The sequence below is a fragment of the Caballeronia sp. genome, from assembly GCF_049581465.1.
Classification (GTDB): domain Bacteria; phylum Pseudomonadota; class Gammaproteobacteria; order Burkholderiales; family Burkholderiaceae; genus Caballeronia.
Window position 1 is genome coordinate 1 of sequence record NZ_JBAUSA010000126.1, and the last position, 47,374, is coordinate 47,374.

General features: G+C 60.2%; 37 protein-coding genes. 16 read left to right on the top strand and 21 right to left on the bottom strand.

Going from position 1 to position 47,374, the window contains the following annotated elements; genetic code table 11:
• Positions 1–211: 211 nt before the first annotated feature.
• The 8 genes from WCA53_RS03150 to WCA53_RS03185 form a co-directional block, all read right to left on the bottom strand.
• The gene (locus tag WCA53_RS03150) at positions 212–1,501 is read right to left on the bottom strand and encodes an aromatic ring-hydroxylating oxygenase subunit alpha (protein WP_423905369.1); all 1,290 of its coding nucleotides are present in this window, start codon (positions 1,499–1,501) and stop codon (positions 212–214) included.
• Positions 1,502–1,564: 63 nt separating this feature from the next.
• On the bottom strand, positions 1,565–2,359 hold the full coding sequence (locus WCA53_RS03155) for an electron transfer flavoprotein subunit beta/FixA family protein (protein WP_423905371.1): 795 nt from the start codon (positions 2,357–2,359) through the stop codon (positions 1,565–1,567).
• Between the two features lie 31 nt (positions 2,360–2,390).
• The gene (locus WCA53_RS03160; protein WP_423905444.1) at positions 2,391–3,575 is read right to left on the bottom strand and encodes an electron transfer flavoprotein subunit alpha/FixB family protein; all 1,185 of its coding nucleotides are present in this window, start codon (positions 3,573–3,575) and stop codon (positions 2,391–2,393) included.
• A gap of 15 nt (positions 3,576–3,590) precedes the next feature.
• A complete protein-coding gene (locus WCA53_RS03165) occupies positions 3,591–5,510 on the bottom strand; it encodes a (Fe-S)-binding protein (protein WP_423905373.1) in 1,920 nt (639 codons plus the stop codon).
• A gap of 2 nt (positions 5,511–5,512) precedes the next feature.
• Positions 5,513–7,576, bottom strand: coding sequence for an FAD-dependent oxidoreductase (locus tag WCA53_RS03170; protein ID WP_423905375.1), 2,064 nt, complete (start codon positions 7,574–7,576; stop codon positions 5,513–5,515).
• Between the two features lie 50 nt (positions 7,577–7,626).
• Positions 7,627–8,163, bottom strand: a complete 537-nt coding sequence (locus tag WCA53_RS03175; protein ID WP_423905377.1) for a DUF5943 domain-containing protein — start codon at positions 8,161–8,163, stop codon at positions 7,627–7,629.
• A gap of 34 nt (positions 8,164–8,197) precedes the next feature.
• Positions 8,198–9,169 (bottom strand): dipeptidase, encoded by a 972-nt coding sequence (locus tag WCA53_RS03180; protein ID WP_423905379.1) that lies wholly within the window; start codon positions 9,167–9,169, stop codon positions 8,198–8,200.
• A gap of 31 nt (positions 9,170–9,200) precedes the next feature.
• Positions 9,201–10,490, bottom strand: a complete 1,290-nt coding sequence (locus WCA53_RS03185; protein WP_423905381.1) for a serine hydroxymethyltransferase — start codon at positions 10,488–10,490, stop codon at positions 9,201–9,203.
• Between the two features lie 403 nt (positions 10,491–10,893).
• On the opposite strand from WCA53_RS03185, the gene WCA53_RS03190 reads away from it, so the two are divergent.
• Positions 10,894–11,889: a GlxA family transcriptional regulator gene (locus tag WCA53_RS03190; RefSeq protein ID WP_423905383.1), complete on the top strand. Its 996-nt coding sequence runs from the start codon at positions 10,894–10,896 to the stop codon at positions 11,887–11,889.
• 56 nt (positions 11,890–11,945) lie between these two features.
• Here WCA53_RS03190 and fdhA read toward each other — a convergent pair whose 3' ends face one another.
• A complete protein-coding gene (fdhA, locus tag WCA53_RS03195; RefSeq protein ID WP_423905386.1) occupies positions 11,946–13,145 on the bottom strand; it encodes a formaldehyde dehydrogenase, glutathione-independent in 1,200 nt (399 codons plus the stop codon).
• A 203-nt stretch (positions 13,146–13,348) separates the two neighbouring features.
• On the opposite strand from fdhA, the gene betI reads away from it, so the two are divergent.
• The 12 genes from betI to WCA53_RS03255 all read left to right on the top strand — a co-directional run bounded on the left by betI (position 13,349) and on the right by WCA53_RS03255 (position 29,127).
• Complete coding sequence (gene betI, locus WCA53_RS03200; protein ID WP_423905388.1) at positions 13,349–13,948, top strand: transcriptional regulator BetI; 600 nt, start codon at positions 13,349–13,351, stop codon at positions 13,946–13,948.
• 12 nt (positions 13,949–13,960) lie between these two features.
• Complete coding sequence (gene betB, locus WCA53_RS03205; RefSeq protein ID WP_423905391.1) at positions 13,961–15,430, top strand: betaine-aldehyde dehydrogenase; 1,470 nt, start codon at positions 13,961–13,963, stop codon at positions 15,428–15,430.
• Between the two features lie 11 nt (positions 15,431–15,441).
• Entirely contained in the window at positions 15,442–17,130 is a 1,689-nt protein-coding gene (betA, locus tag WCA53_RS03210; protein WP_423905393.1) for a choline dehydrogenase, read from the top strand.
• A gap of 651 nt (positions 17,131–17,781) precedes the next feature.
• Complete coding sequence (locus WCA53_RS03215; RefSeq protein ID WP_423905395.1) at positions 17,782–19,170, top strand: undecaprenyl-phosphate glucose phosphotransferase; 1,389 nt, start codon at positions 17,782–17,784, stop codon at positions 19,168–19,170.
• Positions 19,171–19,256: 86 nt separating this feature from the next.
• Positions 19,257–20,414: a polysaccharide biosynthesis/export family protein gene (locus tag WCA53_RS03220; RefSeq protein WP_423905397.1), complete on the top strand. Its 1,158-nt coding sequence runs from the start codon at positions 19,257–19,259 to the stop codon at positions 20,412–20,414.
• Positions 20,415–20,448: 34 nt separating this feature from the next.
• A complete protein-coding gene (locus WCA53_RS03225; RefSeq protein ID WP_423905399.1) occupies positions 20,449–20,898 on the top strand; it encodes a low molecular weight protein-tyrosine-phosphatase in 450 nt (149 codons plus the stop codon).
• A gap of 5 nt (positions 20,899–20,903) precedes the next feature.
• Positions 20,904–23,141, top strand: coding sequence for a polysaccharide biosynthesis tyrosine autokinase (locus WCA53_RS03230; protein ID WP_423905401.1), 2,238 nt, complete (start codon positions 20,904–20,906; stop codon positions 23,139–23,141).
• Positions 23,138–24,589 carry a hypothetical protein gene (locus WCA53_RS03235; protein WP_423905404.1) on the top strand — a complete coding sequence of 484 codons (1,452 nt, stop codon included), beginning with the start codon at positions 23,138–23,140 and terminating at the stop codon, positions 24,587–24,589. The genes WCA53_RS03230 and WCA53_RS03235 overlap by 4 nt, the downstream gene beginning before the upstream one ends.
• On the top strand, positions 24,586–25,653 hold the full coding sequence (locus WCA53_RS03240; protein WP_423905406.1) for a glycosyltransferase family 4 protein: 1,068 nt from the start codon (positions 24,586–24,588) through the stop codon (positions 25,651–25,653). The genes WCA53_RS03235 and WCA53_RS03240 overlap by 4 nt, the downstream gene beginning before the upstream one ends.
• Complete coding sequence (locus WCA53_RS03245) at positions 25,640–26,731, top strand: polysaccharide pyruvyl transferase family protein (RefSeq protein WP_423905408.1); 1,092 nt, start codon at positions 25,640–25,642, stop codon at positions 26,729–26,731. Before WCA53_RS03240 ends, WCA53_RS03245 begins: the two co-directional genes overlap by 14 nt.
• Positions 26,691–27,869, top strand: coding sequence for a glycosyltransferase (locus WCA53_RS03250; RefSeq protein ID WP_423905410.1), 1,179 nt, complete (start codon positions 26,691–26,693; stop codon positions 27,867–27,869). The genes WCA53_RS03245 and WCA53_RS03250 overlap by 41 nt, the downstream gene beginning before the upstream one ends.
• Positions 27,862–29,127, top strand: a complete 1,266-nt coding sequence (locus tag WCA53_RS03255; RefSeq protein ID WP_423905412.1) for a hypothetical protein — start codon at positions 27,862–27,864, stop codon at positions 29,125–29,127. Before WCA53_RS03250 ends, WCA53_RS03255 begins: the two co-directional genes overlap by 8 nt.
• A gap of 63 nt (positions 29,128–29,190) precedes the next feature.
• On the opposite strand, the gene WCA53_RS03260 is transcribed toward WCA53_RS03255, so the two are convergent.
• The 6 genes from WCA53_RS03260 to WCA53_RS03285 all read right to left on the bottom strand — a co-directional run bounded on the left by WCA53_RS03260 (position 29,191) and on the right by WCA53_RS03285 (position 36,367).
• Positions 29,191–29,631 carry a dihydroneopterin aldolase gene (locus WCA53_RS03260; RefSeq protein WP_423905415.1) on the bottom strand — a complete coding sequence of 147 codons (441 nt, stop codon included), beginning with the start codon at positions 29,629–29,631 and terminating at the stop codon, positions 29,191–29,193.
• Positions 29,628–30,278: a sarcosine oxidase subunit gamma gene (locus tag WCA53_RS03265; protein WP_423905417.1), complete on the bottom strand. Its 651-nt coding sequence runs from the start codon at positions 30,276–30,278 to the stop codon at positions 29,628–29,630. The genes WCA53_RS03260 and WCA53_RS03265 overlap by 4 nt, the downstream gene beginning before the upstream one ends.
• The gene (locus tag WCA53_RS03270; RefSeq protein ID WP_423905418.1) at positions 30,268–33,276 is read right to left on the bottom strand and encodes a sarcosine oxidase subunit alpha family protein; all 3,009 of its coding nucleotides are present in this window, start codon (positions 33,274–33,276) and stop codon (positions 30,268–30,270) included. The genes WCA53_RS03265 and WCA53_RS03270 overlap by 11 nt, the downstream gene beginning before the upstream one ends.
• A complete protein-coding gene (locus tag WCA53_RS03275; RefSeq protein ID WP_423905420.1) occupies positions 33,273–33,575 on the bottom strand; it encodes a sarcosine oxidase subunit delta in 303 nt (100 codons plus the stop codon). Before WCA53_RS03275 ends, WCA53_RS03270 begins: the two co-directional genes overlap by 4 nt.
• Before the next feature lie 98 nt (positions 33,576–33,673).
• The gene (locus tag WCA53_RS03280; protein WP_423905422.1) at positions 33,674–34,918 is read right to left on the bottom strand and encodes a sarcosine oxidase subunit beta family protein; all 1,245 of its coding nucleotides are present in this window, start codon (positions 34,916–34,918) and stop codon (positions 33,674–33,676) included.
• A gap of 45 nt (positions 34,919–34,963) precedes the next feature.
• On the bottom strand, positions 34,964–36,367 hold the full coding sequence (locus WCA53_RS03285) for an L-serine ammonia-lyase (RefSeq protein WP_423905425.1): 1,404 nt from the start codon (positions 36,365–36,367) through the stop codon (positions 34,964–34,966).
• Positions 36,368–36,839: 472 nt separating this feature from the next.
• Between WCA53_RS03285 and WCA53_RS03290 the strand changes: the two genes are divergently transcribed.
• Together WCA53_RS03290 and WCA53_RS03295 are read left to right on the top strand one after the other, a co-directional pair.
• The gene (locus tag WCA53_RS03290) at positions 36,840–36,974 is read left to right on the top strand and encodes a hypothetical protein (protein ID WP_423905427.1); all 135 of its coding nucleotides are present in this window, start codon (positions 36,840–36,842) and stop codon (positions 36,972–36,974) included.
• A 213-nt stretch (positions 36,975–37,187) separates the two neighbouring features.
• Positions 37,188–38,291: a GlxA family transcriptional regulator gene (locus WCA53_RS03295; protein ID WP_423905429.1), complete on the top strand. Its 1,104-nt coding sequence runs from the start codon at positions 37,188–37,190 to the stop codon at positions 38,289–38,291.
• 912 nt (positions 38,292–39,203) lie between these two features.
• Here the strand turns inward: WCA53_RS03295 and WCA53_RS03300 are convergent.
• The 5 genes from WCA53_RS03300 to WCA53_RS03320 all read right to left on the bottom strand — a co-directional run bounded on the left by WCA53_RS03300 (position 39,204) and on the right by WCA53_RS03320 (position 44,163).
• Entirely contained in the window at positions 39,204–40,106 is a 903-nt protein-coding gene (locus tag WCA53_RS03300; protein ID WP_423905446.1) for a choline ABC transporter substrate-binding protein, read from the bottom strand.
• Between the two features lie 144 nt (positions 40,107–40,250).
• Positions 40,251–41,255 (bottom strand): GlxA family transcriptional regulator, encoded by a 1,005-nt coding sequence (locus tag WCA53_RS03305; RefSeq protein WP_423905431.1) that lies wholly within the window; start codon positions 41,253–41,255, stop codon positions 40,251–40,253.
• Positions 41,256–41,274: 19 nt separating this feature from the next.
• Entirely contained in the window at positions 41,275–42,177 is a 903-nt protein-coding gene (choW, locus tag WCA53_RS03310) for a choline ABC transporter permease subunit (RefSeq protein WP_423905433.1), read from the bottom strand.
• Positions 42,170–43,348 (bottom strand): quaternary amine ABC transporter ATP-binding protein, encoded by a 1,179-nt coding sequence (locus WCA53_RS03315; protein ID WP_423905435.1) that lies wholly within the window; start codon positions 43,346–43,348, stop codon positions 42,170–42,172. Before WCA53_RS03315 ends, choW begins: the two co-directional genes overlap by 8 nt.
• A gap of 350 nt (positions 43,349–43,698) precedes the next feature.
• The gene (locus WCA53_RS03320; protein ID WP_423905438.1) at positions 43,699–44,163 is read right to left on the bottom strand and encodes an Lrp/AsnC family transcriptional regulator; all 465 of its coding nucleotides are present in this window, start codon (positions 44,161–44,163) and stop codon (positions 43,699–43,701) included.
• A 129-nt stretch (positions 44,164–44,292) separates the two neighbouring features.
• Between WCA53_RS03320 and WCA53_RS03325 the strand changes: the two genes are divergently transcribed.
• Entirely contained in the window at positions 44,293–44,922 is a 630-nt protein-coding gene (locus WCA53_RS03325) for a LysE family translocator (RefSeq protein WP_423905440.1), read from the top strand.
• Between the two features lie 22 nt (positions 44,923–44,944).
• Here WCA53_RS03325 and WCA53_RS03330 read toward each other — a convergent pair.
• A partial coding sequence (locus WCA53_RS03330) for a putative bifunctional diguanylate cyclase/phosphodiesterase (RefSeq protein WP_423905442.1) occupies positions 44,945–47,374 on the bottom strand: 2,430 nt, incomplete at its 5' end.

Sequence of the window (47,374 nt, forward strand, 5' to 3'; positions counted from 1 at the left end):
GCGGTTTGAACGCGTTTCTTTGCTTCGTTTCTTTGCGCGTTTGCAAAGAAATGAAGTCCCGCCCCGGATAGGGGCTAACAGTAATAAGCAAGAAAATCCGACTTAAGCAGAACGACCACGCGAGCAGGAGGACTCAATCCTAGCCCGACACTCGCCGCGAGCAGCACCCCATCCACCCAAGCCCCACACTCGCCGCGAGCAGCACCCCTCCTCACCTAACAAACGCCACAACCCGCTCCCCAACGCCCAGCGCAGCGTCCCCTCGCGCAACCTCGCCAACCCGGCCTATATACCACTCGCAGAACTTCTCCACTAAACCTTCCGTGAACGGCGAATACGGCCCCGGTTCATACGCACTACTCGACACGCCCAGTTGCGAATACTCCACCAGCGTACGATCCTGGTCGTTCGTCGCACGCCAGACCGCCGTGAGATTGTCGACATCGTAATCAATGCCTTCCTGCGCATCCTTGTGAACCAGCCATTTGGTGCGCACCAGCGTCTCGCCCGCCGACAACGGAATCACCGAGAAGCTCACAATGTGATCGCTCATGAAGTGATGCCACGAGTTCGGCTGCGTCCAGAACGAAAGACCACCCAGATCGGCCTGCTGGAATCCACCCAGTAATTTCTTCGACGCCACCTTGGCGTCCATCGTTTGCGACTCGCCGCTACGATCCAGCGGCAAGCGCTGCGTGCGAAAACCGCTAACGAGATCGGACAGGTGATCGATTTCCGCCGACGGCAGGTTCATCGCTTCCCATTGCTTCGTACGCTCGGCAACGGTCCGCTCAAAAGCAGCCATCGCCTCCTCGTTATCGGCGGAACGCTGGTAACCAAAACCATATTCGTACAGCGAGATCGTCAATTCAGGATGGTTCGCGACGCAGTGATAGCACTCGCGGTTGTTCTCCATCGTGAGCTTCCAGTTGCCCTTCTCGAAGATATCGATCGATGCCGCTACCTTGCAGTCCGCCAAACCATGCGGCAAGAGGTACGGTTCCATCTTCTCGCGCAGGACCGCGAAATCGGCCGGCGGATTCTCGGCGAGACAAACGAAGATCAGACCCGCTAGATTCTCGACATGAACCTTCTTTAAGCTGTGCTTGCACTTGTCAAACTGCTCGCCCATATGTTCGGCAAACATCAAATCGCCGTTCAGGTTGTACGTCCAGCTGTGATACGGACAGACAATATTGCCGAGCGAGCCCTTCTCCTCGTTGCAAAGACGCGAACCGCGATGACGGCAGACGTTATGGAACGCGCGAACCTGCATGTCGTCGTCGCGCACGATCAGGATGGAATCGTCGCCGAGTTCCACCGTGATGTAGTCGCCCGGTTCCGGCACGTCCGGCTCGACCGCGACCTGAATCCAGTGCCGCCTGAAGATCGCCTCCATATCGAGCGCGTGAATTTCTTCGCTCGTATAAAACGGAGCTTCCAGCGTATGGCCCTTCTTGCGGCGCTCGATCATTGCGCGAACGTCTGCCGAAACTTTCATCGTGTGCTCCGAGTCATGGTGCCCGCCCGACCTTATTCAAGCGGGTTAAATTGCGATCGAAAATCAGTAATCCACGAGTTGATGCTCGCGCAAATACGCCAGGATCACTTGTGCTTTTTCGACTGAAGTCCCTTCAATTACGACGCTTCCACCCCGGCTTTCCGTGGCGGTGGCAGAAAGCATGCGTGCGTGTCCCGAGCGCTTCTCCGCAGCCGCAAGGCGCACGGGTTTTGCGGTCGCGGGCTTGATCGACCATGCGGCGCGATCCGAGAAACTCAGCGTGCCTACCGCGACGGGGTCGACCGCGCCCGCACGAAGCTTCGCGTAGGCATAACGCGGTGTGGCGTTTGCCATCGGATGCACGGCGATAAGCGCGGGCAAACCAGCCCGTACGCGACGGCGCAATCCTTTTGGAAGGAACTGCCTGACGACGACGTTCCCGCCCTCAACATCGATATCGACGGCCGAGCCGAGCAGCGGCAACTCCATTGCGTCGGCGAGCTGGTACGGCAGCATGCCGCTATCATCCGTGCCTTCCGCACGGGTGCCGGTCAGCACGAGGTCGTAGCCTTGCAGTCGCGCGCTCAGCAAAGGGGCAATCTCAATGCCCGCTTCTACGGTCAGCACTTCAACTTTGGCCGCGCCCAACGCGAGATAGTCGCGCAGCGCCGGATTCGCGGGGTCGCCTGCGTGCAGCACATCTAACGTAGCCTGATGGCGCTTGGCGAGATCGAGCGCCAGCGTCAGCGCGGCGGCGTCGTTGCGGCTATAGCGAGCGGTGCCACTCACCGGATGACGGCCCACGGAAACGAGCACGACGATTTTGCGCAAGCGGCGCGTGGTCGATACGGTGTTCAATTGAACGCTCCTGTTGCACGCTGGGTCGATGTCATGCGAGCGCACCTTCAAGTTTCCCCGAGCCTGGCGCACTCGCCACGGGAGGCAAGGTGGAAGGATTGGCACGCGCGTTGCGCGCCTTGGCCGCAGCGTCGGTCAAGGCGGCAATCGTCTCAGCCGCGTCGCCGACGATGGTCAAATTCGCGCGCTTCGCGATGGGCGCGCTGGCATCGAGGTTCACCGCGATCACGTGCCGGCAATCCTTGATGCCCTGCAAGTGCTGCACCGCGCCCGAGATGCCAAACGCGATGTAGATACTCGCGTCCACGGTCTTGCCTGTCGCGCCGATCTGCTTGTCGCGGGGAAACTTGCCGTCGTCGACTGCCACCCGGCTCGCACCGATCGCCGCGCCCACGGTGCTGGCGAGACGCTCGAATGCGGGTACATCGGTCACGCCATTACCCGCCGAGACGATAAAGTCGGCCTCTTCAAGCGCAACCTGCGCTGCATCGATTTCCTCGATACCCAGATCTTCGTGGCGCTGTCGAACCGCATTGCCTTCACTCTTGAACTGCGTCGCGTCAACCCTCTCGCCTGCGCCGACGAACGGCAATCGCGCGTCAACCGCATTGGCGGCTAGCAAAATCACTTCTGGCAGCGAACGCACAGCGAACGCCTTGCGCGCTTGCGTATAGATCGACACGTGGTTTGCGCTGATCTCGACCACCTGCGTCGCCACCGATGCCTTCGCCTGCGCCGCGTATCGACGACCCAGGTCGCCGTCGCCGGTCGAATTATCGGGAATGAAAACATGCGCGGGCGAGTAACTCGCGACGCACGCCGCGAGCGCATCGAGCGCTACATCCGGCGTGAACGCACGGCGGTCGAACGACGGCATCTCGATCAGCTTGTCGGCCCCGAGCGCGGCGGCATCGTCCTTGAACTCGCCGAACACGAGCAGCGCGACCTGCGTCGTCGCATCTGCTATCAGCGCGGCGGCTGCGAGTGTCTGGCGCGCGTGGTCATCCAGCGAGCCTCGATCGCTGTGCGCGGCTACAAGCAATGAACGTTGCGCGGCGGCCATTGTGCGGCGCGGCTTCACCTGTTCGCGATGGCCGCCGAGAGCCCCAAGATTGGGCGCCGCGGCCGTGCCGAGTTCGGCCAGCGTGATGCGCTTGAGCCCTTCTGCCGTGACGGAAAACGGTCGGCGCGGGTCGATACGCTTGATGCTATGCATTGTTGTGTGCATTCCTTACTCCAGCGCCGCAGCAACGAGCTCGGCCACGTCGAGTACTTCCGGCCGAGGCCCGACGACGCCTTCCAGCATCGCCGTGCAATTCGGGCATCCCACGGCGACGATCTCTGCATTGATCGCGCGTGCGTCGTTGATGCGAATGTCGGGAATACGCTGCTTACCCGGGATGTCGGTAAGCGGCGCACCGCCACCACCCCCGCAACAACGCCCGCGCATGCCGTTGCGTTCCATCTCGACCACCTTGATGCCGATCGACTTCAGCAAAGTACGCGGCGCTTGCGTTTCACCGTTATATCGGCCGAGATAGCACGGGTCGTGATAAGTAACGGTCTTGCCGGCCGTGAGCGCAGCTTCAGCTTTCGGCGAGAGTCTGCCGCTCGCGACGAGTTCTGCGATCAGCGAGGTGTGATGCTGGACCTCGTAGAATCCGCCCAGCGCGCGATATTCGTTGCGCAAGCTATGCAGCACATGCGGATCGGCGGTAACGATCTTCTTGAACGAATACTGTGACAGGGTCGCGATCAATTGCTTCGCAAGTTGCTGGAAGGTGGCTTCATCGCCCAGACGACGCGCCGTGTCGCCAGTATCGGTTTCCACGCCACCGAGCACCGCATAGTCGACGCCCGCCTTGTTCAACACTTTCACGAGCGCACGCAGCGAGCGCTGGTAACGCATGTCGAACGCGCCCTCGCCTGCTATCAGCAATATGTCCACGGTGCGGCCCGGCTGCGCCACCTGTACTTGCAGATCGACCGCCCAATCGTAACGCGCACCGATGTCAAAGCCGTTCGCGCTGCCCGTCTCGCGCAGGTTGGCGAGGGTCTCCGGGCCCTTGCCCGGCACGATGCCTTCGACCAGCGTCTGGTTGCGTCGCATGTCGACAATGGCGTCTACATGCTCGATCAGCATCGGGCACTCTTGAACGCATGCGCGGCAGGTCGTGCAGGACCATAGCGTGTCGGCTTCAATCAATGCCGACACGATCGGCTTGGCCGGTGCGCCAGAATGCTTGCCCACCGAAATGCCAGGGGTCGGGCTGCCTGCATACTCTGCGTCCGTTCCGCCGACCATCCCCGTCACCAGATCCTGGATCAGCTTCTTCGGGTTCAGCGGCTGTCCCGCGGCGAACGCCGGACACGCAGCCTCGCACTTGCCGCATTGCACGCAGGCATCGAAACTCAGCAACTGGTTCCAGCGAAACTCGACGGGCTTGCCGACGCCATATTCCTTCGCGTCGAGTACGGGCATCTTGAGCGCGGTCGGCGGCACCACGTCGTGCTCATGACTGCGTCCGCTGAAACGTTCCTGACGCGGATGAAACGCGAGATGAAGCAAGCCCGCGAGCGCGTGTTTCATCGGGCCGCCACGTGCGGCGCCGAAGGTCATCGTGAACGCGCCGGCCGCGATCAGTACTGCAACAATGATCGCAAACGCACCCGACATCGCTTTCGCCGGCAACACGATGAACAATACGAGGCCCAGCGCGAAAGAACCGAGGAGCATCGGTAAGCTGTCCCAAGGCCCACGCGAAAGCCGCGCCGGCACCGCTTTCGCACCGTGCCGCCGACGCCATACGAACACGGCGCCGACCAGCATCACGATCGCTGCCAGGAAGATCAGCTTGTCGAGCCACGGCGAATAGATCGCGAGTCCGTAGTTCAGGAACACGAGTCCCATTGCGGCGATCGCGCCACCCGCCGTCGCAACGTGCGTCTTCGCGATGTACGGGTCGCGTGCGACCACGTGATGCAGATCGACGAAGTATCGCTTCGGGATGCTCAGGAGGTTGCCCCAACCGTATGCACCGGCCGCCGTCGCACGGCCTTCGCGCCAGTACGATGAGCGCTTGAACACCGCGAACACAAGACCCGCCACCGACAACCACAACAACGCGGTAATCACGAATACCGGGCTCATTGTCAGAAGTCCTTTACAAGACGCAGCGCGTCGTAGATCGCGCCGTGAATGTTATGCATGGAGATGCAGTCACCAACGCGGAACAGCAGGAAGCGCCCGTTGCCCAGTTCGTCGCTCAAGGACGGTTGCGGTTCAGAAGCGAACAGCTTGTGCACGTCGATCTGTCCGCGATTGAGCGACTCGGGCTTGAGCTTCCAGTAGAGCTCGTCATTGGGCGTGATGCCATTCTCGATCACGACCTGATCGACCGCGCGCTCTTCCTGCTCCTCGGTGTACTCGTTGCGAATCACGGCGATCTTCTTGCCGTTTTCCTCGTACACCTTGTCGAGCCAGTAGTTCGGCGTGGAGATCACGCCCTGCGCGTAGAGACGACGGTAAAAGATCGGGAACGTAGTACCGCCCACGTCGTCGGAGACCTTCACGTCTGGCGTGACGATCTCGACGTTCGCACCCCGGCTCGCGATGAAATCCGCTACACCGGCGCCCGCGTGCATGCTGACGCCGTCGTAGACCAGCACGTTCTTGCCCGGTTCTACCTTGCCCGACAGAATGTCCCACGAACTCACGGCGAGACCTTCTTCCACGCCCCACTCTGGCACCTGCTGCGTGAACGATGACCCGCCGGTTGCGAGCACGACAATGTCGGGCTTCTCGGCCATGATCATCTTTTCGTCCGCGGAAACCCCCAGTCTGCGATTCACGCCAAGGCGCTTCGTTTCCATATCGAACCAGCGCACGATGCCCGCCATCTGCTCGCGCTGCGGCGCTTTCGCGGCCAGCATGATCTGCCCACCCACATAGTCGTTCTTCTCGAACAGCACGACGTCGTGACCGCGCGACCTTGCAACACGCGCGGCTTCCAATCCCGCCGGTCCAGCGCCGACAACGACGACCTTTCGCTTAGGGCCCTTCGATTTTTCAATCACGTGCGGCATGGTCGCTTCACGCGATGTCGCCGCGTTCTGCACGCACAGCACATCCAGGCCGAGATACTGCCGGTCGATGCAATAGTTCGCGCCCACGCATTGCTTGATCTCATCTTCGCGGCCATCGCGAATCTTGATGACCATGTGAGGATCGGCGATCTGCGCGCGCGTCATGCCCACCAAGTCGATCATGCCGCTTTCGAGCAAGCGCTCGGCCTGCCCGGCATCGCGAATGCTCTGTGCATGCATGATGGGCAGCTTCACCACCGACTTGATGCCTGCGGCAAGATGCACGAATGGTTCAGGCGGCAGGGCCATCGGCGGCATGCAGTTCGCCAGCGTGTTATGCGTGTCCGCACCGGAGCCGATCACGCCGATGTAATCGATCATTCCGGTCTCGGCCATCGACTGCGCAATCTCCTTGAGCTGCGCATGATCGAGGCCGTCTTCGTGAAATTCATCCCCGCACATGCGCAGGCCGACGCAGAAGTCCGCGCCCACCGCTTCACGCACAGCATGGAGAACTTCGTTACCGAAACGAAGGCGGTTCTCAAGCGAGCCGCCCCATTCGTCGGTACGAAAATTGGTGCGCGGGCTCCAGAACTGGTCGATCAGGTGCTGATGTGCCGCCGAGATTTCGATGCCGTCCAAGCCGGCATCTTTCACACGTTTCGCCGCCGCGCCAAAGTCGGAAATGATCCGCTTGATTTCCTCGACTTCAATGATCTTCGCATTGCCGCGATGCACCGGCTCGCGTACACCGGAAGGCGACATCAAGTGAGGCCAGTGCTCGCCGTGATACGCGGTTCGACGGCCCATGTGAGTCGCCTGGATCATGATCTTCGCGCCGTGCCGATGCATCGCTTCGGCGAGTCGCGAGAGAGGATCGACAACCTTGTCGGTTGCGAGGTTGACCGATTTCCACCAGCCTTGCGGACTATCGATCGATACCGGGCTCGAGCCCCCACATACGGCGAGGCCCACGCCGCCCTTGGCCTTCTCTTCGTAGTAACGGATATACCGGTCGCCTGGGAGGCCGCCTGGCTCCGCGTACACCTCCGCATGCGCGGTGCTGACAATGCGATTGCGCAGGGTCAGCTTGTTCAGCGTAAGAGGCTTGAAAAGATTGGGGTAACGCATCGCGGTCGACCTCGGTATTTATCTGCTTTACTACGCGTCTTGTGGAGTGCTCAAGCTGCCAGCGGGGACACTTCGAAGACGCAGTGGGAATGGCCCTCGGCCGCGCATTGCGTTTCTACCGAGAACGACTTCGTACCTTTCTTCGTGCCTTCGGGCGCCGTGTCGTTGACCCAGTCCATCGCACCGGAGAACCAGCCGGCGAACATGTAGCAGAGCTTATCTTCCCTGCCCGGCTGGGCGAGGACGAACGATGAGTTGTGCAGATGTACGCGCGCACGCGATGTCGACGGGTCGCTTTCCACGATCGTGAATAGCCCCCACCCGCGCTGTGACAGCCGCTTCAGATAGTGTTCGAATACCGCCATGCCGCTGATTCCATGCTGCTTCGCTTCCTTGTCGCACCAGTGGTAGGCGGACTTGTGGCCCGCCTTGTAGAGGCTTTCGGCATACACTTCGCGACCCAGCGCTTCTTCAACGGCAATGTGGTTGTTGGTAAAGAAGTGGCGGGGGACGTACAGCATCGGCAGTGAATCGGTGGTCCAGACGCCGGTTACCGGATCGACATCAATGGGCAGTTGCGGTTGCATCGTGGAGATTCCTTGGTTTGTATTGGGTCGCAGGTTAGACGTTCCAGACGCTGTCGAAGACACGGACCCAGTTCTCGCCCATCACCTTCTTGATACGCGACTCGCTCCATCCGGCACGCTCCATGGCGGCCGTCAGGTTCGGGAATTCGCCAATCGTTCGGATACCTTCTGGATTCACCACCTTGCCGAAGTTCGTCAGTTGACGATAGCGGCCCTTGTCGTGCGTGATCCAGTCGAAGAATTCCGTGCTGTACCCTTGCGTGAAGTCCGTGCCGATACCCACGTTGTCTTCGCCGATCAGGTCGACCACGTATTCGATCGCTTCAAGATAATCCTCGACCGTTGCGTCGGCTCCGCGCTTGAGAAACGGCGCAAACATCGTCACGCCAACAAAGCCGCCGGCGTCGGCAATCTCTTTCAGTTGTTCGTCCGATTTGTTGCGCGGATGTTCTTTCAGGCCCGACGGGCAGCAATGCGAGTAGCACACCGGCTTGCTCGACGCTGCGATGGCCTCAGACGAGGTCTTTCCGCCCACGTGTGACAAGTCGACCATGATCCCGACACGATTCATCTCTTGAATCACTTCGCGGCCGAAGCCCGACAGCCCCCCGTCGCGTTCGTAGCACCCCGTGCCGACCAGGTTCTGCGTGTTGTAGCAGAGCTGGACCACGTTCACGCCGAGTTGCTTGAAGGTCTCGATATAGCCGAGGTTGTCCTCGAATGCATGCGCGTTCTGGAAGCCAAAAATAATGCCGGTCTTGTTCTCTTGCTTCGCGCGGCGAATGTCGTCGGTCGTGCGTACCAGCGTAAGAATGTCGCTATGTTCGCGGATCTGCTGGCGCATCCCGGCGATGTTGTCGACGGTCTTCTGGAAGCTCTCCCAGACGGAAACCGTGCAGTTCACCGCGGTCACGCCGCCCTTTCTCATGTCCTCGAAGACCGACGGCTCGAACTTTGAAATGTTCAGGCCGTCGATGATGATGCTGGTGTCGTGCAAAGTGCTCATCTCGTGCTCCACGAAAATTGAAAGGGCGTGATCAATAGATGGGGAAGCGTTCGCACAGCGCGAAGATTTCGCGGCGCACGCGCTGCTCCGTGGCGGCGTCGCCTTCCGGATGCTCGCGCAGCGCGTCGAACACTTCAACGATCAGCCGGCCGATATCGCGGAATTCGGCGACGCCGAAACCGCGCGTGGTACCGGCCGGCGTGCCGAGACGCACGCCCGATGTGACGGTCGGCTTTTCCGGGTCGAACGGGATGCCGTTCTTGTTGCAGGTGATGCCGGCGCGTTCCAGCGCGTGTTCGACTTGGTTGCCTTTCAAGCCCTTGGGACGCAGGTCGACGAGCAGCAAGTGGTTGTCGGTACCACCGGTCACCAGATCGACACCACCCGCCTTCAGTACTTCGCCAAGGGCCTTTGCATTGGCAAGCACGCTGTCGATATAAGTTTTGAAGCCGGGTTGAAGCGCCTCGCCGAAGGCCACCGCCTTGCCGGCAATTACATGCATCAACGGGCCGCCCTGCAGGCCGGGGAATACGGCCGAGTTGATCTTCTTGGCAATGTCTTCGTCATTGGTCAGCACGAAGCCGCCGCGCGGTCCGCGCAGGGTCTTGTGCGTAGTCGACGTCACCACGTGCGCATGCTCGATCGGGTTCTGATGCCGTCCGGCCGCGATCACGCCTGCGATGTGAGCCATGTCGACCATCAACTTGGAACCGGCTTTATCGGCGATGGCACGCAGGCGCTCGAAGTCCAGTGCACGCGGATAGGCGGAGAAGCCTGCGATCAACAGCGTCGGCTTATGCTGCATCGCGAGTTCTTCTACTTGCTCGTAGTCGATCAGCATCGTGTCGCGCCTGACGCCGTATTGAACGGCGTTGAACCACTTGCCCGACATGGCCGGCTTGGCGCCGTGCGTGAGGTGGCCGCCTGCATCGAGCGACATGCCAAGGACCGTGTCGCCGGGCTTGGTCAGCGCGAGCATCACTGCGCCGTTCGCTTGCGCGCCGGAGTGCGGCTGGACGTTGGCGAATTGGGCGTTGAACAGTTGCTTCACGCGATCGATCGCCAGCGTTTCGATCTCGTCGACAAATTCGCAACCGCCGTAGTAGCGCTTGCCGGGATAACCTTCCGCGTACTTGTTGGTCAGCACCGAGCCTTGCGCTTCCAGCACGGCCTTCGAAACAATATTCTCGGAGGCGATCAATTCGATCTGCGATTGCTGGCGCTCCAGTTCTTTAAGAATGGCGCTGCGTACCGGCGAATCGCGCGTGGCAAGCGATTCCTCGAAGAAAGGGGCGGCTGGGCGGTTTGACGTATTTGACATTGAAGCATCCGTGAGTTCGGGGACAAGTCGTTTTATGGAAAGGCGGGATCAGGGATTTGGCTTGGAACGCCCGCCTGACCCGCTTGTCCGATGCGTCTATTCTTGATCCGCGCCTCACGTGTCAATTTACGAATTTAGACGTGTTCTTGGCTTTTTCCGACATAGGCGTCCAATTTCCTCAAGTCGCCAACCGCCCCAACCGCGCACCTAACCGCCCTCACGAGGTGCGCCCCCCGCGGGCGGAGCCCTCTGTCGGTGCGTAGTTAACTGCTTAAAAAAACGCGATTCCCAAGACCGCTAGGGTTTGGCCCGATGGCATGCAAGTTGCAAACCTCGACAGAATGTCTATCGGCCGTGTCCCCACAGCCGCATCACATTACAGATTCGAAGGAATCATTCCTCAATGTCTCCCAATCGCACTGCGTCGCTGGCGCATTTTGCGTTCATGCCGTTGCCCAACTTCACGATGATCGCGTTCACCAACGCGATCGAAGTGCTCCGCATGGCGAACTACCTGACCGGGCAAACACTGTATCGCTGGTCGATCGTGAGCCCGGATGGCGGTCCTGTCGCGGCAAGCAACGGCCTCTCGGTCGATACCTCACCGGTCGATGGCGTGGGACAACCGGACATCGTATTCGTGGTCGGAGGAATAGACGTACAGCGCGAAACAACCACGGACCATCTGGCCGCGCTAAGGCGCTTTGCGCGCCTGGGCTGCGCGCTAGGCAGCCTTTGCACCGGAACGTACGCGCTCGCACGAGCCGGCCTGCTTGCGGGCTACGCCTGCGCGATCCATTGGGAGAACATGTCGGCGCTGAAAGAAGAATTCCCCGAGACGCGATTTCTGAAGGAGCTTTTTGTTGTCGACCGGGATCGCGTGACGTGTACCGGCGGCGTGGCGCCGCTCGACATGATGCTGAACCTGATCACACCGCGTGTAGGGACGGCGACGGTCACGCAGATTGCGGAGCAGTTCATCGTGGAGCATGTTCGCGATACCAGCGCGCAACAACGCATGCCGCTAGTGGCACGGCTCGGATCGGCGAACAAGTCGCTGTTCGAGGTCATCTCGCTGATGGAAAACAACATAGAGGAGCCGCTTTCGCGTGAGGAACTCGCACGGCTCGCAGGCATGTCGCAACGACAACTTCAGCGCTTGTTTCGCGAGCATCTGGGCATGACACCCACGCATTACTACCTGACACTGCGCCTGCGCCGCGCGCGAGAACTGTTGTTGCAGACCGACATGTCGATCATGCACATCACGATGGCCTGCGGGTTCCAGTCCGCGTGTCACTTCAGCAAGAGCTATCGCGATTCGTTCGGCACCGCGCCCACGCGCGAACGCCGGCGGCAACTTCCGCCGCTCGCCGTGGCCTCTGCAATGGTTGCCTGAAAGCGCCGCTCTTAAGCCCTTAAGCTTGAGCGGCGCGTGACCTTTAGTTAGCGACCTTACGCGGCCTTCAGCATGCCGTGCGGGTCGATCACGAATTTGCGCGGCGCGCCGCCATCGAATTGACGATACCCATCCGGCGCCTGGTCGAGCGTGACCACCGAGACGTTCACTATATCGGCGATCGGCAAGCGGTCCCACAAGATGGCCTGCATCAAATTGTGGTTGTACTTCATGACCGGCGTCTGCCCGGTGAAGAACGAATGCGACTTCGCCCACCCCAGGCCGAAGCGAATACTCAAGCTGCCTTTCTTTGCCGCGGCGTCGGTAGCACCCGGGTCGTCGGTGACGTAAAGACCGGGAATGCCGATCGCTCCCGCCGCGCGCGTGATTTCCATCAGCGAGTTCAACACGGCCGCCGGCGCCTCTTCATTGTGTCCGCTGCTACCGTGCCCATGCGCCTCGAAGCCCACGCAATCCACTGCACAGTCCACTTCAGGCGTACCCAGGATCTGTGCGATCTGGTCGCCAAGCGTCGCATCCTTCGACAAATTCACCGTCTCGAAGCCCATCTTGCGCGCATGGGCGAGGCGGGCCTCATTCATGTCGCCGACGATCGTACAAGCCGCTCCCAACAACCGCGCCGACGCCGCAGCCGCCATGCCGACCGGACCCGCACCCGCGATATAAACCGTCGCGCCCGGCTTCACACCGGCCATCACAGCGCCGTGATAGCCGGTCGGCAAGATGTCGGAAAGGCAAGTCAGGTCGCGAATCTTCGACATGGCCTGGTCGCGATCCGGAAACTTCAGCAGATTAAAGTCGGCATACGGAACCATCACATATTCAGCCTGGCCGCCGATCCAGCCACCCATATCGACGTAACCATAAGCGCCGCCTGCCCGCGACGGATTGACGTTCAGGCAGACACCGGTGTGCTGCGACCTGCAGGTCGCACAGCGTCCGCATGCGACGTTGAACGGCACCGAAACCAGATCGCCAATGGAAAGCGTTTCCACGTCGCGGCCTATTTCGATGACTTCGCCCGTGATTTCGTGCCCAAGCACGAGTCCGACCTCAGCGGTCGTGCGGCCACGCACCATGTGCTGGTCGGAGCCGCAAATGTTGGTCGTCACGACCTTGAGGATCACGCCATGGCCGATCTGGCGCCCGCGTGGATCGACCATCTTCGGATAGTCGATCGATTGAACTTCGACCTTGCCCTGGCCTAGATAAACAACGCCGCGATTGCTGCTCATGCTTGTCTCCTTGTCTCGTGGACGGCTTCTCGTGGCATGGAACGCCATGCACCGTGCAAAGAGCGTAGTCCCGTGACGCTCTGCAGACGTATATGCAACACGACATCGGCTTGGCAGAAACCGACACGACGCTTTTTATTGATTGACCGTTCAATATAAAATACCTACGATCACGTCGATCTCCCGATTCGACGGAAAACACCATGCCCAAGCTTGGAATGCGGGAAATTCGCCGGGCGCAATTGATCGACGCCACGCTGCTGACTATCGACCATTCCGGCCTCGCCGGCACGACGCTCGCGTCGGTGGCGCAGCGCGCGAGTATTTCGACCGGCATTGTCAGCCACTATTTCGGCGATAAGGACGGCCTGCTCGAAGCCACCATGCGCCACGTGCTGCGCGACCTCTGGAGTGCGACATCGCGCAAGCGACGGGCGGCGCGCGATGAACCGCGAGCGCGGCTACGTGCCGTGGTCGCGGCGAATTTCGATGCCGCGCAAACCAGCAACCCGGTGATGAAGACGTGGCTCGCGTTTTGGTCCGAAAGCATGCATAAGCCGCAATTGCGGCGATTGCAGCACGTCAATACGCGACGCTTGTATTCCAATTTATGCGCTGATTTTTCCAGGGCGCTCCCACGTGCCGCCGCACGTCGCGCCGCAAGCGGCCTGGCGGCACTGATCGATGGCTTATGGTTGCGCGGCGCGTTGTCAGGCGAACCGTTCGACACGAAAGCCGCGCTTCGCGTGGCTAACGACTACATCGACCTCGTCCTGGATAGTCGCGGCCGACCCCTCTCCTGAAAGGAACATGCGATGCTCGCATTCGAACTGCAACGTCTGTACATCGGCGGCGCCTACGTCGACGCCACGAGCGGCGAAACCTTCGACACGCTCGACCCCGCCACGGGTGAAACACTTGCCAGCGTGCAGCAGGCGAGCGCCGCGGATATCGACCGTGCCGTGCGATCCGCACACGCGGGCCAGCGCGAATGGGCAGCAATGACCGCGATGCAGCGCTCCCGCATCCTGCGACGCGCCGTGGACATCCTGCGTGCGCGCAACGATGAACTCGCGTTGCTCGAAACCCGCGATACCGGCAAGCCCATCGCCGAAACGCAAGCCGTCGATATCGTCACCGGCGCGGACGTCATCGAGTATTACGCAGGACTGGCAACCGCAATCGAAGGGCAGCAGATCCCGTTGCGGCCGAGTTCATTCGCCTACACGCGACGGGAACCGCTTGGCGTATGCGCGGGCATCGGTGCGTGGAACTACCCGATCCAGATCGCGTGCTGGAAGTCGGCGCCTGCGCTCGCGGCCGGCAACGCGATGATTTTCAAGCCGAGCGAGATCACGCCATTGAGTGCGTTGAAACTGGCTGAGATCTATTTTGAAGCGGGCGTGCCGGCGGGCGTGTTCAACGTCGTGCAGGGCGACGGGCGTGTCGGCGCTTTGCTCGCGGCGCATCCGGGCATTGCGAAGGTCTCGTTCACGGGCGGTGTGGAGACAGGCAAGAAAGTGATGTCTCTGGCGGGCGGCTCGTCGCTGAAGGACGTCACCATGGAGCTGGGTGGCAAGTCTCCGCTCATCGTTTTCGACGACGCGAATCTCGAACGCGCCGCCGACATTGCCATGAGCGCCAACTTCTACAGCTCGGGCCAGGTCTGCACGAACGGCACGCGCGTGTTCGTGCAACGCACCGTGTTCGAGCGCTTCGAAGCGCTCATACTCGAACGCGTCAAGCGCGTCCGCGTGGGCTCTCCAACGGACACGCAGACCAACTTCGGCCCGCTTGCCAGTGCGGCTCAATTGCACAAGGTGCTGGGCTTCATTGAAAGCGGCAAGCAGGAAGGCGCGCGGCTGATCGCGGGGGGATCGCGAATCGTGCACGGGGCGTTCGCACAAGGCCAGTATGTCCAGCCGACCATCTTCACCGATTGTCGCGACGACATGCGTATCGTGCGCGAGGAGATCTTCGGACCCGTCATGAGCATTCTCGTATTCGAAGAGGAAAGCGAAGTAATCGAACGGGCCAATGCAACAGAATATGGACTCGCGGCGGGCGTCGTCACTGAGAATATCGCCCGTGCACATCGTGTGATTCACGCACTTGAAGCCGGCATCTGCTGGATCAATACATGGGGAGAGTCGCCGGCGGAAATGCCCGTGGGCGGCTACAAGCAATCAGGCGTGGGGCGCGAGAACGGCATCACCACGCTCGAGCACTATACGAACATCAAGTCCGTGCAGGTCGAACTCGGCCCCTATCAACCTGTGTTTTAAGGAGCCATGCGATGAGCTCGAATCAGTATGACTACATTGTCGTGGGCGCGGGTTCGGCGGGCAACGTGCTCGCGTCGCGCCTGACGGAAGACGCCGACGTGAGCGTGCTTCTGCTTGAAGCAGGCGGACCGGACTATCGATTCGACTTTCGCACGCAAATGCCGGCCGCGCTGGCATTTCCATTGCAGGGGCGACGCTATAACTGGGCTTATGAAACCGATCCCGAACCGCACATGAACAACCGTCGCATGGAATGTGGCCGAGGCAAGGGTTTGGGGGGATCGTCGCTGATCAACGGCATGTGCTACATCCGCGGCAACGCGCTCGACTACGACGGCTGGGCCGGCATTAAAGGCTTGGAAAACTGGACCTATTCCGATTGCCTGCCGTACTTCCGCAAAGCCGAAACGCGCGACGCCGGACCCAATCCGTATCACGGCGGCGACGGCCCCGTGCATGTCACGACATCGAAGCCCGGCAACAATCCGCTCTTTGCTGCAATGGTCGAAGCGGGTGTCCAGGCAGGTTATCCGCGTACCGACGACCTCAACGGTTATCAACAGGAAGGCTTCGGTCCGATGGACCGGACCGTCACGCCGAACGGCCGGCGCTCCAGCACGGCGCGGGGATATCTCGACCGCGCGAAGCATCGTCCGAACCTGACGATTCTCACGCACGCGCTCACCGATCGCGTATTGTTCGCGGGCAAGAAGGCCATCGGCGTGGCATACCTGCATGGCGGCGAGCACATCACTGCGCATGTGCGGCGGGAAGTGCTGGTGTGCAGCGGAGCCATCGCTTCGCCACAATTGCTCCAGCGTTCCGGCGTGGGGCGTTCAACCTGGCTGCGCGAGCTGGACGTGCCCTTGGTCCTTGACCTGCCGGGGGTAGGCGAGAATCTTCAGGACCACCTGGAGATGTACATGCAGTACGAATGCCTCGAACCCGTATCGCTCTACCCCGCGTTGCAGTGGTGGAACCAGCCGGCCATCGGGCTCGAATGGATGTTGCATGGCTCAGGGATTGGCGCAAGCAACCAGTTCGAAGCCGGCGGTTTCATCCGTACCCGCGACGACGACCTCTGGCCGAACATTCAGTACCACTTCCTTCCTGTCGCGATCAATTACAACGGCTCCAATCCGATCAGGATGCATGGTTTCCAGGCTCACGTCGGATCGATGCGCTCGCCAAGCCGCGGCCGCATCAAGTTGACATCACGCGATCCGAATGCCCATCCGAGCATCCTGTTCAACTATATGTCGGACCCGCTGGACTGGCGCGAATTCCGCGACGGCATCCGCATCACGCGCGAGATCATGCGTCAACCGGCGCTCGAGCCGTATCGCGGACGCGAACTGTATCCCGGCGCAGACCTGACCACCGACGACCAGCTCGACGGATTCGTCCGGCAGCGCGCCGAGACGGCGTTTCACCCATCCTGCTCATGCAAGATGGGTTACGACGACATGGCCGTCGTGGACAACGAGGGCCGCGTGCACGGACTCGAATCGCTGCGCGTGATCGACGCGTCGATCATGCCGCGGATCGTCACCGGGAACCTGAACGCGCCGACTATCATGCTGGCCGAGAAGCTTGCCGACAGTATCAGGGGGCGCCAAGCACTGGGTCGCGTCGATACGCCTTACTTCGTCGCGCAGGGTGTGAAGGCGCGGAAAATGGAGCCGGTTATCGCCGTTTAATTCGCGGCGATTGTTGACCGATTAATTGAATCTGTTCGGGCATCCCGGCCATCGTGGCCGGGATGCCCGTTTGCGTTTACCGGTACCAAAAGCACTCGCCGTCTATTTCCCGAAATTCTCGATCGCAATATATCGAAAACCGAAACGATCCGTATTAAGTCCGCAAAATTTATAGCGATCAATATCGCTTTATCTTGCGCGATTCAAATCGGCGTCTCGGAAGGACATCATTTCAAGCGCATCGATTCGCTTTAAGAATCCGCCGATCAAATGACGATGGCCGCTCGGCAACAATGTGGACACTTAAGAGCGCGACTGAATTTATCCTATACCGACTCCTGTCCAGCTCTTTGCAACCTCGATTAGCTTCCGCTGCATGTTAGCGGCGTGGAATCTTGCATTCCGGGTTTTCTAATTAACCTCAGCATTTACATGCTCGTTTATTACGCGATTTTGAGTTCTGTGAAACGAAACGTGCTGAACCGATTAATCACGCAAACGCCTTTTTTAAATCTAGTTCAATGACCTCGATACATACGGCGCTAATGCAATGCCGCGAAGAACACAACTCTCGCCCTGGGCGATTGGCTGGGTCGATCGCGAACATTCTTGCCGGCGTTCCGGGCGTTGCTCCGCCAAAGCAGGGTAATCATGCCAACCTCTAAAACCATGCGGTATCGCTTGCTCGACGTCGCACTGGTCGTCACCGGTGCGATGGTCGCCAGCGAGTTTTGCGCAGCCGACCTCGCAGTGGCAGGCGCGCGCCTGTTCGCGGCCTCAGCGACCGCGTTCTCGGCGGCGCTCAGCCTTGCAATCTTCCCTCTGCTCGGCGTCTATCTGCTGCGCTCCCGCCGGGTGCTCGCCAGCTTGACAGGACGCGTTCTCTTCGCCTGGTTCGCAACGCAGGCGTTTACCTTGTTAGTAACACTCACCATTCACCGCGCCAATCCGGCTCCGTATATCTGGTTTGCGTGCTGGACCGGCGTGACAGCCGGGACCCTGCTCGCGTCCAGGGTGATTGTGCACGCCATCCTCAGCCGGACGCGCCATGCCAGGTCGAATCTTCGCCGCGTGGCGATTGTCGGGACGGCCGAGCATTGCGAGCAACTCGTGCGAAAGATCGCTGCGACGCCCGAATCGGGTTTTAACGCGGTCATGACGCTCGACTTGAACGCACCGCCCGCCAACGCGGCCAGCGCCATTCCCCGCTACAACGAGATGTTCGCATTCGCTCAGCATGTGCGTTCGGAAAACGTCCGGGAGTTATGGCTTGCCCTGCCGATATCCGAACAAGCGCTGATCTCGGCATTGGTCGACGAGTTCCGCAACGACCTGATCAACATCCGGTTTCTGCCCGATGTGCGCAGTCTCGCCCTGTTCGACGGCGGTCTCGTCGACCTGATCGGCGTTCCTGCCATCAACCTGATCGCGTCGCCGCTATCTCCGCTCGCGCTGGCCAGGAAGGACATCTTCGACCGTGCGTTTGCAACTGTAGCCCTGGTCGCTCTAGCACCTTTACTGCTTGTCATTGCACTAGCCATCAAGCTTTCATCCCGCGGCCCGGTGCTGTTCACCCAACAGCGCAAAGGCGCCGATGGCCAGGTCTTTCGCATCCTTAAATTCCGCTCGATGACGATGCACACCCAACACGCAGGCGTCGTTCAGCAGGCAACGCGCAACGATCCGCGGATCACCGCCGTGGGCGCCCTGCTACGCCGCACCAGCCTCGACGAATTGCCGCAGTTCTTCAATGTGTTACGCGGCGACATGTCGGTAGTCGGCCCGCGGCCCCACGCGATCGAGCACGACGCGCTTTATCAGACGATCGTCGACGACTACATCCACCGCTATCGGATCAAGCCCGGTATTACCGGCTGGGCGCAGATCAATGGGTTCCGCGGCGAAACGGATCGGATCGAAAAAATGCAAGGCCGTGTAGACCACGATCTTTTCTACCTGCGCAACTGGTCCTTCGCGCTCGACTTGCGCATTGTGATCGCGACCGTCAAGCGTGGATTTAAGCATAGCAATGCTTACTGACGCCCGATAACCCCACATCAGGTGCTGGCGTCCTCCATCGAGAAGGGTAGCGCAAGCCGAACATCAACGAATACGAGATCGATCAAATGAAGTCATCAATGAATAGTTCCGCCGACAGCGCGCCCAAGCGCGTGCTGCGTCTCGCTGCCATCGGAGCGGCCGGAACGCTGATGTCCGCGTGCGCAGCTTTGCCCGGCATGAACATGCAGGCGCCGTCCGCCCCAACGACCAGCACAACGTCGGAAGCCGCGCAGCCGTCGGCACAGGTTCCGATCGCCGAGATCGACATCCCGCTCATCAAGCAGATGCGTGACGCTGAACGCGACACCGCGTCGAGCGCCTCGCTCCTCGTCGCCCCGTCAACGCCTTACGTGCTTGGCACCGGAGACGTTCTGAACATCACGGTATGGGATCACCCCGAACTCGCCGCAGCCCAGTTTTCAGCGCCGCAATCCGCGCCACGTGCAGCGGACCCGGTCGCGGGCTTTGTCGTCGACGAGCAGGGCAATCTCACGTTCCCGTATGCGGGACGCGTGCACGTTGCCGGTTTGCGCGCGGACGAGGCTCAGGCCGCGCTGGCGAAGTCTCTGACGAAGTCGTTTGTCGAACCGCAGGTGACCCTTCGCGTGGCGTCTTATCGTGCGGCCCAAATCTACGTAGACGGCGAAATCCATTCGCCGGGCCCTCAGTCGATCAACGACATCCCAATGAGCCTCTATGAGGCGATAAGCCGCGCAGGCGGCTTTAGTCCGGCGGCTGACCAAAGCCGCATGGTGCTCGTGCGCGGCGGCACATCCCACGCAATCAATCTTGCACAGATGCTCGATCGCGGACAAAACCCGTCCGATATCGTCTTGAAGAGCGGCGACGTCCTGCGGATACCGGCGCGCGACGAGAGCGGCGTGTTCGTGATGGGTGAAGTGAACAAGCCGACCACCGCAATGCCGATGAAAAACGGCAGGCTGACGCTGGCCGACGCACTCGCGCAAGCAGGCAGCGTGAGCACGACCTCATCCGATCCGGGCCACGTGTACGTGGTCCGCGACACCCTCGCCGACGTTCCGAAGGTGTTCCATCTCGACGCGCGCTCGCCCGTTTCCATGATCCTCGCCAATCAGTTCGACCTGCAGCCGCGCGACGTCGTCTATGTAGACACGAACAACCTCGTGCGCTTCAGCCGCGTCCTCAGTCTCCTGATGCCAGCGATCAACGCTGGCCTGACCGCGGGGATCCTCACGAAATGATCGCTCACGCAAAACGTATAGACGGGTCGACTCAATGAAAACCATTCTTGTGGTTTGCATCGGCAACATCTGCCGCAGCCCCATGGCGGCCGCGCTGCTCTCCCGCGCCCTGCCCGGCATGACGGTGCATTCCGCAGGTCTCGGCGCAATGATTGGCGCGCCTGCCGACCCGATTTCGACAGATCTCATGGCAGAAGCCGGCATGAACATCTCGGCACATCGCGCACAGCAAATCAAGACGCCGCTCATCACTCAGGCGGACCTGGTGTTCGTGATGGACCCGCAGCAAAAACAAGAGGTGCACCGGCGCTATCCGACGTCGGCGGGAAAAGTGTTCTGCCTGGGTGAACACGTCGGGGCCGATATCCCCGATCCCTATCGCCAACCTCGATCTTCCTTTGAACACGCGCTCCGCCTGATCGAGCAGGGCGTCGACAGCTGGGTGCCCGCAATTCGGGCGCTATATAAACCGAATGTGGAGTAATCCTGATGAAAACTGAAACAACTAAATCCCTGGCCGATAGATCGCCGGTTGAAGAACTCGATCTGGTTCGCTACCTCGATGTACTGCTAGCCAACCGCCGCCTGGTCGGCATCATTACTGCCGCCGCGCTTGCTCTGGGCGCGGCATATGCCGTGTTCACGCCGCCCTTGTACGAAGCCGACATGCTGATTCAGGTCGAGGACAACGGCATGAGCGCAAGCAGCATTCTTGGCGACGCTTCGTCGCTTTTCGACGTCAAGACGCAGGCCGCAGCCGAACTCGAAATCCTGCATTCCCGCATGGTGGTCGGCAAAGCGGTCGACGCCCTGCAACTTTACATTGATGCAAAACCGAAGTACTTCCCTTTCGTCGGGTCGTGGATCGCGGGCCGCAACAAGACCTTGTCGAATCCGGGACTCTTCGGGATGGGCGGTTACGCGTGGGGTGCGGAGTCACTGAAAATTGCGACCTTCGACGTTCCCAAGGCCATTGAAGGCGAAACGCTGAAGCTGACAACGCTTGCCAACGGCGCTTTTCAACTCGACCACGGCGATTTCGATCAACCCATCCGAGGCCAGGTCGGTACGCCGTTGCAGGTCACGCAGGGCCTGGGTACGGTGCGCCTGCTGATCACTGAATTGCACGCTAAACCCGGCACAGCGTTCAGGCTCGTGCGCAATTCGCAGCCGAAGACGGTCCTCAAGCTGCAGGAGGATTTGACCATCGAGGCGAAGGGCAAGCAAAGCGGCATTATCGGCGCATCGCTGCGCGGTCGCGATCCTGAGCTGACAGCAACGATCGTGAACCAGATCGGCCAGGAATACGTGACGCAAAACGTGGAGCGCAAGACTGCGGAAGCGCAAAGCTCGCTATCTTATCTAGAGGGTCAATTACCCCGGTTGAAAGCCAACCTGAGTGTGTCGGAACAGCGTTACAACGACCTGCGCAACTCGCGTGGCACCTTTAACCTGAGCCAGGAAGGCACCGCGTTCCTGCAACAAAGTGTCGCTTCCGATACCGAGCTGGCTGACCTCAAGCAGAAGCAGGCGGAGTTGCTCACGCGCTTTGCGCCGGGACACCCCGTGCTGCGCGCGCTTGAAAAGCAAATTGCCGCTGCCAGCGCAAAAAGCGGAAGTATCGCGACCCGGATGAAGGCCTTGCCCGATCTCGAACAGAGTTCGCTGCGCCTCACGCGTGATCTCCAGGTAGCCAACGACACGTACATCAACGTCGTGAACAATGTGCAGCGGCTGCAGCTCGTGAAGGCCGGCAAGGTTGGAACGGTTCGTCAGATTGACTACGCCAATATTCCGGAAGAGCCGGTCAAGCCACGCAAAGCGATGGTGCTCGCGTTAGCTGCAATGATCGGCCTGATGCTGGGCGTCGTCGTCGCGTTTGTGCGCGACGGCCTGTTTGGCGGGCTCACCAACGCGCACGAGATCGAGCAGCACGCCGGGCTCAAGGTCTATAGCACGGTGCCGTTCTCGCCCGCACAAGTCACGCTCTCCAAGGCGATTTATGAACGTCAGGCCGGGACGCATTTGCTCGCGTCGATTGCTCCAAACGACGCGCCCGTCGAAAGCCTCCGTAGCTTTCGTACGGCACTGCAGTTCGCCATGCTGGGAGCGCCTAACAATCGCGTGCTCATGACTGGCGCAACCGAATCGATCGGCAAATCGTTCGTCTCGGCCAATCTCGCTGCGGTCCTGGGCGCCGCCGGCAAGCGCGTGCTGCTAGTCGATGCCGACCTGCGCAAGGGCTATTTGAACCAGTACTTCGGCTTGGCTCGCGCGTCCGGCCTGTCCGATTTGTTGATTGAAACGGCTTCCATAGAAGACGTGGTCCATCGCAACGTGGCACCAGGACTCGACTTCATCAGCACGGGCGCCTTGCCGCCTAACTCAGCGGACCTGTTGCAGAACGCGCGCATGGCTCGCCTGCTCGATTCGCTTAGCGAACTGTATGACCTTGTTATCGTCGACACCCCGCCGGTTTTAGCGGTATCGGATACAGCGACCATTGCGGCGCATTGCGCGGCTGTGTTCCTGGTGGGCCGTTTCAAGCGCACGACCATCGGCGAATTGCTCGAAGCAACCAAGCAACTGGAACAAGCAAACGTTGCGGTGAAGGGCGTGATCTTCAACGGTCTCGATGCAAAGGGACTTCGCTACGGCTCCAAGTACGGCCAGTATCGGTATGTCGCGTATGAATACGGCAAGACCAACAAGCGAGCTTCGAAATGAGCGCCGCGCGCCTGACCGGCCCGCGCGACCGCACGTCGATACCGACCCTACTGCTTGCGGTAGTTGCTGTCCTGGCCGCGGTTGTCGGACTATTTCTCGGCAGGGTTAACGGCATAACCGCCATCCTCGCCGCGACCCTCGCGCTCAGCATCCTCGCGATTCGCCCGCGCAATGAAGTGCTGCGCCTGTTCAAGATGTTCTTGCTGGTGACGTTTTGCGTTTTGCCGGTCTGGCAACTCGCGTCCGGCGACGAAATCTATCTCAAGCTGCTACCGCAGGATAGCGCTGCCGTCATGCTGTGGTTCCTGCTGAGTATCGCCGGGATCTGGGTGCTAAAGCTTTCGCTCGATCTTGCCCAGCGCCGCCTCGGGGCGCGTGAATTCGACATGTCGAGCAAGGCCGGTGTCACCGTACTGGCGTATTTCTTCGCGCTGGCCTCGGTCGCTGCCATCGTCTTCATCTACGTCAAGCTGGGTGGATACAGCCATATCGTGGAACTGTACGACGAGCGCCTTCAAAACAGCGTGACCGACTACGATCCGCTAGGGGGCCTCGGCGTGCTTCAGGCGTTGGCGAACACCGCACCGCTATGGATTTTTGTCTGCCTGACACTGCGCCCGCGCGCGAGCAAGCTGATGACGGCGCTCGCCTTCATTCAGCTTGGCGTGCTGGGCTGGCTATCGTCAGGCGTCTTCGGAAATCGGCAGGGCATCATTTTCGTTTTGATTTTTGCGACCCTGCTGTATCACTTCCTGATTAAGCCAGTCAGCTCACGCACCGGCAAGATCGCGGCGGTATTGGCGACGGTCATAGGGCTCGCGTTGATGCCGTTCAAGTTCGGCATCGACTACTCGGACCTGGGTGAAATAAGCGCGCGTTTTGCCGACCAGCGCGCGCTTGAACTCAGCATGGGTCCGGTCAGCTTCTTTCTGTTTCGCGACCTATCGCGTTTCGATGTGCAAACGCAAACCATCGAAACGGTAATGAAGACCTCATACGACCTGCCGATGGGCAGGAGTTTTGTCGGCGCCGCCGCCGCGATCGTGCCGAAGATGGCGTGGGACGACCGCCCGGCAACATTCGCTCAGGAGAAGAGCAACATTGTCAGCGATATCGGCCAGTCCACGGGCGACCAGACCACGCTCCTGTTTGGCATGCCCGGCGAATTCCTGGCGAATTTCGGCTTGTTCGGCTACGTGCTCGCGTTCTGTTTTCCAGCGTTGTTTCTAGTCGCAATCAATGTCCTGGGCAAACCTCACCATCGCAAATGGCTGCCACTGAAGATCGTCTTAATACCGCTGCCATTTCTGTTCTTTCTATTCGATTCAAACGTCATGGCGTATTACGCCGTGCGCTGGATCGTGTTGTTCGCTCTTCCGATGGCCTTCGTCCTGAGGTTTGTTGAAGACCGCAACGAAACCGTTGCCTCGGGAGGCACGTCGTCATGAAAATCATCCATGTAGTCGAAACCTGGACGGGCGGTATTGCAACTTATGTGAAAGCCCTGGCGGTCAAGCAACGCGACCTGGGTCACGACGTGACGCTTCTCTGCGACAACAGCCAGCTCGACGGCGACTTGCACATTGACGGCATCGCCGTGATCGATTATCGGTCGAGCCGTAATCCCGCGAAATTCTGGTCAATATCGCGACGCCTGCAACGGTGTATCAAGTCGCTGTACGCCGATGTCGTCCATTGCCATAGTTCGTTTCCCGGCATGTATGTACGGCTGCAACGCCATCCCGGCGTCAGGATCATATATACGCCGCACGCGTGGTCATTTCTCAAGACGGACGTGACTACGCCTGCCAAGTGGGCCTATGGTTGGATCGAGCGGTTTCTCGCGCAACGCTGCGACCAGATCGTGTGCATGTCGTTTGACGAACTGCGCGCGGCGCGCAAATATCGCATTCCAGCCGACAAGATCGAGTTCATCTATACCGGCATTGCCTCCTTCGACGAGATCCAGGTTCCTATTCGAAACAATCTCTCCAATCAGATCAAAGTGGGTTACTTCGGACGCCTTGATTATCAAAAAGGCTTCGATGTGATTCTCGAATCACTACCGCTACTTGATGAGCATCTAGTCGTTCATGCCTTCGGTGCATCGGTACGCGGGGGCATCGAAACTGCGAGCGAAACACGCAACGACCCGCGCATCAGCTATCACGGATGGCTCGATGCAGCCGGAATCGGCCACGCCATGCAGGAGATGGATGTGATCGTGGTTCCGTCCCGCTGGGAAGGTCTCGCCCTCGTTCCGATCGAAGCAATGAGAGCAGGCAAGGTCGTCGTGGTTTCCGGCGAAAGCTCGCTGCCCGAACAGGTAATCCATGGCTACAACGGCATCATTCTCCGCGATCTGACGGGCAAGTGCCTGGCCGAAAACCTTAACCGGCTGACCCCGGATGAATGCCATCGAATGGGCAAAAACGCTCGTCACGTGTTTGAGGGCACCTTCCAGATCGACCGTTTTCTCACCACTTTAATGAGTTGCTATGAACGTGCCTGAGGTTTATTTACTGCATGCCTACAGCTCCCGCAATAGCGGCGACGGACTCCTGGTGGAGTTGAGCCTCAAGGCAATCCGCGACGCGGGTGTTACCGGCAGGATCGTCGTGGTCTGCCTCGACAAAGTTTCGTTTGAAGGCTATCTGAGCGACACGAACATTGAGCTTATATCGGTAGGCCAGTTCTTCTTGCGCAAAGTGTGCGGCGCATTTGCACACCGCCGCTGCGTCTATTTTGGCGTCGGCGGGGGCTATCTTCGCGCATCGAGCAAATCGGAAGGCTGGAAGTCACTGGTTGCACACGGAAGCCAGATCCTCATGTCCACCGTCGGAGGGCCAAGTCGTCGCATCTACCTTCCGCAAAGCGTCGGCCCCTTCGACACCGCTCCCGGACGAATGCTTGCACGACTCGTGCGCGGACACGTCGAACGGATCTTCCTGAGAGACGACAAGAGCGTAGATGAACTCGGGCACCCAGGCGCCACGCGTACCGGCGACCTCGTTGTCCTTGAGATCGACCAGCATGCGCACAGCGGCACGCTCCGGCGTGCCAGGTGCGTTGCGCCCCAGGTATACCTGGTGTTTCGGGACCTGCAGGAAAAACCGTATCGCGAAGAGTACCTCACGCGCGTTCGGGCGCTAATGGGTCTCCTTCCAGAGGCAAAGCTCGCCGTTCAGTCGCGTGGCCGGGGCAATAGCGACGATGTCTTCTATCGAGACCTGCTTGGCATTGGCGACGCGGTATTGCTCAAAGACGTGCTAGCTGCAGGCAACGCAATCGTCGTGTCCGTGCGATTGCATGGCAGTCTCGAAAGCGTTCTTGCCGGTGTTCCGAGCGTGCACCTCGCGTACGAACGCAAGGGTCGCGCCGCGTATGCCGACCTGGGACTGGACGCGTTCGCGTTTCATGCGAGCGACTTCGATCCGCAAACCGTAGTGAGCGCAGTGCAATCGATCATCGCCGACGAAGAGCAATTCTGGAGGTGTCTCGAACGCCGTACGCAACAGGGTCATCAGCATTTTGTGGAGGCGATCAAAGATGAACTACGAACGTTCGATAACCCTGATCATGGACGGTAACTTTCGGCGCACCGTTTCCGGCATTTCGAGTCCGCACATGGGCTACTCGCGCTTTGGCGCGCGTTTTGCCGATTGTTTCGACAAAGTGCTGATTGTCGCGCGATCGTTTCCGGCAGATGAGGCGATAGGAGAACCCGTCACGGGCGAGCGAGTGTCGTTCGCTGATCTCGGGTCCAATCGCGGGGCGCTCGCGCTTGTGTTGAGTCTTCCTCGCCTGGTTGTGGCGTTGTATCGGCAGATCGCGTCGCCGGCTATCTTGGTGATCAGGTTCCCCGGCAATATTGCGTCACTCGCCATGCTGCTTTGCCTCATTACAGGCAAACGCTTTTCGGCAGAAGTCGTAGCCGATCCAGCCGATTATTTTAGTGCGTCGGCATCAACGCATCCGCTGCGCCGACTCGCTGGCCTCATTCACTGTTGGGCTACGCGCACCGCCGCCCGCTGCGCCGTCACGGCACGCTACGTGACAACCGCTTATTTGCAGCGCGCTTACCCCGGACGACACGCCGACGTCATGTTCGGCCTCAGCGACGTCTATCTCCAGGATACGCTGTATCAGGCGTCCCGCTTGATGCGCACCGACGACGGCCGCCTCACGGTCATCAACACGGCCATGATGCACAACCACAGCAAAGGTCACCTGGTCCTGCTGCAAGCAATGGCAGCGCTGCGCGAGCGCGGTGTCGCGATTCACCTGACGCTTGTCGGCGACGGCACATTACGTGCCCGGCTGGAAGCCGAGACGCGACGACTCAAGCTAGAGGACGCGGTGCACTTTGCCGGGCTGATGGACGCTGAACAGGTAGTCGAACACGTAGCAAGACATGATCTGTTCGTGCTGCCATCATTCCAGGAAGGAATGCCGCGCGCGATGCTGGAGGCGATGGCCGCGGGAACGCCCGTGGTCGCCTCGAACGTAGGCGGAATCCCCGAGGTGTTGATGGAAGACAGCATGGTTGAGCCGGGAGACTCCGAAGCACTCGTCGCGCGCATCGAAGCATTGGCCAACGACAGGACACTGCTAGCCGAGCGCTCGCGGGTTCATCGGCAAGCCGCAGAGGCTTTTAGCTTTTCCGCGTTGCAAGTGCGCCATCGCGCCTATTGCGCCGCACTCGTCGAGGCCCATCGCAATGCGTAAGGACTTGGTATATGTCATTGCCGGGTCGGCGTTGCCGGCCGTAGGCAACTTCATTGCGGTTGTGTTCGCACTTAGATACATCGATGCAACATTGCTCGGCCGTTCTTACGCGCTGCTTGCCTTGTTCTTCGTTGCCATTGACGCGTTCAACTTCGGTTCAGCGCGCCTTCTGAGTGTGACCTCGATTCGGGAGCGCTTTCCAAGCCTGCTGTTTCTGGATGGGTTGAGCGCGATCGGCTCGACCGTCCTGTTGGTTGCGGGCGCTGCCATCCTCTCCCGAAACGGAGCAGTTGCACTGCCCCATTTCATGCCGATGCTGCTCCTTGCGCCGATCGGCTATGCGATGTCGCATTCGGCACTGGGCTATCTGCGTCTCAATAGCGGCAACGGCACTATCTGCGTCATTTCCACCATTTCCGCGTTGAGCCGATGCGCAGTGATCGCGTGGGTCGTCACGAATCAAGCATTGTCAGCCTATCTTCCTGATCTGCTGCTCATGGTGGAAGGAATGTATGGGGCGATGCTTTTGATCGCCTATCTGGCACTGCGCCGCCCGTTCGAGCGCAGCACGCCCAAGCATGTCGGCTTGAGCGCATTTCCCAATCTCGCCAGGCTCGGCGGCAAGGAATTGATCAGCAGTTGGTATTCGAACGCGATCTTTTCTGGAGCAAAGCACGCCGACGTGATCGTCGCAGCGATGCTTCTCGGTCCGGCTGGCGCCGCGCTGTATCGTGGGGCCAAAAGCATTCATAACCTTGCCTTCAACCTGGGACAGGCGCTCGCACTCGTATTTCATTCGAAGATGCATGTCTGGCTTAGCAAGCTTACCGAGTCAAAACCCAGGATCTCGATGCCCCTCGCCATCCGTGCTGGCGGGCTTCTAACGGCTCTATTTGCCCTATTGGCAATCGCGGCAGTCTGCGCCTACAGGGTCAGGTTGTTTCCCACTGTCGCATTGGGCACGGCGTCGGTTCAGTGCCTCTTTCTCTTCTTGATCTTTGCCGGCGCCACGTTGATGTTCGCGTGCCGCATGACCTCGCTGACCGTATTTTCGATCAGCAAGCGATCATTCGTCATGCTATCTACCATGGAAGTGGCGACCTCACTCGGCTTGCTTTCATGTCTTTGCGTTGTATATGGTGTGGTTGGTGCGGCGTTGTCGGTGGTGATCTCGTGCGCGTGCGTGCTGGGTCTATCGCTTGTCGTGGTACGGCGATCGGTCGATGCGCACGGGGCAGGCGTCGGGACCGTGCTTTAGCAGGTCATGCCAGCGCGCCCGGCGAAACACGCCTGCGCAAGCACCGCCACGCGGGTAATGCCGTCAGTCCGACACCATCGCATGCAGCGCGGACGTCGCGCGCCATGCATCGAAATCGGCGCGCCGCCAGTCGAGCTCGACGCCCACGCGCCGCGTTCCTTCGCGAATCTTCGGCTTGTATAGAAGCAACGTCACGGCGTCGAGCGCGGGCCATTGTGCGAACGAGATTGCCGCGATCTCGACCGCCAGCATTTCAAGCAAGCGCGTGTGCGGCTTCGTCTCGAGATAAGCTGAAATTCGCCCGCACCAGCTCTCGTAGTCGATTAACTCGTGCGTGGCTTCCTCGCCCGGTACACCGCGGTAATGAAGACTCGCGTCGATAGCAACGGGCTGAGGCGCGAGATACTCGTGCGCATGCAAGCCGATGCGCGTCGACACGACCAGTTCATCAACCACGATGCGCCAGCCGCGCCCGCCTGGCGCTAACGGTTCAAACGGTTTCACGACATCAGCGGCTCGGCCGCGTCAAGCATCATCTTCACAAAGTAGTCCGCAAAGCTGCGGCGGATTACCAGATCGTAGTTGTCTTCACCCGTCGGCAGCAACGTCAGGGGGGCCTTGAAGTAGTGGCTCTGCGCGCATTGGCCGACGCCGAACAGACGCGGATGCAAGTCGAGCGGGCAACCGCGGCTCAGCACGTCACGCGCGCGGGGCCCACTGATTTCCAGCACCGTATAGCCGCTGCCGATATCCACAGCCGCTGCATACAAGCCTTTGAACGCGTCGCGCAGCTTGCCTTCGAGCGGCGCGGTCTGCGTGGCCGAATGCGCGATCGCCGAGCGCGCGAGCCATTCATCGGGACCCAGCCAGAGAAGGTCGTAACCCTTGCCCGTTGCCGCCGTATTGGGCGCCTCCGGCGGCTTGCAGCCAACCACGTTTTCCACCGCGCTGATGAACGCCGAATCACGAAGATCGCCGCGTACGTTCACGAGTTCGAGAAACGGCCGCTCGACCATGCGAAACGCCTTCGACGCGCTCGCCTGATGCTTCTTCAGCAAGCCCTCGACACCCACCAGTGGCGACTCCTGCCACACGCCGTGCCCGATCGTACGGTCCACGACTGCCTGATTGCTGCCCGTTTCATTCCACATGTTGACGTGCTCCTTCGCTGTCGTAGAACACCGAGCTGGTTATTTTTGCCGGGATCTGCTTACCGCCCGCAAGCGGAATCATCACCGACTCGCCGATCTTGTCGAGACCGCCCTTGATGACGGCCATTGCGATCGAACGCTTTAAAATGGGGCTGTAGTAGCTCGACGTGACGTGACCGAGCATGGGAGCGGTATCTCCACTGAACGGACCCGCGACGATCTGGGATCCCTCCGGGACGACGAACGAAGCATCGTCGGTCAGTAGTCCGACCAGTTGCTTGCGTCCCGCTTTCGCCGTGTCCGAACGCGTGAGCGAGCGCTTGCCCAAGAAGTCCTTCGACTTCGCGACCAGGCCGCCCATGCCGACGTCGTACGGCGTCATCGAGCCGTCCGTATCCTGCCCCACGATGATATAGCCCTTCTCCGCGCGCAATACGTGCATGGTTTCCGTTCCGTACGGCGTGATGTCGAACTCGGCGCCGGCAGCCATCAGCGCTTCCCACACCGCGCGCCCGACGTTCGCCGGCACGTTCACTTCGTAGGCGAGTTCACCCGAGAAACTGATTCGCATGATGCGCGATGCAGCCCCCGCCACGGTTCCTTCGCGATAGCTCATGAACGGAAAAGCTGCGTTGGCGAAGTCGATGTCGCGACACACCTTTTGCAAGACCTTCCGGCTGTTCGGGCCCACCACCGCGAAGGTCGCCCAATGGTCCGTCACCGAGGCGAGGCGCACGCGCATGTCGGGCCATTCCGTCTGCAGCCAGCGTTCGAGCCACGTCAGGACGCGCGCCGCGCCGCCAGTCGTGGTCGTCATCATGTAGTGCTGGTCGGCGAGACGCACCGTCACGCCGTCGTCGAATATCATGCCGTTCTCGTCGAGCATCAGCCCATAGCGGCACTTGCCCACTTCCAGCTTGCTCCACGGATTCGTATAAACCCAGTTGAGCAACTTGGCCGAGTCGGGGCCTTGAATGTCGATCTTGCCGAGCGTCGATGCATCGAGAATACCGACGCTCGTGCGGGTTGCCAGTGATTCACGCGCCACCGCTGCGTGCATGTCCTCGCCGTTCTTCGGGTAGTACCAGGGCCGTTTCCAGTTGCCGACGTCTTCGAACGCGGCACCGTTTTCCACGTGCCATTCGTGCACGGCGGTCTTGCGCACCGGATCGAGGAACTCGCCCAGTTCGCGCCCTGCGAACGTGCCGAATGTTACCGGCGTGTAGTTCGGGCGGAACGTCGTCGTGCCGGTTTCCGGGATCGTCTTGTTCAAGGCGAGCGCCAGGATCGCCATGCCGTTGATGTTGCCGAGCTTGCCCTGATCCGTGCCGAAGCCCATTGCCGTATAGCGCTTGACGTGCTCGACAGACTCGAAGCCTTCGCGTGCGGCGAGGAAGATATCCGCCGCCGATACATCGTTTTGGAAGTCGATGAATTGCTTAGGACCCCGTGTTGCCGTTTCGCGGCCACCGACCAGCCACAGCGGCATGATCGGGGCTTCGCTGATCTCGGCAACCCTTACCGGGTTCGGACGCGCAACGATCAAGCCTGCTGCGCGCGCCGCATCCACGCCGGCGTCCACGGCGAAGCGAATGCTCCGCGCAAGAGTGAATTCGCCCGCGCATCCGCCTACGCTGGTTTCCGCCTGCATGGCCTTGCCGGGAACGAAGCACAGCTTCTCGTCGTGCCAGTGAGCCTTGCCGCCCGATTGCGCGAACAGATGCAGGATCGGACTCCAGCCGCCCGACATGGCGAGCAGGTCGCAAGCGAGGTCTGCCTGCTTCGCGCCCACCGTGCCATTCGAATAATCGCTGACTTCAACCGACGACACGCGCAGCTTGCCATGAGCGACGCTCACCACGGAGCCGTTGAGCACCTTCACGCCGTGTCGTTTCGCTTGCGTCTGCAATGCGCCGTTGCCGTCGCCAGCACGCGGGTCGATCACCGTTACTTGCGCGCCGGCCGTCTTCAGGTCGAGTGCGCATTGGTAGCCGCTGTCGTTGTTCGTGAAGACGACCGCATTGCGTCCCGGCACCACCGCATAGCGATTGATATAGGCCGACACCGACGACGCCAGCATCACACCTGGCAAGTCGTTGTTGCCAAACACAAGGGGACGTTCCTGCGCGCCGGTCGCGAGCACCACGCGCTTTGCACGAACCTTCCACATCAGTTCGCGCGTGCCGTGGCTCTTGCGTATCGATACCGGCAAGTGGTCTGTCAGCCGCTGCGTGATCGTGACCAGGTTGTGATCCTGATAGCCGAACGCCGTGCTGCGAGAAAGGATCTTCACTTCCGGCATCTTGCGCAGTTCGGCTTCGATCTTGTGCGCCCACTTCAGCCCGGGAACGCCGTCGATCTCCGTGCGGCACGACAACAGCGAACCACCCAGCTCGGGCTGGTCATCGACCAGGATCACGCGTGCGCCGGACAAGGCGGCCGTATGCGCCGCAGCCAGTCCCGAAGGCCCGCCACCCACCACGAGGATGTCGCAATGCGCGAAGCACTTGTCGTAGCGGTCTGCGTCGAGATGCTCGGGCGCCTTGCCGAGACCCGCTGCGTCGCGGATCACTTCTTCGTACTTCGGCCAGAACTTACGCGGCCACATGAAGGTCTTGTAGTAGAAGCCAGCCGGGATAAACCGCGCGAACTTCTGGTTCACGGCCATGCGATCTTTTTCGATGCTCGGCTTCGCGTTCACGCTGGTCGCGACCAGTCCTTGATACAACTCGATTTCTGTGGCGCGTGCGTTCGGCACCGTATGTGCGCCGGTTTCGAGCTGAACAACGGCATTCGGTTCAGCGACGTCCGCCGTCACAATGCCGCGCGGCCGATGGTATTTCCAGCTGCGCGCGACAAAATGCACACCGTTGGCGAGCAGCGCGGAAGCGAGCGTGTCGCCCTGATGGCCCGTGTAGGTCTTGCCGTTGAACGTGAACGTGAGGAGAATCGCGCGGTTGATGCGCCCGCCCGTGGCGAGTCGGTCTTTCTGGCTCATTTCGGTTGTCCTTCTTCTTTCGTGTCCATCACGGCAAGCGGCCGCGCGAACGTGTCATAGCCCTGGAATTCGTAGCTCACCGTATCGCGTTGCGCCATGAACCAGCGGCGGCAACCTTGCGTGTGCATCCATTGTTCGCGATGCACGCCGCGCGGGTTCTTGCGCATGAAGAGGTAGTCGCCCCATTCCTTGTCGGTCAGCTTTTCGGTGTCGAGCGGTCTCGCGATATCGGCTTCACCACCGCACGAGAATTCGCTTTCGGCGCGTGGCCCGCACCAGGGGCATTCAATCAGCAACATGTCATTTCTCCGGTGTCGACCAGAGTCGGCGTGTCGGCTGGAGTTGGCGCTTCAGCGCTTACTCCAGCCCCATAGCGACTTACTCTGGTCCCATGGCGTTAGTGGGCGACGGCGGCAGCGCCGTGTTCGTCGATAAGATGGCCGGTGTAAAAGCGGTCGATCGAGAACGCCGCGTTGAGCGCATGCGGTTCGTCGTGCGCGATGGTGTGCGCGAAGGCCCAGCCGGAACCAGGCGTCGCCTTGAAGCCGCCCGTGCCCCAGCCGCAGTTGAAGTACAAGCCCTTGACATCGGTCTTGGTGATGATCGGGCACGCATCTGGCGACAGGTCTACGATCCCGCCCCACTGCCGGTTCATGCGCACGCGCGAGAACACCGGGAACATCTCGACGATTGCCTGGAGCGTCGCTTCGATAGTCTGAAAGCTGCCGCGCTGACCGAAGCCGGTGTATTGATCCACGCCGGCGCCAATCACGAGATCGCCCTTGTCGGACTGACTGATGTACGCGTGCACCGCGTTCGACATCACCACCGTGTTGACCACGGGCTTGATCGGTTCGGAGACGAGTGCCTGCAGCGGGTGGCTTTCCAGCGGAAGACGAAGGCCGGCCATATCGGCGAGTGTGGACGTGTTGCCTGCGGTTACCACGGCCACTTTCTTGGCCTTGATGAAACCTTTGGTTGTATCGACGCCAGTCACCTGGCTGCCGTTGCGGCGAATCCCCGTGACCTGGCAGTTCTGCACAATGTCCACGCCGGCCTGATCCGCGCCGCGTGCGTAGCCCCATGCCACCGCGTCGTGACGTGCAACGCCGCCGCGACGTTGTATGGATGCTCCCAGCACCGGATAGCGGCTATTCAAGTTGATGGTCGGCTCGATCTCCTTGATCTGTGCCGGCGTAAGAAACTCGGCATCGACGCCATTCAACCGGTTCGCGTTCACACGACGCTCAGTATCCCTCACGTCCTGCAGGGTATGCGCGAGGTTCATCACGCCGCGCTGGCTGAACATCACGTTGTAGTTGAGATCCTGCGAGAGCCCTTCCCAAAGCTGCATCGCCTTCTCATACAGCGCGGCCGACTCGTCCCACAGGTAGTTCGAGCGCACGATGGTCGTATTGCGCGCCGTATTGCCGCCACCAATCCAGCCCTTCTCGAGCACGGCGATGTTACGCACGCCGTGTTCCTTCGCCAGATAGTAGGCAGTGGCCAGACCATGCCCGCCGCCGCCGACGATCACCACGTCATATTCCTGCTTCGGCTCCGGGCTTTTCCACTGGCGTTCCCAGTTCTCGTGATACGACATGCCGTTGCGCAGCAGGCTGAATATCGAATAGCGGCTCATGGTGTTTCCTTAAACTTGTTGACCTTGCCTACTAACCCAGAAAAATCAGCACTCGATGACGTTCACGGCCAACCCGCCGCGCGACGTCTCCTTGTATTTCGTCTTCATGTCCGCGCCGGTTTCGCGCATTGTCTTGATTACGTTGTCGAGCGAGACGTAGTGCGAACCATCGCCTTTCATCGCCAGGCGGGCGGCGTTGAGCGCCTTGATCGCGCCCATTGCGTTGCGCTCGATGCACGGAATCTGCACAAGGCCGCCAACCGGATCGCAGGTCAGGCCGAGGTTGTGTTCCATGCCGATCTCAGCGGCGCTTTCCACTTGCGCGGGCGTGCCACCCATCACGGCGGCGAGCGCGGCGGCGGCCATCGAACACGCGACGCCGACCTCACCCTGGCAGCCCACCTCGGCGCCCGAAATCGACGCCGTTTCCTTGTAGATGATCCCGATCGCCGCGGCCGTCAGCAGGAACGTGACAATGCCCGCGTCGTTCGAGTTGTGCATGAACTTGACGTAGTAGTGCAGCACGGCAGGAATCACGCCGGCCGCGCCGTTCGTCGGCGCCGTCACCACGCGCCCGCCCGCTGCGTTCTCCTCGTTCACGGCCATTGCGTACAGGTTGACCCAGTCGAGCATCGACAGCGGATCGCGCAAGGACTCTTCCGACCGGTTACGCAGTTGCGCATTGAGATCGGCGGCACGGCGCTTGACTCGCATCGGGCCGGGCAACTCGCCTTGTGCTTTGCAGCCGCGCTCCACGCACGCCGACATCACGCGCCAGATCGCAAGCAGTCCTTCGCGGACTTCACGCTCGGGACGCGACGCGCATTCGTTCGCGAGCGTGATCTCGGCAATCGACAAGCCGGTCTCGCGGCACACGCGCATCAGGTCATCGCCCGTGCGAAACGGATAGGGCACCTCGCCGCCCTGTTGCACGCCGTTGACCCGATCGCCTTCGCGATTGATCACGAATCCGCCACCGACCGAGTAGTACTCTTTTTCCACCAGCAACTGGCTGTTTTCATCGAAGGCCTGGAAGCGCATGCCATTCGGATGAACGACGTTCGCGGCCATAGCGCCGGGCGCGCCCGGCATCAGCTTGCGGAAAAAGCCGAGATGCTCGCGCTCGTCGAATTTCACCGTGTGCTTGCCGAGCAGGTTGAGCGTCCTCGTGTCGCGCATCTCCCGCAGACGCGACTCGATCGCATCCGGATCGATCGTGTCGGGGAGATTGCCTTCGAGACCGAGCAGAACCGCTTTATCGGTTCCATGTCCTTTGCCCGTCGAGCCCAGCGAGCCGAACAGCTCCACCCGCACGCGACGCACGAACGCAAGCAGATTTGCATCTTCGACGTGCGACGCGAAGCGGCACGCCGCGATCATCGGGCCGACCGTGTGCGAGCTCGAAGGACCGATGCCAACCTTGAACAGATCGAATACGCTGACATTCATTTGGGGGCCTTGTTCTCTGCGTTGCAATGCGGTTTCAATAGGGTGTCATTTCACCGCACGCCGATTTCGGCTGATAGAACAAAACCGGCATCACACTGTGATAGCCGCGTCAGCCGGGAAAACCCAGGGTGGGCAGCGGCGCGTTCAGGCGGAATCGCGACGGAAACTGGCAGGTGTGCGACGCCGCACAGGTCCCGTCACGGCAGTGAGCGCCGGCGACTAGCGGCGGTAAGCCGACGGGTTAGCGGGAGCGCTAAATGTGTACTGTCTGATGAATGTGCGGCTGGACGTGAATTCGTCAGACGGTTGAAGGCATGTAAAAATTGCTGTTAGCAGCGATACAACACTTTCAATGCAAGCGCGGTTTAACTTAGCGACTTAAAGAAACGCTGCGCTAAACTATCCCGGCATTATGAAATGCGCCCGTTGTCCATTTAAACCCGTCAAAACTCTCGCCCATCAGGTTAGTACCATGAACAATGTTCTGAAGAAAGTGCTTGCAGTCCTTATCGTTGCTGCGGTTGCCGCTCCGGCCGTGTCGTTCGCGAAGACGACGCATCACCACCACACCACCAAGGCGAAGCACGTGGCTCACACCGCGCATTAATTTCGCCTGGGCGCTGATCCGCGTCGCAACGAATTCTGGGCGTTATTCCCACCCGGAGCAACGGCCTGTCTCGCAAGAGGCCGGCCGTTTTCTTTTTGCGCGCGAGCCGATGCGCGCGAGAGCGACTTTTTAGCCGCTGCAACTGCGGTGATATGCTGATTATCCCTTTGGCCGAAATTTCATTGAGTACGGTCATCAATCCACGGCAATTGCATGAACCCCGCAGACCATCTTCCCGCCCAGTCGCCCGATTCGACGCTTAAACAGCGCATCCGCTTTGGAATCCTGTTGTTGCCGAACTTTACGCTGACGGCGTTTTCCGGCTTCGTTGATTTATTGCGTCTTTCCGCCGACGAGGGGGATTTCAGCAAGCCCGTGCGTTGCTCGTGGAGCGTGATTGGGGAAACGCTCGCCCCTGTACGCGCGAGCTGTGGCATTCAGATTACGCCGTGGGAGACCTTCGAGAACGCGGAGCCATTCGACTATGTGGTGGTCGTTGGCGGCTTATTGCATTCGGGCCCGGGCGCGAGCGACGCGACATTGCAATTTATCCGCCGTGCCGCCACGACTAACGCGACGCTCGTGGGCATTTGCACGGGTGTATTTGCGCTGATGCGTGCGGGCGTCCTGGATGGTTATCGGATCTGCGTGAGCTGGTTTCATTATTGGGATTTTGTAGAGCGTTTTCCCGGCGTGAATGAAGAAGCGCTGGTGGCGGACCGTCTCTTCGTGATGGATCACCGGCGCATCACGTGTTCGGGCGGCCGCGCGTCGATCGATGTCGCTGCGGCAATCCTGTTGCGCCATTTCGAGGCTGCGACGGTCCAGAAAGCGCTGCGCATCCTGCTGGTCGATGACATGCAGAAGGGCAACGCACCGCAGCCGCATCCGCCGGGGTTGGCACCGGCCGCGCATCCCAAGGTCAAGCGTGCGATCCTGCTCATGGAGCAGCACGTGGGGCGTTCGTTGACGCTGGATGAGCTTGCGCACAAGCTGGATCTGTCAACGCGGCAGTTGGAGCGCCTGTTCAAGGCTGAGACGGGCAAGGCGCCGCAAGCGTATGCAAAGCAGGTGAGATTGCGCACCGCAGCGTGGTTGCTGACGAGCTCGGATAAGACTGTGGCAGACATTGCATCGAGTTGCGGGTTTTCGGACGCGTCGCACCTTGGGCGGGAATTCCGCAAGCAGTTTGGGTTACCGCCGATTATGTATCGCGACCAGCGGGGTGCAGCGCCGGATGATGCCGCGGGCATCGCTACGGTGGGCTTGGCGGCCGGTTTTGATGAGACCTTTCCGGGGCGGGCGCAAGCATTTTGATGGGGGCGGGGGCGCTGCTCGCGGAGAGTGTGGGGGGAGGTTTTTGGCGGTGCTGCTCGCGGCGGGTGTGGGGCTAGGATTGAGTCCTTCTGCTAGCGTGGTCGTTCTGCATAAGTAGTATTTTCTTGCTTATTACTGTTAGCCCCTATCCGGGGCGGGACTTCATTTCTTTGCAAACGCGCAAAGAAACGCGTTTTAAACCGCCAATTTTTAAGTGTCGTCGTTGCTCAATTTCAGGTTTTTGGCACGAACGTAGCACGGCACCCACGTATCAACGCCCAGTCGAACACCCACCCCTAATTCAAACGGCGCGCATACGCTTCGCCTCAAAGGCCCTACATCCGTGGTCGTCCGCGCTCTCGCACCATCAAAGTCTATGGTCCGCGCTCATCTACCCCGCTTGGGACAGCCCAGACCCAAAACAACCAAACGCAAACCCCACTGGTTTGCCGCCAACCAGCCACCCCTAGTGCCAGCCTCATTGCCGGCCTCTTAGCACCCTCATTGCCGGCCTTAGCGCGCGGTATTGCGCACCTTAGCGGTGGCGTTGCCGCTAGCGGTAGCGGCAACGGGATTGGCGCGGTCGAGGCGAAGCGTGTGCGCGCCGCTGGTGCTTGAGGGTGGTGTTCGACTGCGGGTTAAGGTTTCGGGGGCCGCGCTACGTTCGTGCCAAAAACCTGAAATGACGAACGACGACACTGAGGTATTCGCGGTTTGAACGCGTTTCTTTGCTTCGTTTCTTTGCGCGTTTGCAAAGAAATGAAGTCCCGCCCCGGATAGGGGCTAACAGTAATAAGCAAGAAAATACTACTCATGCAGAACGACCACGCGAGCAGAAGGTCTCAATGCTAGCCCCACACTCGCCGCGAACAGCACCCCCTCCACACTCCCCGCGAGCAGCACCCCGTCCAATTACTGGCTGGCCGCCACATAGGCCTTAACAGCGGACAGACCATCTTTGCCATCGAAAGTCTTAACACCGGCTAACCATTTATCGAGCACGGCCGGGTTCGCCTTAAGCCATTCCCGCGCCGCCAAGTTCGGATCGGTTTTATTCATGATCGGCGTCATCACATGATTCTCAATATCGGTTGAGAAGTGCAGGTTATCAACCAGCTTAGCCACATTCGGGCATCGCGCGGCATAGTCCGGCGGCGTCACGGTCATGACCTTGGCCTCTCCATAATTCGCCCCAAAGACATCATCGCCGCCGCTCAAGTAATCGATCTTCATCGATACATTCATCGGATGCGGCTCCCATCCGAGAAACACAATCCACTTCTTCTCGCGAATCGCGCGCCCGACTTCCACCAGCATGCCGGCTTCGCTCGACTCAACCATCTTGAACTTGCCCAATCCATACTGGTTCGAATCGATCATTTTCTTGATCAGCGCGTTGCCGTCATTACCCGGCTCAATGCCATAGATCTTGCCGTCAAGCTTGTCGTAGTTCTTGGCGATATCGGCGAAAGACTTCAGACCGCCGCTATAAACGTAGTCCGGCACGGCAAGCGTATATTTCGCGCCAGTGAGATTAGGCGTCGCCAGCACCTTGACCTGCCCCGCCTTCTCGAACGGCTGGACAATCGGGTCCATGGTCGGCGACCAATAGCCAAGGAACACATCGATTTGCTTGTTCTTCACGCCAGCGAATGTGATCGGTACGGAGGCGATGGTCTTGGTCGGCTTGTACCCCAGACCCTCAAGTACAGTCGACGCGAGACCGGTAGTCGCGGCAATATCGGTCCAGCCTACATCCGCAAAGCGAACGTCCTGGCACGTCGCGGGCTCAACCGCCATTGCGCTAGTCGCCATTGCCACGTTCAACAAAATGCCCGCCGCGAACGACGGTGCGACTCCGTAAAGTTTCATGCTCTCTCCGTTTATTGACCCACACCACACCACACTAGACGAGACGATGCCGCGCCCACCGGGCGCAACACGCCTGAAATTGGTCCGTCAAGCCGACTGTCGGCGCTCGTAACTCGGCGCATGGCCGAATTGCGCGCGATATGCCTTGCTGAAATGACACGGCGAGTGAAAGCCGCAGACGGCGGTCACGCGCGAGATCGATGCATCGGAATTGCGCAGCAACTCACGCGCGCGACGCAGTCGCAGCGTGAGGTAATAGTGCGTGGGCGACACATTCAGGAACATCTTGAACATGCGCTGCAAATGACGCTGGGAGAGCTTGACCAGGCGCGCGAGTTCTTCAAGCGACAATGGCTCTTCAATATTCGCTTCCATCAACCGCACCACTTCGATCAACTCGGCGCGCGTAAAGCCGACACGGGCATCGACGGGAATGTGCTGGTAATCGGTCGAACCGCGAATCCGCTCGACAATGAACTGCTCCGACACCTGGGCCGCATGCGCCTGCCCGAGCCGCATGCCGACCAGGTTCAACATCAAATCAAGCGGCGCAGTGCCACCGGTACACGTCACGCGATCCCGGTCGATCACGAACAGTTCATCGGCGAACTGGACGTCCGGAAAGCGCTTGTGCAACGGCGACATGTCTTCCCAGTGAATCGTCGCACGATAACCATCGAGCAAGTTCGCCGCGAGCAGCGCATACGGGCCGGTGCAAATGCCGCCGAGCGGCACGCCCAGCGACGCCACATGTTGCAGCAACGCGATCACTTCCTCGTTCACGTATTCGCGCACATGCCAGCCCGCGCACACGATCAGCGCGTCGGGCATGCCAGCTTCGGCGAGCGTGCGCGTCGGCTTCACGGTGATGCCGTTGCTCGCCCGCGCCGGTTCACCGTCAGGCGTGATGACCGACCACGTGTAATGCTCCGCGCGGCCGACGTAATTCGCCATGCGCAGCACTTCGACCGCGCTGGTGAACGCGATCATCGAGAAGTTGGGCAAGGTCAGGAACCCGAAGTGCGCGAGCTTCGACAACGGCGAGCCGTCGCCGGGCGGGCTCGCGAACGGCGCAATCGCGTCACGCTTCATGGGCGGCTCGTCCTCTCGTTCAGCTTTGTTGCGCGGCCGGCGCGCGCCGGACCCGCATGACGCTGCGAAGACCTGACAGAAGCGGCGCGCGGGCCATTCCCGGAGACCGGCCGAAGCTTTCCGTGATGCGGTCCAGGATGATCGCGAGCAACACTACCGACAAGCCGCTTTCAAAGCCAAGGCCAATATCGAGCCGCTGGATACTCGCCAGCACGTCGTTGCCGAGGCCGCCCGCGCCGACCATCGAAGCGATGATGACCATGGACAGCGCCATCATGATGGTCTGGTTGACGCCGGTCATGATGGAAGGCAGCGCATTCGGGAACTGGACCTTATAGAGCAATTGCCACGGCGTGCAACCGAACGCCTGGCCTGCTTCGACGATCTCGCGGTTCACATGCTTGATACCCAGCGACGTAAGGCGCACGGCCGGCGGCATTGCGAAGATCACCGTCGACAAGATGCCGGGCACGCGGCCGAGGCCGAACAACATGGCGGCCGGGATCAGGTACACGAAGGCCGGCATGGTCTGCATCAGGTCGAGTACCGGACGCACCATGGTTTCGATCGTCTTGCTTTTCGCCGTCCAGATGCCGAGCGGAATGCCGAGCAACAAGCTGATCAACGTCGACGACAACGTCAGGCCGAGCGTGATGATCATCTGGTCCCAGAAGCCGGTGGTGTAGATCAGCAGCATAGAGAGTAGTACGAACAGCGAGAAACGCCAGCCGACGCGCCACAAGCCAATGCCGACGAAGATGGCCATCATCAGCCACATGGGAATGGCTTGCAGGCCGTGCTCGACCATCGCGGCAAAACTCTCGATGACGCGGCCGATAGCGTCGAACGTTGCCGCGTCGTGGTCGAGCAGGTATTTGACGCCGTGGTCGACCCAGGTTCCGAGTGGGATCAGTTCAGACATGGGAACCTCGATGGCGAGTCAGAGCTTTGAGAACGTTCGTCTTGTTGACCGAACCACAATAGGAGCCGTCCGCCTCGACGACCGGCAGCGGAGCGCGGCTTGCCACCACCCGCGAGACCACATCGTCGAGCGGCGTAGAGCGTTGAATGCATTCGATGTGATTGAGGTGCGGCGACGCCTGGCCGATCGCATCGCGGCAAACGAAGCCGCGAATCTTGCGCTCGTTGTCCATCACGAACGCGTAGTCGGCGCTGCCGTTGAGCGTCTGCGCCACGCTCGATGCATCGATGGTCGAGCCGTGTTTCATCAGCGGCACCGCGTCGGTTTGCATCAGGTCGCCCGCTGTCAGGTAACGGCTGGTGTCGATCCCGTCGAAGAATGCGCGTACATAGTCATCGGCCGGATTCGCGATGATTTCCTGCGGCGTGCCGATCTGCACCACCCGGCCGCCTTCCATGATCGCGATGCGCGTGCCAATGCGCATCGCCTCTTCCAGATCGTGCGACACGAACATGATCGTGCGGCGTTGTTCGCGCTGCAGGTCGAGCAGTACGTCCTGCATTTCCTTGCGCTTTAACGGATCGAGCGCGGAAAACGCTTCGTCCATGATCATCAGCGACGGGTTCACGGCGAGCGCCCGCGCGAGGCCGACGCGCTGCTGCATCCCCCCCGACAACTGCGCCGGCAACTTCTGCGCAAACGGCGCGAGCCCGACTTGCTCCAGCACGGCCATTGCGCGCTTTTCGCGGTCCTTGCGCCCGATGCCCGCGACTTCCAGCCCGAACGCCGCGTTCGCCAGCACCGTGCGTTGCGGCATCAGCGCAAACGACTGGAACACCATGCTCATGTCCTTGCGGCGCAGCGCGATGAGTTCCGAGTGCCGCATGGAGGCTACGTCGCGGCCGTCGATCAGCACCTTCCCCGCCGACGGTTCGACCAGCCGGTTGACTAGCCGAATGAGCGTCGACTTGCCGGAACCGGACAAGCCCATCAGGACGAAAATCTCGCCCTCCTGCACGTCGAACGATACGTTATGGACGCCGACGATCTGGCCAGTTCGGGAAAACACTTCTTCTTTCGTGGCACCGCCGGCAAGCATGTCGATCGCCTGCTTCGGGTTTGTGCCGAAAACCTTGCATAGGTTTTCGACCACCACCTTGGGGGAATTCATCGAGCGCTCTCCTGGTTGGCGGACATGCATCCGCGCGATGCCTACATAGTTGCTAGAAAAAAGTGCGGGTTGCCGACTATTTCCGACAGTCACATGTGGAAATACGACACCGGATTTTGCTTTTTTCGCGAGGAAATATGGCAGATCCTTGTGGGACAAGGGTTTGCGAGCCGAAAATTTGTGAAATTATGTCATTCTCGTTTGTCGCGCCAGTGCAAGTGCGGGCGGATTTTTATAGGTTATGGACGGTGCGGTGAGCTTGATCCGGTCGGCTCCTTGATATTTTCGTCACGATGACCTCGTAAACGGTCGCTTCAAACCGTTGTGCGGATCGGCGCGGCGAACTTCCACTAGAGCAACGGATATCCCGTGTCCCGCTTAATTTCCCGCAACGACAGCATCGATTCGATCGATGTCACACCCGGAAGCGCGCGCAATACATCGCGCATGAAAAGGCCATATTCGTCGAGATCGCGCGCGGCAACCTGAAGCAGATAATCTGCGCTGCCGGAAATGTTGTGACACGAGATGATTCGCGAGATGCCCTGGATTTCGCGCTCGAAACGGTCCGACATCGACCGGTCATGAATGTTGAACCGAACCTGCGCGAACGCGACAACGCCGAGATCGAGGGCCTTGCGCGAGAGCACCGCCCGATACCCCTCCACAAATCCGTCCTTCTCAAGCCGCTTCAGGCGCCGCGCACAGGGCGTCTCGCTCAAGCCGACGCGCTCCGCGAGCTTGGCGATCGCGATGCGCCCGTCCTGCTGGATAACGGCCAGTATTGCGTGATCAATCTTGTCCAGATCGCCCATGGCGTATTCTCATTCTAAAAGTACCTATTTTAGCGGTTTCCTTCAACTGAGAACCAATTCATAGCTCACAAAGCTAGGTAACGCTCATCGATAACGATGAACATGGAGCCATCGAAACGGAGGTTCATCATGGTGTCGCTGCAATTGCTGCTCGTGTTTATCGGCGCCCTCGCCGTCGTCTACGCATTGCCGGGTCCCGACATGGCGCTCATCCTGCAGACGAGTTCATCGCGTGGCATCAAGCACGGCCTCTCGACCGCCGCGGGACTCGCGGTTGCCCGTACGATGCACGTCTTGCTGTCGGCGCTGGGAGTCGCCGCCTTGCTGCGCAGCGCCCCGTGGCTGTTTGAAGGCGTGCGAATCGTCGGCGCGCTGTACCTCGCCTACATCGCGATCCAGATCTTTCGATCACCGGCGTTTGGTCTCGGCGATTCCGGCGCCACGTCGAAGGCACCCTCGACACTGCGATCTTCAATATCGAAAGGAATGCTAAGCAGTCTGCTTAATCCCAAGGCGCTGCTGTTCTGTTCGGTCTTGTTGCCGCAATTCGTCCATCCGGAGGCAGGTGCAGCCTGGTCGCAGGTAGTGGAGCTGGGCGTGGTGCTGGTCGCAATCGGTTTAGCGTTCGACGTGACACTCGCACTCGCCGCCGTACGCATTGCAAGCTGGTTGCGTGGCCACCCGCGCGCGCAGACGGTACAGCGATGGACGTTTTCGGCAGCACTACTGGCTTTCGCGTTGAGGCTGTCGATAGAGTAGGCGGCATGCCGCCGCCGCCGAGTCAAGACATTGAATCGCGTCGGCCGTCGCCGGCTTCAATCGAGGTGGGTCCCGGCTTCACCCCGCCATCGGGCGACATCATGCGTTCAATCGCCGCAGCGCTCACGCCTGGGCTGTATAGAAAGCCCTGCCCGTACACGCACCCATGCTCGACCAGGAAGTCTCGATGAGCTTCGTACTCGACCCCTTCCGCGATGAGGTCGAACTTGAGTGCTTTAGCGATCGCCACCACGGCGAGCGCGAGCGCTTCAAAGTCGGCGTCCCGGCCGATCTCCTGCACAAAAGCGCGGTCGATCTTGATCCGGTCGATTGAAAATCGCTTGAGGTAACTCAAGCTGGAATACCCGGTTCCGAAATCGTCGATGGCTATCTTGACCCCTAGCTCGCGAAGCGCTCGCAGCACACCGGCGACTTCGTCGACATTGCGCATCAGTGCGCCTTCCGTGACTTCCAGCTCAAGCTGCTCCGCCGGCCAGTCCGCCTCTTTCAACGCGGAAGCAACGACGGACAGCAAGTCGGAGCGTTCGAGTTGACGTGGGGAAACATTCACCGACATGCGAATAGTCGGCAAACCGAGGTCTTGCCATGCCTTTGCTTGACGGCACGCAGTACGCAGCACGAACTCGCCGATACCAAGAATCAAGCCAGTCTCTTCCGCTATCGGAATGAAAACAGCGGGAGAGACCGGTCCCAGCAGTTCGTCAGTCCATCTAAGCAGTGCTTCCACGCCGACCATTTCGCCGCTCAACATATTGAACTGCGGTTGATAGACGATACTCAACGCGTTGGACTTGAGCGCTCGCCGCAGCCGCATCGACAGGTTCAATCGTTGCGCGGCCGCCTCGTTAAGTTCCGGGCGATAAAACTGGTATTGGTTGCGTCCCCGCGATTTGGCGAAGTACATCGCCGCGTCGGCGTTCCTGATGAGCATGTCGGAATCAGCCGCGTCACGCGGATAACTACTGATGCCAATGCTCGATTCAACGTAGAGCTCCTGCTGCCCGACATACAGCGGTTCCGTCATGACCGCGATGAGGCGTTCGAGTATGGAATCAAGCTGGGTTTCACGTGACCGTTCCGCGACGATGATGAATTCGTCGCCCCCGTAGCGCGCAACCATGTCCCCCGGCTCGACCGCCGCCGTCAAGCGTGTCGCCATTTGCGCCAGCAACGTATCGCCGACTCGATGACCCAATGAGTCGTTCACCTCCTTGAACCGGTCGAGATCGAGGAACAGGACCGAAACATTGCCGCCGTCAGCGGAAGCACGAAGAATCGCACCGGCAATGTGCTCGTCGAGAAGGACGCGATTGGGGAGCTGGGTCAGCGCGTCATATCGCGCCTGACGCTCGAGTTCCGCCTGATATTGAAGACGCTCTGTCACGTCCACCATCACGCTCATCGTGGCCGGCCGGCCGTCGTACTCCACGCTACGGTGGTACGCGTGGATCGCCCGGCTTTCACCGTCTCGCGTGCGATACGTCCACACGCCAAGCGATCGTGTGTGGCCGCCGCCCGGCTGATTCGAAAGTGCTTCACGCAATCGTGTCCGATTCTCCCGGGGATGCATGTCATAGAGTGACATTTCGCGGAGCTCGGCCTCGGAGTAACCGTATGCGCGCGGCGCCGCGTGATTCACCGCGACAAAGGCGAACGTGCTGTCGTCGAAAATCCAGATCGGCAGCGGATGTTCTTCGAAGAAACGCCGGTATTGCGCGCCCGCAGCGTCCGCGCTTACCAAGGCCGCTCGAAGCTTCCGGGCAATTCGCGCGTTGCCCAGCATGAGCCACAAAAGAAGCACCGCGGCTGTCAGGCCGGAGGCCAGGAGCGCGGACGACACCCACTTGGCATCGGACGACGCTCGGCTGACCGCTTCGTCCACCGAAGTGTCCACGGCCATCCGAACCTCGACGACGTTGGCGAGCACGCCATAGAACAGTGCGTCGATTTCACTCAGCAGTGGATCGCCCAGACGGACACTGCCCGGCTTCTTCGAGACCCGTTGAACGAGTTCCTGGGTGCGGTTTTCTAATTTTTGACTGGCCTCGTCGAGGTCGTCCATCCGCGAAATGCATTCGGCGTTCGATCGACATTGCGTGCGCGCGTCGCCGGTCAGATCAAGCAGCGCGCGCAGCGGAAACTCAAACGCGTTATGTACGTAATACGCCTTCGTTCCAACCAGGATGTAGACCTGATCGTGCGTTTCCAGCATGAATTGTTGCAGCTGGTCGAGGTCACCCTTTAGACGGTTGGACGCCCGCAACGCCTGCAAAGAGGTGTTCTCTTCATGTGCCTCTCGCGTGGCCAGCACGGTATTGAAGGCGATCGCGACGAGGATCGCAAGTACAGCGACGCCCGTCAACGCCACCCGCATAGCGCGAGAGCTTGCCCCGGTGCCGTCTTGCACCGTCTCCGACTCCGACTGTCCAAC

Excerpts from the sequence above, each read along its gene's own strand:
- WCA53_RS03270 (WP_423905418.1), bottom strand. The coding sequence starts at position 33,276 with ATGAGCCAGAAAGACCGACTCGCCACGGGCGGGCGCATCAACCGCGCG.
- WCA53_RS03225 (WP_423905399.1), top strand. The coding sequence starts at position 20,449 with ATGAAAACCATTCTTGTGGTTTGCATCGGCAACATCTGCCGCAGCCCC.
- WCA53_RS03325 (WP_423905440.1), top strand. The coding sequence starts at position 44,293 with ATGGTGTCGCTGCAATTGCTGCTCGTGTTTATCGGCGCCCTCGCCGTC.
- WCA53_RS03285 (WP_423905425.1), bottom strand. The coding sequence starts at position 36,367 with ATGAATGTCAGCGTATTCGATCTGTTCAAGGTTGGCATCGGTCCTTCG.
- WCA53_RS03170 (WP_423905375.1), bottom strand. The coding sequence starts at position 7,576 with ATGCGTTACCCCAATCTTTTCAAGCCTCTTACGCTGAACAAGCTGACC.
- WCA53_RS03240 (WP_423905406.1), top strand. The coding sequence starts at position 24,586 with ATGAAAATCATCCATGTAGTCGAAACCTGGACGGGCGGTATTGCAACT.
- betB (WP_423905391.1), top strand. The coding sequence starts at position 13,961 with ATGCTCGCATTCGAACTGCAACGTCTGTACATCGGCGGCGCCTACGTC.
- choW (WP_423905433.1), bottom strand. The coding sequence starts at position 42,177 with ATGTCTGAACTGATCCCACTCGGAACCTGGGTCGACCACGGCGTCAAA.
- WCA53_RS03215 (WP_423905395.1), top strand. The coding sequence starts at position 17,782 with ATGCCAACCTCTAAAACCATGCGGTATCGCTTGCTCGACGTCGCACTG.
- WCA53_RS03290 (WP_423905427.1), top strand. The coding sequence starts at position 36,840 with ATGAACAATGTTCTGAAGAAAGTGCTTGCAGTCCTTATCGTTGCTGCG.
- WCA53_RS03160 (WP_423905444.1), bottom strand. The coding sequence starts at position 3,575 with ATGCATAGCATCAAGCGTATCGACCCGCGCCGACCGTTTTCCGTCACG.
- WCA53_RS03305 (WP_423905431.1), bottom strand. The coding sequence starts at position 41,255 with ATGAAGCGTGACGCGATTGCGCCGTTCGCGAGCCCGCCCGGCGACGGC.
- WCA53_RS03230 (WP_423905401.1), top strand. The coding sequence starts at position 20,904 with ATGAAAACTGAAACAACTAAATCCCTGGCCGATAGATCGCCGGTTGAA.
- WCA53_RS03150 (WP_423905369.1), bottom strand. The coding sequence starts at position 1,501 with ATGAAAGTTTCGGCAGACGTTCGCGCAATGATCGAGCGCCGCAAGAAG.
- WCA53_RS03280 (WP_423905422.1), bottom strand. The coding sequence starts at position 34,918 with ATGAGCCGCTATTCGATATTCAGCCTGCTGCGCAACGGCATGTCGTAT.
- fdhA (WP_423905386.1), bottom strand. The coding sequence starts at position 13,145 with ATGAGCAGCAATCGCGGCGTTGTTTATCTAGGCCAGGGCAAGGTCGAA.
- WCA53_RS03295 (WP_423905429.1), top strand. The coding sequence starts at position 37,188 with ATGAACCCCGCAGACCATCTTCCCGCCCAGTCGCCCGATTCGACGCTT.
- WCA53_RS03275 (WP_423905420.1), bottom strand. The coding sequence starts at position 33,575 with ATGTTGCTGATTGAATGCCCCTGGTGCGGGCCACGCGCCGAAAGCGAA.
- WCA53_RS03190 (WP_423905383.1), top strand. The coding sequence starts at position 10,894 with ATGTCTCCCAATCGCACTGCGTCGCTGGCGCATTTTGCGTTCATGCCG.
- WCA53_RS03175 (WP_423905377.1), bottom strand. The coding sequence starts at position 8,163 with ATGCAACCGCAACTGCCCATTGATGTCGATCCGGTAACCGGCGTCTGG.
- betI (WP_423905388.1), top strand. The coding sequence starts at position 13,349 with ATGCCCAAGCTTGGAATGCGGGAAATTCGCCGGGCGCAATTGATCGAC.
- WCA53_RS03245 (WP_423905408.1), top strand. The coding sequence starts at position 25,640 with ATGAACGTGCCTGAGGTTTATTTACTGCATGCCTACAGCTCCCGCAAT.
- WCA53_RS03220 (WP_423905397.1), top strand. The coding sequence starts at position 19,257 with ATGAAGTCATCAATGAATAGTTCCGCCGACAGCGCGCCCAAGCGCGTG.
- WCA53_RS03255 (WP_423905412.1), top strand. The coding sequence starts at position 27,862 with ATGCGTAAGGACTTGGTATATGTCATTGCCGGGTCGGCGTTGCCGGCC.
- WCA53_RS03185 (WP_423905381.1), bottom strand. The coding sequence starts at position 10,490 with ATGTCAAATACGTCAAACCGCCCAGCCGCCCCTTTCTTCGAGGAATCG.
- WCA53_RS03265 (WP_423905417.1), bottom strand. The coding sequence starts at position 30,278 with ATGTGGAATGAAACGGGCAGCAATCAGGCAGTCGTGGACCGTACGATC.
- WCA53_RS03320 (WP_423905438.1), bottom strand. The coding sequence starts at position 44,163 with ATGGGCGATCTGGACAAGATTGATCACGCAATACTGGCCGTTATCCAG.
- WCA53_RS03250 (WP_423905410.1), top strand. The coding sequence starts at position 26,691 with ATGAACTACGAACGTTCGATAACCCTGATCATGGACGGTAACTTTCGG.
- betA (WP_423905393.1), top strand. The coding sequence starts at position 15,442 with ATGAGCTCGAATCAGTATGACTACATTGTCGTGGGCGCGGGTTCGGCG.
- WCA53_RS03235 (WP_423905404.1), top strand. The coding sequence starts at position 23,138 with ATGAGCGCCGCGCGCCTGACCGGCCCGCGCGACCGCACGTCGATACCG.
- WCA53_RS03315 (WP_423905435.1), bottom strand. The coding sequence starts at position 43,348 with ATGAATTCCCCCAAGGTGGTGGTCGAAAACCTATGCAAGGTTTTCGGC.
- WCA53_RS03300 (WP_423905446.1), bottom strand. The coding sequence starts at position 40,106 with ATGGCGACTAGCGCAATGGCGGTTGAGCCCGCGACGTGCCAGGACGTT.
- WCA53_RS03165 (WP_423905373.1), bottom strand. The coding sequence starts at position 5,510 with ATGAGCCCGGTATTCGTGATTACCGCGTTGTTGTGGTTGTCGGTGGCG.
- WCA53_RS03180 (WP_423905379.1), bottom strand. The coding sequence starts at position 9,169 with ATGAGCACTTTGCACGACACCAGCATCATCATCGACGGCCTGAACATT.